The 54,647-nt window shown below is 64.7% G+C and carries 58 protein-coding genes and 1 tRNA gene (1 of these 59 running past the window's edge); 28 read left to right on the top strand and 31 right to left on the bottom strand.

The window, feature by feature from the left end; all coding sequences use genetic code 11:
- From BMY71_RS16230 to lipB, 3 genes are all read right to left on the bottom strand, one after another.
- Positions 1-398 carry the 5' portion of a TetR/AcrR family transcriptional regulator gene (locus BMY71_RS16230; protein ID WP_092685090.1) on the bottom strand. Its footprint begins 274 nt before the window's first position, so 398 of the gene's 672 nt are visible here — the first part of the coding sequence; the start codon lies at positions 396-398; its stop codon lies off the left edge, out of view.
- A gap of 265 nt (positions 399-663) precedes the next feature.
- Positions 664-987 carry a YnfA family protein gene (locus BMY71_RS16225; RefSeq protein WP_092685088.1) on the bottom strand — a complete coding sequence of 108 codons (324 nt, stop codon included), beginning with the start codon at positions 985-987 and terminating at the stop codon, positions 664-666.
- Complete coding sequence (lipB, locus tag BMY71_RS16220; protein WP_092685086.1) at positions 984-1,751, bottom strand: lipoyl(octanoyl) transferase LipB; 768 nt, start codon at positions 1,749-1,751, stop codon at positions 984-986. The genes BMY71_RS16225 and lipB overlap by 4 nt, the downstream gene beginning before the upstream one ends.
- 64 nt (positions 1,752-1,815) lie before the next feature.
- Here lipB and BMY71_RS16215 point away from each other — a divergent pair, with 64 nt between their 5' ends.
- From BMY71_RS16215 to BMY71_RS16205, 4 genes are all read left to right on the top strand, one after another.
- Positions 1,816-2,058, top strand: coding sequence for a FliM/FliN family flagellar motor switch protein (locus BMY71_RS16215; RefSeq protein WP_011503482.1), 243 nt, complete (start codon positions 1,816-1,818; stop codon positions 2,056-2,058).
- A gap of 78 nt (positions 2,059-2,136) precedes the next feature.
- Positions 2,137-2,221, top strand: a tRNA-Leu gene (locus BMY71_RS16210).
- A gap of 202 nt (positions 2,222-2,423) precedes the next feature.
- Positions 2,424-2,849, top strand: coding sequence for a hypothetical protein (locus BMY71_RS24450; protein ID WP_139202656.1), 426 nt, complete (start codon positions 2,424-2,426; stop codon positions 2,847-2,849).
- The gene (locus BMY71_RS16205; protein ID WP_139202655.1) at positions 2,849-4,036 is read left to right on the top strand and encodes a hypothetical protein; all 1,188 of its coding nucleotides are present in this window, start codon (positions 2,849-2,851) and stop codon (positions 4,034-4,036) included. The genes BMY71_RS24450 and BMY71_RS16205 overlap by 1 nt, the downstream gene beginning before the upstream one ends.
- A gap of 326 nt (positions 4,037-4,362) precedes the next feature.
- Here BMY71_RS16205 and BMY71_RS16200 read toward each other — a convergent pair whose 3' ends face one another.
- The 6 genes from BMY71_RS16200 to BMY71_RS16175 all read right to left on the bottom strand — a co-directional run bounded on the left by BMY71_RS16200 (position 4,363) and on the right by BMY71_RS16175 (position 8,510).
- Positions 4,363-4,929, bottom strand: coding sequence for a type II toxin-antitoxin system VapC family toxin (locus BMY71_RS16200; protein ID WP_092685082.1), 567 nt, complete (start codon positions 4,927-4,929; stop codon positions 4,363-4,365).
- Position 4,930: 1 nt separating this feature from the next.
- Positions 4,931-5,305 (bottom strand): hypothetical protein, encoded by a 375-nt coding sequence (locus BMY71_RS25300; RefSeq protein WP_244526079.1) that lies wholly within the window; start codon positions 5,303-5,305, stop codon positions 4,931-4,933.
- 128 nt (positions 5,306-5,433) lie between these two features.
- Positions 5,434-5,874 carry a type II toxin-antitoxin system VapC family toxin gene (locus BMY71_RS16190; RefSeq protein WP_011503479.1) on the bottom strand — a complete coding sequence of 147 codons (441 nt, stop codon included), beginning with the start codon at positions 5,872-5,874 and terminating at the stop codon, positions 5,434-5,436.
- Between the two features lie 4 nt (positions 5,875-5,878).
- Positions 5,879-6,121, bottom strand: a complete 243-nt coding sequence (locus tag BMY71_RS16185) for a type II toxin-antitoxin system Phd/YefM family antitoxin (protein WP_092685080.1) — start codon at positions 6,119-6,121, stop codon at positions 5,879-5,881.
- A 151-nt stretch (positions 6,122-6,272) separates the two neighbouring features.
- Positions 6,273-7,595: a polysaccharide deacetylase family protein gene (locus BMY71_RS16180; RefSeq protein WP_092685078.1), complete on the bottom strand. Its 1,323-nt coding sequence runs from the start codon at positions 7,593-7,595 to the stop codon at positions 6,273-6,275.
- A gap of 117 nt (positions 7,596-7,712) precedes the next feature.
- Positions 7,713-8,510, bottom strand: a complete 798-nt coding sequence (locus BMY71_RS16175; protein WP_092685331.1) for a polysaccharide deacetylase family protein — start codon at positions 8,508-8,510, stop codon at positions 7,713-7,715.
- A 162-nt stretch (positions 8,511-8,672) separates the two neighbouring features.
- Between BMY71_RS16175 and mgtE the strand changes: the two genes are divergently transcribed.
- The 4 genes from mgtE (at position 8,673) to BMY71_RS16155 (ending at position 12,241) form a co-directional block, all read left to right on the top strand.
- Positions 8,673-10,094 (top strand): magnesium transporter, encoded by a 1,422-nt coding sequence (gene mgtE, locus BMY71_RS16170; protein ID WP_092685076.1) that lies wholly within the window; start codon positions 8,673-8,675, stop codon positions 10,092-10,094.
- A gap of 56 nt (positions 10,095-10,150) precedes the next feature.
- Positions 10,151-10,471, top strand: coding sequence for a helix-turn-helix domain-containing protein (locus tag BMY71_RS16165; protein WP_092685329.1), 321 nt, complete (start codon positions 10,151-10,153; stop codon positions 10,469-10,471).
- A gap of 80 nt (positions 10,472-10,551) precedes the next feature.
- Positions 10,552-11,370 (top strand): aldo/keto reductase, encoded by an 819-nt coding sequence (locus BMY71_RS16160; RefSeq protein ID WP_011503473.1) that lies wholly within the window; start codon positions 10,552-10,554, stop codon positions 11,368-11,370.
- A gap of 76 nt (positions 11,371-11,446) precedes the next feature.
- Complete coding sequence (locus tag BMY71_RS16155; RefSeq protein WP_092685074.1) at positions 11,447-12,241, top strand: YdcF family protein; 795 nt, start codon at positions 11,447-11,449, stop codon at positions 12,239-12,241.
- Positions 12,242-12,309: 68 nt separating this feature from the next.
- On the opposite strand, the gene BMY71_RS16150 is transcribed toward BMY71_RS16155, so the two are convergent.
- Both BMY71_RS16150 and BMY71_RS24445 read right to left on the bottom strand, forming a co-directional pair.
- Positions 12,310-12,585 carry a DUF3253 domain-containing protein gene (locus tag BMY71_RS16150; protein ID WP_011503471.1) on the bottom strand — a complete coding sequence of 92 codons (276 nt, stop codon included), beginning with the start codon at positions 12,583-12,585 and terminating at the stop codon, positions 12,310-12,312.
- Positions 12,586-12,588: 3 nt separating this feature from the next.
- Positions 12,589-12,828: a hypothetical protein gene (locus tag BMY71_RS24445; protein WP_139202654.1), complete on the bottom strand. Its 240-nt coding sequence runs from the start codon at positions 12,826-12,828 to the stop codon at positions 12,589-12,591.
- On the opposite strand from BMY71_RS24445, the gene BMY71_RS16145 reads away from it, so the two are divergent.
- The 4 genes from BMY71_RS16145 (at position 12,800) to BMY71_RS16130 (ending at position 15,548) form a co-directional block, all read left to right on the top strand.
- Positions 12,800-13,456 (top strand): glutathione S-transferase family protein, encoded by a 657-nt coding sequence (locus BMY71_RS16145; RefSeq protein WP_092685072.1) that lies wholly within the window; start codon positions 12,800-12,802, stop codon positions 13,454-13,456. The genes BMY71_RS24445 and BMY71_RS16145 overlap by 29 nt on opposite strands.
- Before the next feature lie 208 nt (positions 13,457-13,664).
- The gene (locus BMY71_RS16140; protein ID WP_041805362.1) at positions 13,665-13,856 is read left to right on the top strand and encodes a hypothetical protein; all 192 of its coding nucleotides are present in this window, start codon (positions 13,665-13,667) and stop codon (positions 13,854-13,856) included.
- 165 nt (positions 13,857-14,021) lie between these two features.
- Complete coding sequence (locus BMY71_RS16135) at positions 14,022-15,074, top strand: hypothetical protein (RefSeq protein ID WP_092685070.1); 1,053 nt, start codon at positions 14,022-14,024, stop codon at positions 15,072-15,074.
- Between the two features lie 36 nt (positions 15,075-15,110).
- Positions 15,111-15,548: a DUF1489 family protein gene (locus BMY71_RS16130; RefSeq protein WP_092685068.1), complete on the top strand. Its 438-nt coding sequence runs from the start codon at positions 15,111-15,113 to the stop codon at positions 15,546-15,548.
- 133 nt (positions 15,549-15,681) lie between these two features.
- On the opposite strand, the gene BMY71_RS16125 is transcribed toward BMY71_RS16130, so the two are convergent.
- Both BMY71_RS16125 and BMY71_RS25465 read right to left on the bottom strand, forming a co-directional pair.
- On the bottom strand, positions 15,682-16,383 hold the full coding sequence (locus BMY71_RS16125) for a Crp/Fnr family transcriptional regulator (protein ID WP_244526078.1): 702 nt from the start codon (positions 16,381-16,383) through the stop codon (positions 15,682-15,684).
- Between the two features lie 121 nt (positions 16,384-16,504).
- Positions 16,505-16,639, bottom strand: coding sequence for a hypothetical protein (locus tag BMY71_RS25465; RefSeq protein WP_283804819.1), 135 nt, complete (start codon positions 16,637-16,639; stop codon positions 16,505-16,507).
- Between the two features lie 123 nt (positions 16,640-16,762).
- Here BMY71_RS25465 and BMY71_RS16120 point away from each other — a divergent pair, with 123 nt between their 5' ends.
- Both BMY71_RS16120 and BMY71_RS16115 read left to right on the top strand, forming a co-directional pair.
- Entirely contained in the window at positions 16,763-19,123 is a 2,361-nt protein-coding gene (locus tag BMY71_RS16120; RefSeq protein WP_092685064.1) for a TonB-dependent receptor family protein, read from the top strand.
- Positions 19,124-19,146: 23 nt separating this feature from the next.
- Positions 19,147-19,581 carry an EF-hand domain-containing protein gene (locus BMY71_RS16115; protein ID WP_092685062.1) on the top strand — a complete coding sequence of 145 codons (435 nt, stop codon included), beginning with the start codon at positions 19,147-19,149 and terminating at the stop codon, positions 19,579-19,581.
- Positions 19,582-19,630: 49 nt separating this feature from the next.
- On the opposite strand, the gene panC is transcribed toward BMY71_RS16115, so the two are convergent.
- Entirely contained in the window at positions 19,631-20,482 is an 852-nt protein-coding gene (gene panC / locus BMY71_RS16110; RefSeq protein ID WP_011503463.1) for a pantoate--beta-alanine ligase, read from the bottom strand.
- A gap of 228 nt (positions 20,483-20,710) precedes the next feature.
- Here panC and BMY71_RS16105 point away from each other — a divergent pair, with 228 nt between their 5' ends.
- The 4 genes from BMY71_RS16105 (at position 20,711) to BMY71_RS16090 (ending at position 24,436) form a co-directional block, all read left to right on the top strand.
- The gene (locus BMY71_RS16105; RefSeq protein WP_011503462.1) at positions 20,711-21,634 is read left to right on the top strand and encodes a division plane positioning ATPase MipZ; all 924 of its coding nucleotides are present in this window, start codon (positions 20,711-20,713) and stop codon (positions 21,632-21,634) included.
- A 269-nt stretch (positions 21,635-21,903) separates the two neighbouring features.
- The gene (locus BMY71_RS16100) at positions 21,904-22,731 is read left to right on the top strand and encodes an alpha/beta fold hydrolase (RefSeq protein WP_011503461.1); all 828 of its coding nucleotides are present in this window, start codon (positions 21,904-21,906) and stop codon (positions 22,729-22,731) included.
- 92 nt (positions 22,732-22,823) lie between these two features.
- Positions 22,824-23,564 carry a vWA domain-containing protein gene (locus BMY71_RS16095; RefSeq protein WP_092685060.1) on the top strand — a complete coding sequence of 247 codons (741 nt, stop codon included), beginning with the start codon at positions 22,824-22,826 and terminating at the stop codon, positions 23,562-23,564.
- Between the two features lie 143 nt (positions 23,565-23,707).
- Entirely contained in the window at positions 23,708-24,436 is a 729-nt protein-coding gene (locus tag BMY71_RS16090) for a DnaJ domain-containing protein (RefSeq protein ID WP_011503459.1), read from the top strand.
- 244 nt (positions 24,437-24,680) lie between these two features.
- Here BMY71_RS16090 and BMY71_RS16085 read toward each other — a convergent pair whose 3' ends face one another.
- Positions 24,681-26,417, bottom strand: coding sequence for a D-alanyl-D-alanine carboxypeptidase (locus BMY71_RS16085; protein ID WP_092685058.1), 1,737 nt, complete (start codon positions 26,415-26,417; stop codon positions 24,681-24,683).
- 449 nt (positions 26,418-26,866) lie between these two features.
- Positions 26,867-28,261, bottom strand: coding sequence for a TadE/TadG family type IV pilus assembly protein (locus BMY71_RS16080; RefSeq protein ID WP_092685056.1), 1,395 nt, complete (start codon positions 28,259-28,261; stop codon positions 26,867-26,869).
- 460 nt (positions 28,262-28,721) lie between these two features.
- On the opposite strand from BMY71_RS16080, the gene clpS reads away from it, so the two are divergent.
- A complete protein-coding gene (clpS, locus tag BMY71_RS16075; RefSeq protein WP_011503456.1) occupies positions 28,722-29,051 on the top strand; it encodes an ATP-dependent Clp protease adapter ClpS in 330 nt (109 codons plus the stop codon).
- 197 nt (positions 29,052-29,248) lie between these two features.
- The gene (gene clpA, locus BMY71_RS16070) at positions 29,249-31,654 is read left to right on the top strand and encodes an ATP-dependent Clp protease ATP-binding subunit ClpA (RefSeq protein ID WP_011503455.1); all 2,406 of its coding nucleotides are present in this window, start codon (positions 29,249-29,251) and stop codon (positions 31,652-31,654) included.
- A gap of 169 nt (positions 31,655-31,823) precedes the next feature.
- Here clpA and BMY71_RS16065 read toward each other — a convergent pair whose 3' ends face one another.
- The 3 genes from BMY71_RS16065 to BMY71_RS16055 all read right to left on the bottom strand — a co-directional run bounded on the left by BMY71_RS16065 (position 31,824) and on the right by BMY71_RS16055 (position 35,257).
- Entirely contained in the window at positions 31,824-33,629 is a 1,806-nt protein-coding gene (locus BMY71_RS16065) for an ArnT family glycosyltransferase (protein WP_244526077.1), read from the bottom strand.
- 242 nt (positions 33,630-33,871) lie between these two features.
- Positions 33,872-34,216: a PilZ domain-containing protein gene (locus BMY71_RS16060; RefSeq protein ID WP_011503453.1), complete on the bottom strand. Its 345-nt coding sequence runs from the start codon at positions 34,214-34,216 to the stop codon at positions 33,872-33,874.
- 108 nt (positions 34,217-34,324) lie between these two features.
- Entirely contained in the window at positions 34,325-35,257 is a 933-nt protein-coding gene (locus BMY71_RS16055) for a glycine/sarcosine/betaine reductase selenoprotein B family protein (protein ID WP_092685052.1), read from the bottom strand.
- Between the two features lie 90 nt (positions 35,258-35,347).
- On the opposite strand from BMY71_RS16055, the gene BMY71_RS16050 reads away from it, so the two are divergent.
- Entirely contained in the window at positions 35,348-36,391 is a 1,044-nt protein-coding gene (locus tag BMY71_RS16050) for a transglycosylase SLT domain-containing protein (RefSeq protein ID WP_430715338.1), read from the top strand.
- Positions 36,392-36,408: 17 nt separating this feature from the next.
- Here BMY71_RS16050 and BMY71_RS16045 read toward each other — a convergent pair whose 3' ends face one another.
- Positions 36,409-36,768 carry a PilZ domain-containing protein gene (locus BMY71_RS16045; RefSeq protein WP_011503450.1) on the bottom strand — a complete coding sequence of 120 codons (360 nt, stop codon included), beginning with the start codon at positions 36,766-36,768 and terminating at the stop codon, positions 36,409-36,411.
- A gap of 150 nt (positions 36,769-36,918) precedes the next feature.
- On the opposite strand from BMY71_RS16045, the gene BMY71_RS16040 reads away from it, so the two are divergent.
- The 3 genes from BMY71_RS16040 to tsaA all read left to right on the top strand — a co-directional run bounded on the left by BMY71_RS16040 (position 36,919) and on the right by tsaA (position 38,542).
- Complete coding sequence (locus BMY71_RS16040; RefSeq protein ID WP_092685050.1) at positions 36,919-37,659, top strand: AzlC family ABC transporter permease; 741 nt, start codon at positions 36,919-36,921, stop codon at positions 37,657-37,659.
- Positions 37,656-38,000: an AzlD domain-containing protein gene (locus BMY71_RS16035; protein WP_011503448.1), complete on the top strand. Its 345-nt coding sequence runs from the start codon at positions 37,656-37,658 to the stop codon at positions 37,998-38,000. Before BMY71_RS16040 ends, BMY71_RS16035 begins: the two co-directional genes overlap by 4 nt.
- Positions 38,001-38,080: 80 nt before the next feature.
- Positions 38,081-38,542, top strand: a complete 462-nt coding sequence (tsaA, locus tag BMY71_RS16030) for a tRNA (N6-threonylcarbamoyladenosine(37)-N6)-methyltransferase TrmO (protein WP_092685325.1) — start codon at positions 38,081-38,083, stop codon at positions 38,540-38,542.
- Positions 38,543-38,551: 9 nt separating this feature from the next.
- Here tsaA and BMY71_RS16025 read toward each other — a convergent pair whose 3' ends face one another.
- The 4 genes from BMY71_RS16025 to BMY71_RS16010 all read right to left on the bottom strand — a co-directional run bounded on the left by BMY71_RS16025 (position 38,552) and on the right by BMY71_RS16010 (position 41,593).
- Positions 38,552-38,980: an HIT family protein gene (locus BMY71_RS16025; RefSeq protein WP_011503446.1), complete on the bottom strand. Its 429-nt coding sequence runs from the start codon at positions 38,978-38,980 to the stop codon at positions 38,552-38,554.
- 48 nt (positions 38,981-39,028) lie between these two features.
- Positions 39,029-40,264: a GNAT family N-acetyltransferase gene (locus tag BMY71_RS16020; RefSeq protein ID WP_092685048.1), complete on the bottom strand. Its 1,236-nt coding sequence runs from the start codon at positions 40,262-40,264 to the stop codon at positions 39,029-39,031.
- A 93-nt stretch (positions 40,265-40,357) separates the two neighbouring features.
- Entirely contained in the window at positions 40,358-41,110 is a 753-nt protein-coding gene (locus BMY71_RS16015) for a glycerophosphodiester phosphodiesterase (protein WP_092685046.1), read from the bottom strand.
- A 15-nt stretch (positions 41,111-41,125) separates the two neighbouring features.
- Positions 41,126-41,593, bottom strand: a complete 468-nt coding sequence (locus BMY71_RS16010) for a RidA family protein (RefSeq protein WP_011503443.1) — start codon at positions 41,591-41,593, stop codon at positions 41,126-41,128.
- A 297-nt stretch (positions 41,594-41,890) separates the two neighbouring features.
- Here BMY71_RS16010 and BMY71_RS16005 point away from each other — a divergent pair, with 297 nt between their 5' ends.
- The gene (locus BMY71_RS16005) at positions 41,891-42,751 is read left to right on the top strand and encodes a cell envelope integrity EipB family protein (RefSeq protein WP_430715337.1); all 861 of its coding nucleotides are present in this window, start codon (positions 41,891-41,893) and stop codon (positions 42,749-42,751) included.
- 161 nt (positions 42,752-42,912) lie between these two features.
- Here the strand turns inward: BMY71_RS16005 and BMY71_RS16000 are convergent, their stop codons facing one another.
- Together BMY71_RS16000 and BMY71_RS15995 are read right to left on the bottom strand one after the other, a co-directional pair.
- Positions 42,913-44,202 carry a DNA polymerase IV gene (locus BMY71_RS16000; protein ID WP_092685042.1) on the bottom strand — a complete coding sequence of 430 codons (1,290 nt, stop codon included), beginning with the start codon at positions 44,200-44,202 and terminating at the stop codon, positions 42,913-42,915.
- Positions 44,199-44,498: a DUF3572 domain-containing protein gene (locus tag BMY71_RS15995; RefSeq protein WP_011503440.1), complete on the bottom strand. Its 300-nt coding sequence runs from the start codon at positions 44,496-44,498 to the stop codon at positions 44,199-44,201. Before BMY71_RS15995 ends, BMY71_RS16000 begins: the two co-directional genes overlap by 4 nt.
- A gap of 142 nt (positions 44,499-44,640) precedes the next feature.
- On the opposite strand from BMY71_RS15995, the gene BMY71_RS15990 reads away from it, so the two are divergent.
- Together BMY71_RS15990 and BMY71_RS15985 are read left to right on the top strand one after the other, a co-directional pair.
- Positions 44,641-45,006, top strand: coding sequence for a response regulator (locus BMY71_RS15990; RefSeq protein ID WP_011503439.1), 366 nt, complete (start codon positions 44,641-44,643; stop codon positions 45,004-45,006).
- Positions 45,007-45,015: 9 nt separating this feature from the next.
- Complete coding sequence (locus BMY71_RS15985; protein WP_092685040.1) at positions 45,016-46,389, top strand: PleD family two-component system response regulator; 1,374 nt, start codon at positions 45,016-45,018, stop codon at positions 46,387-46,389.
- A gap of 229 nt (positions 46,390-46,618) precedes the next feature.
- Here BMY71_RS15985 and rpmG read toward each other — a convergent pair whose 3' ends face one another.
- The 5 genes from rpmG to topA form a co-directional block, all read right to left on the bottom strand.
- Positions 46,619-46,786: a 50S ribosomal protein L33 gene (gene rpmG, locus BMY71_RS15980; RefSeq protein WP_011503437.1), complete on the bottom strand. Its 168-nt coding sequence runs from the start codon at positions 46,784-46,786 to the stop codon at positions 46,619-46,621.
- A gap of 230 nt (positions 46,787-47,016) precedes the next feature.
- Positions 47,017-47,772 (bottom strand): NUDIX hydrolase, encoded by a 756-nt coding sequence (locus BMY71_RS15975; protein ID WP_092685038.1) that lies wholly within the window; start codon positions 47,770-47,772, stop codon positions 47,017-47,019.
- 105 nt (positions 47,773-47,877) lie between these two features.
- Positions 47,878-48,309, bottom strand: coding sequence for a DUF983 domain-containing protein (locus BMY71_RS15970; protein ID WP_011503435.1), 432 nt, complete (start codon positions 48,307-48,309; stop codon positions 47,878-47,880).
- Positions 48,306-50,651 (bottom strand): ribonuclease R, encoded by a 2,346-nt coding sequence (gene rnr / locus BMY71_RS15965; RefSeq protein ID WP_092685036.1) that lies wholly within the window; start codon positions 50,649-50,651, stop codon positions 48,306-48,308. Before rnr ends, BMY71_RS15970 begins: the two co-directional genes overlap by 4 nt.
- Before the next feature lie 2 nt (positions 50,652-50,653).
- Complete coding sequence (gene topA, locus BMY71_RS15960) at positions 50,654-53,398, bottom strand: type I DNA topoisomerase (protein ID WP_011503433.1); 2,745 nt, start codon at positions 53,396-53,398, stop codon at positions 50,654-50,656.
- A 298-nt stretch (positions 53,399-53,696) separates the two neighbouring features.
- On the opposite strand from topA, the gene BMY71_RS15955 reads away from it, so the two are divergent.
- Positions 53,697-53,855, top strand: coding sequence for a hypothetical protein (locus BMY71_RS15955; RefSeq protein WP_347336029.1), 159 nt, complete (start codon positions 53,697-53,699; stop codon positions 53,853-53,855).
- The last annotated feature ends 792 nt before the right edge of the window (positions 53,856-54,647 follow it).

Here is a 54,647-nt window from a genome sequence, read left to right as displayed (position 1 = left end):
TCGCCGAACCCGGCTTCCTCCAGCGCCTGGTAGACCGTCTCGATGTGCTGATAGTCGGCCGGGCCGGTGGTCCAGAACCGGGACATCAGGCCGAAGGTGCAGGGAAAGGCCAGCGCCACCCGTCGATACTGGAGCGCCAGCGCCCGCAGGCGTCCGCGCCAGTCCAGCGTCGGGTCGGACGCGCGAAGCTGAGCGGTGAGGTGGTCGGCCATCGCCCGCAGCAGACCGTCCTTGGATTTGAAGTGATAGAGCACCGTCATCGGATCGCAGCCGAGCTTCTGGCCGAGCTTGCGCAGGCTGAAATCGGCTTCACCCACATGCTCGATCAGCTCGATCGCCGCAGCCACGATGGCCTCCGGAGCGAGGGGCCGTGGCTCGGTCTTCGGCTTCAACGGCAAGATTGCCTCCTGGTCAGGATCAAGGGCCTCGCGCGGAGCGGCGAGGGGACGTCGACGACGCCCGCGTCAACGACATCATCCGGGGCGAGCCACAAGCGGCCGCCGCATCCGGCGGCTGAGTGGCCGCGGTGCCTTCCGGAATTCGTTTCTACGCTGTAGAGATGTTTTTACAGGGCGGAATTTAAGCTTGTCAATCTGGCGCTGTGGCGCGGCCGGCAGCGCCCGCCCACTCCGAAAACCGAGATCCTCTTGCCGGGATCATGCTCTATCCGCGCGGTCCCCAGAGGATGATGGCTGCGCCGATCAGGCAGACGCACCCGCCGGTGACGTCCCACCGGTCCGGACGCACGTTCTCGACGCTCCAGAGCCAAACCAGCGATGCGACGATGTAGATGCCGCCATAGCTCGCATAAGCGCGACCGGCGGCCTGGCTCTCGACCAGCGTCAGCAGATAGGCGAACGCCGCGAGGGAGAGCATTCCCGGCAGCAGCCACCACGCCGGCTTGCCGAGCCGCAGCCACCCCCAGAACGCAAAGCAGCCGGCGATCTCGGCGAGGGCCGCGCAGACGTAGATGATAGGGCTCTTCATACGGACGACGAATTCACAGAGCCTGCCGCCGGTTCGGCGCCCGACGTGTTGACGGTCGCACCGAAGATCGCGGTGAACGACGCGCGCAACGCGAGGTCGACGTCGGTCATCGTCACCGGCAGTCCGAGGTCGACCAGGCTGGTCACGCCGTAACGCGGGTCGCTGATCCCGCAGGGCACGATCGCGGCGAAATGACCGAGGTCCGGCTCGACGTTGATGGCGATGCCGTGCAGAGACACCCAGCGCTTCAGCCGGACGCCGATCGCAGCGATCTTGTCTTCGTGGCCCACGCCCTTGTCGGGGCGCGCCACCCAGACGCCGACGCGATCCTCGCGCCGCTCACCGCGGACATTGAACGCCTCCAGCGTGGCGATGATCCATTGCTCGAGTGCTGCGACATAAGCGCGGACGTCTGGGCGGCGGCGCTTCAGGTCCAGCATCACATAGGCCACCCGCTGGCCGGGGCCGTGATAGGTGAGCTGCCCGCCGCGCCCGGTGGCGTGCAGCGGGAAGCGCGGGTCGAGCAGGTCGGCAGCCTGGCCGCTGGTTCCGGAGGTGTAGAGCGGCGGATGCTCGAGCAGCCAGACCAGCTCGTCGGCGTCTCCGGCGGCAATCGCCGCCGCCCGCGAGTCCATCGCCGCGACCGCTTCGGAATAGGGGACCTGCGAATCAGAAATCAGCCATTCGACCGCGCGCCCGCTGGCATCGGGCAGGAAGCCCGCGAGTTCGAGCGTCTGGCGGGGATGCTGCGAGATATTAATCATTGGATAACCATAACGTGGTCAAGTTCGCACAGGTTCGTTTCACAGGCTGCCAGTCCGGGTTCCAGTGCCAACACTCGATAAAGTCTCGGTCGATCTCATGGTGGTGCTCGGCACCACGTCGATGCCCATTCACCAGGTTCTGCGGTTGAGCCGCGGCGCTATCATTGAACTGGACGCCACCGAGGCGGACGAGGTCAAGATCCTCGCCAACAACATGCCGATCGCCAGCGGCGTTGTGCTGGTCGATCGCAATCGCATTGCGGTCGAGGTCAAGCAAATGTTGACGAGATCGCCTGATCGACGATGATGGCCTTGTACCCCCTTCATTGATTTGTTAAATGGGCGCCGTCGATCCGGTCGGGCGCCAGCCTGAAACTGATCCCAAGCGCTCGTGGCGGAATTGGTAGACGCGCTGCCTTGAGGTGGCAGTGAGTAAAATCGTGGGGGTTCGAGTCCCTCCGAGCGCACCAAAAATTTAGCTCATAAGTCATTGAAATACTTGAGGTTTATCGGCGATATTTGCCCATTATGGTATCATTATAGGGTTTTTTGGTCCACAAGTTGGGCCACCTTGTGGGCCACAAATTCCCATGCATCAACGCTTCTACTTCTAACGAGAAGTTGCATTTTCCGCCGACTCTCGGATATGGCTCCAGAAAAGCTTGGTGAGTTATGTCTGAAACGTACGTCTATCACCCGGATATTCCGGAGAGCTGCCCTTTAGACGGCGCCGAGCCGGTGGGAACGATCTACCGATCGGTGCAGGGTTTTCCTCCCCTCGCGGCGGATTTTGATTCCGATGTTGAGGCCAACAAGCCGAACGCAAAGCGCGGCAATTGCAAGCACTGGGGGTGCTCTGTCTGGCAGGATCTGCAATCAGCAGAGCACGCACGCAAGGTTTACGACACGTTTCGTACGAGCTACATCGTCGTGGGGGATCTACAGCCTAGTGCCGGCCAGGTGCTAGCAACCCCGTCGAAGGCTCAGCCTGGCCATGCGACTTTCTGGAAAGTTCACGGACTGGATGTATCTAGTCACTTTCGAAAGTTGCTCGATCCAATTCTTCCTCAGCAGGACGATCCGTTGGGACCCATGTAATGTGGTCGATTAACGAACCTTCACTGCGCCCCTGGACGACAGATCCGATCGTCCCGGATGAAATTCTCTATGAATTCAACGGTCCGCTCACCTTCACTGCCTCTTTTGGGCCTTTCGATGCATTGTTCCATCACATAGGGCGGCGGGAAAATTCGAATTTCTATGCTGTCGTCCAGTCGAATGAGCAGACTGTTGAGGCATTGCAATCAGGCGCACTGTCGATCCGCGGAGCGTTAAGCTGCCGCACTATTTGGATAGTCGACCTGGATCTAACATTCGCGGTTCAACGCTATTGGATCTGCGATCAGGACGATTTTCCTGAAAAATTGATGCCCGCTAGAAATGTTCCATTATACGCTTCCATGGAGCAAGCTCCTGATAGTCTGGAGGAGGCGAACGCATACTTCTCGATCGCCTTCAGAGGAGAAAGACTCGCAAACAAAAGTATTCCTTTCAATCTTCTAAAGTCCCTCATTGACGATTCCTACGAAGCAGCTCGGCGCCTTCTAAGTCCCGCGTTTATGGCCGGCGCCAAAAGCGCCACTTTCGATTTTCCGGCTCGGGCAATTCCGGGTAGCCTCATTCTTGCGTTGGATGAACCACGGATCAACGATGCGCTACTTAGAAGAAGAACGGCCGAGTCTCCTTTGAGCGTCGAAGACGCACAAGCATCGTTTATCGAGCAACGCGACTTGTTTTTCCAAGAGACTGCTGAGCTCGTAGCGAAGGCGAACTCGGGACAACTTTCGGACAGTCTTGCCGAAGAGCGGTTTGCTTTGCTCGACAACCTCCAGCAGATTATCCCATCCGATCAAAATCGAATTGAGAGCGTCGTTTTCTCTGCAAGAGAGGGTAATTCTGTATTGTCGGTCGCAGTGAATGAACGTGCGGGCACGACGATGCATCGAGCTTTCAAGCGGATCGAAAAAAAGGCGGTGACGGACGTCGGCCGAGTTGAAATTGTTAACTCGCCCAGCAAGACGTTTGTCTATCGGTCGTCTCGCGGTAAGCAAGTTACGTGCTACGTTTCTCCCGAAGAATTCCAAACCCTAGAAGAGAGCGGGAAGCTTCAGATCGGCGCTTTGGTTCGGGTCAAGGGACATCTAGCAAAAAGACCTCAGAGAGATCAGATGACATCTGAAGGGCAGCCCGACATAACCGTACCGCCAAGAACGAGTCGGGGTTAAATAGGCTCCTAAGGCTTGCCCACCTTGCGCGGCATGTGTCGTCCTGAGATTTCGCCCGCTCGCATTCTTGAACTCCGTTGAAACATCGTTGAGCGGGAAAGGGTGGGACCAGTTCGCAGCACGGACTGGACCGACGTGGGCCACAAGCTGGGCCACCTCCTGGGTCACAAACATCGCTAATCAAAGAAATAAGCGAGTAAAATCAAGGCTTAGTGGATGCGTTCGGTTCGCTCCGAGCGCACCAAAGCTTCAACCCATTGAAATATAAGGCTTGAGAGATCGCCAAGCGAGGTCTCGTCAAGAGCCTGTTCAAATATCAATCGGATTCATTTCGAACGATAGAGCAGCACGCGTCCGGCTGGGATGAGCTGGAGCAGAACATCGTAGTCGCCGATGTTCGCAGTCAGGACAACCAAGCCGAGCTTCTGCGCTTGAAGGAACAGCACGCAGTCTTGGAGCGCGCGCATCTTGCCGTCCTTTCCGTAGCCTTGGAGGCGGCAGAGGATGCCCGACAGCAGCGCCGCACGTCCGAGAATCTCGTTGTCCGGCGGAAAGATGCGATGTGGTGGCATCGCCCTGATCTGCTTGCCGATGACCTCAATGACGGTGGCGGTTCGCGCATCGGATGGATTCAATACCCCGACCGTGTGCATCAGTTCCTGGATCGCGACGGTCGAATGGTTGACCTGTCGTTGGGCGATCAGATCGTCCAGGATCCGAGGGGAACGATCCTGCATCTGATCGATGTAAACGCAGGTATCAAGCAGAAGTCCTTGTCCGCCGATTGAGCCCGTATTGACGAACGGAAGTTCATTGTCGCTTCGTCGCGTCAGCGTTCTTTGCGGATCGAAGCGCGCCCACCGCCGGGCAGCGTCGAAATCGAACTCCGTCACCTCAGAAGCCGAGCTTCAGCTTCGGGTCGACCTTGCCACGAGACTCCTTGAACGTGTCGGCGAAGTTATCCTCGAGCGCGACCGTTGCCAGGGCAAATTCAATCAGGTCCGTATCCGTCTCGATGCCGGTCTGGCGTTTGGCCTGGCTGACCAATGCCAGGCTCACCCTGCCACCAATACGACCGCCTTTTTCGTTCAGGAGACCGGACTTTTCCGCTGCCCGCATAACCGCTTCGAACCGTGTCTTGCTGACCACATGCCGACCGGTCGTCTGCTCGCGATGAACGGTCTTGATCTTACTCAAGCCGCCTTTAGCCGTGCCTGCCGCCTGCTTGCCCCGGCGCGTTGGGGACTTGCCTGCTGGTGCCTTGGTCATGGCGTATGCCGATGTTGAACAGAATTCAGTTCTGTCCAACATAGCGCTGCAGCGACCGAGCTTCAAGCGAGCGCTCGGGCGTTGATGGGGCGCAATTCCGCAACCGAAGCGGCGTTCGATCGGATTTTCTATCGCGCCGTGGGCAGCGTCGCGAAGGGATCGAGCGCGGGCACGCCAAGCGGCTCGAAATGCTTCAGATTGCGCGATAGAATCGTCAATCCGTGCTGCAGCGCTGTTGCGGCGATGATGATGTCGGCGAAGCCCGGCGATTGCCCTTCTCCGCGCGCGCGATCGGACAACATTCCCGCCACGCGAGCCGTTGCGACGTCGAAGCCGAGAACGCGCTCGCCATAAAGATGCAGCAGAGTATCGAGCCAGGCGTCGAGGTCGGCCGCCTTACGTGTCGCGCCCTGACGTCGCGCCTTGGCGATGCCGTCCCCGATTTCCGCGACCGTGACAGCCGAAACATAAAGCTGCGGCGAATGATGGTCCATCCAAGCGATCAGAGCGGGGGACGCTGATCTCGAAGGCGCACCGGCCGAGATCACGTTGGTGTCCACCAGATACACCGCGTCAAAACTCGGTTTGACGCGGCGGCGTGGCATCGCGTGGCGGCAGGTCCTCCGGCGCGAGTGGCGCGGCCATCAGCAGGCGGCCGAACGAGGGCATCTGCGAAAGCCGCTCCCATTCCCGATAGCTCAGAAGCACGGCCTCGCGTTTGCCATGCCGGGTGATGATGGCCGGCTCGCCGCTGACGGCATCGTCGACCAGTGCCGATAGGCCGGATTTCGCATCCCGAAGCTGAATCTCACGCATAGCGAGGCCTCAACGAGATATATGACTACAGTAGTCATATGGCCGTTCTGTCGCGCAGATCAAGCCGCGTTCGCTATCGTTGGCGTACGCGGAGAGTTTCCGATTCCGCGCGTCTTCGCGTGAGCCGGCGCTGTTGGTTGGAAAGCGCTGTTTAATGATTGAGCGGTCGCGGCCGTGCGGTGAGGCCGATCGGGCCGCGCTGCAGGGCGGCGGGCGCGATCGCGGCGCTGCCGGAGATCTGGCGGACCGGGGCGCCGGCGGCGGTCGCTGGCGCAGCTTCGTCCAGCTTGGTCGCGCCCAGCCCGGCGCCGGCCGTCGCATGATGCGACGCGACGGGAATCATCGCCCGGATCGCCGGCTGGCTCTTTTCCGGGATGCTGAACAGGACTCCCGCAGGAATCGGGAAGGCGATCAGATTCGCGGACGCCGCCATCGGGGTCTGTCGCGGCCACGGCGCGCGCTTGGGCAGCGGCGTCTGGCCGCGCGCCAGATGCCTGGGGCCACCGACCGACTCCGTCATGTGGCCGGCATTGAGACCAAGATCGGAGACCGCGGGCCCTGGCAGCATCTCGGCGTTGGCGAAGCTGAAGCTCGGCACCTTCGGCCAACGCGAGATCGCAACCTGTTCGGTGATCGGACGCAGCCGCCATTGCGACGGCTCGGTCGGCGTCTTCGGCCGATCCGGCGTCGCCGGCACAACATGCACGATGCGGAAGCCGCGGGCCTTCAGCTCGTGCAGGATCTGCGGCAGCGCCGCCACCGTGCGCGGCTGGATGTCGTGGAGCAGCAGCACGCCGCGCCCCTTGGCCTGCAGCCGGCTCATGGCTAGGCCATAGACGGCGGCCGGCGAAATGTGCCGCCAGTCGTCGGCGGGGAAGTCGGCGCTCCAGGTCTGGATGCCCTGGGAGCCGAGATAGCCTTCGACCGCCTCGGCCCGCAGCAGGCCGGGAATCCGGAAGAACGGCGCCACCGCCGCGCGGTCGCCAAGCGCGGTCGCGACCGCGTCGATGCCCTCATCGACTTCCTGCTTGGCCTGCTCGACCGTCATCCGGTGGAAGCTGAGCGGATGGTTGTGGCTGTGGGTGCCGATGCTGTGGCCGGCGTCGTGCATTCTGCGCACGCCGTCCGGATAGGCCTTCGCCATCCGACCGACCACGAAGAACGTCGCCTTGACGCATTCTTTGGCGAGAATATCGAGCACGGCGTTGCTGTGACGCGGCAGCGGGCCGTCGTCGAAGGTCAGCACCACCTCATGGTCCTGGAGCGGCAGCGTCTCGGCGTATTGCATCGTGCCGATCCGCGGATGCTCGCGCGGATCCACCACCAGCGTCCGGGAGGTCCCGAGTGCGCCGGGGTTGCCCGGGCAATCGGCCGCCATCGACCGGGTGGCGGGGAGGGCCAGCGCTACGGTCACACAGGCGATGCCAAGCAGGGACCACGTCCGGGCCCTTCGTCGAAACAGTTCACTTGCCATCGCGAGACCACGCACCCCGGATCATCAGACCAGCCATACATCACAGTAGAACAGCGGCCTGAACGGCAGCTTAACTGTCGCATTGATCACGATTTGTCGCTTCGCACCAGCGCGCGATCATCGCGTCGCGTGCGACCCTCCCGCGACCGCGGGGTGTTCGGCGGGTGGCGGCACGACATGCACGACGCGATAATTGTTCTCGCGCAGATAGCTCAGGAAAGCCGGCATCATCGCGACGGTCTGCGGACGCGGATCGTGAAACAGGATAATGCCCTTGCCGGCGGCTTCGAGCCGATCAGTGATCAGCTTCAGCTGCACCTCCGGAGTCATCAGGTTCCAGTCGCTGGCCCAAAGATCCGCACCCCACACGACGATACCGCGTGATTCCAGATCATCGAGCAGCGCCGGGGTCGATTCGAAATACGGAAACCGAAAGAACTTCGTCGTCGATATCGCGTAGCCCTTGCCGCGGAGAACGTCCTCGTCGGCGGCGATGCCGCGGTTGATCTCGTCCAGCGCGTCGGCGTGGCTCAGCTTCGTCATGTGCTGATGCGACCAGGTGTGGTGCGCGACGGTATGTCCCTCGGCCGCGATCCGGCCGACCAGAGCGGGCATCTCGGACGCCGGCCTGCCGACCAGGAAGAACGTCGCCTTGACGCATTCGTCGGCGAGCGCATTCAGGATCTTCGGCGTCGTCGCCGCAGGGCCGTCGTCGAATGTCAGCACCACCTCATGATCGTCGAGCGGCAGCGTCTGCGGAAAGCTCTTGGTGCCGACACGCGGATATTTCGCGGCGTCGATCACCATGGTGCGCGCGGTGCCGAGCACGCCGGGGTGGGGACACGAGGCGCCCTGCGCCGCGGAGCCGAAGACGCCGAGAGCAACTACCGCGGCCGCTGCTTTCGATACGGTCATGACACCCCTTCTGGCCGATGGATTGATCGCGGGCGTCACGAATCTCATTGCGCCGTGCGTCACCGATTGAGTATTGCCAAATGCACGCGATCCGCCGATCGACAGCGCATCTTGCCCGATGGCGCGCGAAATCTGCAACCGATAAAACCCGCGGGGTCCGCCATGGCCGACGATATCGACGCGGTCGGGCGAGCCGGCCAGCCCATTCTCGACCCGCCGTTGATGCGGGACGAGCAGGGCGAAATCAGGGCCGACTTCGTCGGGGCGGTGTCCCGCGCGATCGCCACGGAAAATGCGCCCTTCCTGCGCGAGATCGTCTCCGATCTCCATGAGGCCGATGTCGGCGATCTGATCGAAGCGCTCGATTCCGACGAGCGCGTGCGCCTGGTGGAACTCACCGGGACGGATTTCGACTTCTCGGCGCTGAACGAGGTGGACGAGACCGTCCGCGAGGAGATCCTCGAGGAACTCGAGCCCGAGACGGTCGCCGAGGGCGTTCGCGAACTGGATTCCGACGACGCCGTCGAGCTGCTGCAGGTGCTCGACGAAGAGGATCAGGAGGAGATCCTCGACAAGCTGCCGCCGTCCGAGCGCGACGCGATCGAGCGCAGTCTCGACTATCCGGAAAACTCCGCCGGCCGGCGGATGCAGACCGAATTCATCGCCGTGCCGCGCGACTGGGACGTCGGCCAGGCGATCGACTTCATGCGGGATACGCCCGATCTGCCGGAGCGTTTCTACGAGATCTACGTCGTCGACGGCGCCAATTACTGGCAGGGCGCGATCGCGCTCGATGCGCTGTTGCGGTCGCACCGCAACGTGCCGCTGGCCGATCTGATCGACGAGGACCGCCGTAAGGTCTCGGCGTTGGACGATCAGGAAGAGGTGGCGCGGCTGTTCGGCAAGTACAATCTGGTCGCGGCACCGGTGGTCGACCCCGATAACCGGCTGGTCGGCGTGATCACCATCGACGACGTGGTCGACGTCATCGAGGAGGAGGCCGACGAGGACCTCAAGGCGCTGGGCGGCGTCACCAGCGACGAAGAGCTGTCCGACCGGGTCTGGACCATCGCCCGCGGCCGGTTCAACTGGCTGCTGGTCAACCTTGCGACCGCGTTCCTGGCGTCCTCGGTGCTCGGCCTGTTCGAAGGCGAGTTGCAACAGATGGTGGCGCTGGCGGTGCTGGCGCCGATCGTCGCCAGCCAGGGCGGCAACGCCGCCACCCAGACCATGACCGTGGCGGTGCGGGCGCTGGCGACCCGCGAGCTCGGCCCCAGCAACGCCTATCGCGTGGTGATGCGCGAATTGCTGGTCGGCCTCGTCAACGGCATCGGCTTTGCGATTATCACCGGCCTGGCCGCCTATGCCTGGTTCCGGGTGCCGGGCCTCGGCGTGGTGATCGGGCTCGCGATGGTCTGCAATCTGGTGGCCGGTGCGCTCGGCGGAATCCTGATCCCGATCGCGCTCGACCGGGTCCGCGCCGATCCCGCCGTCGCCTCGGGGACGTTCGTCACCACGGTGACCGACGTGGTCGGCTTCTTCTCGTTTCTCGGCATCGCCACGCTGTGGTTCGGATTGAAGTAGCACGCCTTCATCGGCTGTTAACGCCGCTGGCGGACGATCTGATCATGACACATCAGTTGCAGAGGCTGCGCCTGAAGGCGGATGGACGGATCGTCGAACTACGCGACGGGCGTGAGTGTCCGCTGGTCCCGGATGAGCCGGCGATGTCCGGGCCGGCCGTGCCGGTCGTGCGCGACCTGCGTCGGCGCGCCCGGCTGACCCAGATCGAATTTGCCGCGCGGCTCGGCGTTCCGGTCGAGACCATCCGGAACTGGGAGCAGGGCAAGCGGATTCCGCGCGGTCCGGCGCGGGCGCTGCTGTCCGTGATCTCGCACGCCCCGGAGACGGTATTCGCCGCGCTCGCCGCGCCGGTTGCGAGGAATTCGTCGGCCCCGTAGTCCGCTGCGATTGGCAGCGCGGAGATCCGGGGACATACTGCGGCAACGGGTCTTGCGTTGCCGACTACGAGGCGACCGACATGCAGTTTGTTGAAGCCCACGGCGCGAAAATTCCAGCGATCGGGCTCGGCACCTGGGAGCTGAGCGGTCACGGTTGCTCGCGGGTCGTCGAGCAGGCGCTCCGGCTCGGCTACCGCCACATCGACACCGCACAGATCTACAACAATGAACGCGACGTCGGCGAGGGCATCCGCAACTCCCATGTCCGGCGCAGCGATGTGTTCGTCACGACCAAGGTCTGGACGACGCATTTCGCGCCCAGCGACCTGCTCCGCTCGGCGAAAGACAGCCTCGTCAAGCTGCGGCTGTCGGAGGTTGATCTGCTGCTGCTGCACTGGCCCAATCCGCACGTGCCGCTGGAAGAGACGATGGGCGCGCTTGCGCACGTCCGGGACCTCGGCATCGCGCGCCACATCGGCGTCTCGAACTTCACGGTGGCGCTGTTGGAGAGGGCGGTCGCGGCCTGTCCGGAGCCGCTGGTGTGCAATCAGGTCGAGTATCATCCGTTTCTCGACCAGACCCGGGTCCTGGCGGCCTGCGCCGACCACGGCGTGGCGCTGATCGCCTACAGTCCGATCGCGCAGGGACACGCCAAACAGAACGAAGTCCTGACGCGGATCGGCGCCGCGCACGGCAAGTCGGCCGCCCAGGTCTGTCTGCGCTGGCTGGTGCAGCAGAACGTCGCCGCGATCCCGCGAACCTCGCGGATCGAACGGCTGTCGCAGAACATCGACGTGTTCGACTTCGAACTCACCGACGACGAGATGGTTGAAATCTTCAGCCTGGGTAGTCCCCAGGGCCGTCTGGTCCACACGCCGACCGAGCCGGAATGGGACTGAGGAACACTCCTCCGGATTGACCCGGCCTGCGAAATCACGCACCTCGCGCGGACGTTCAAGATCACGCGGGTGACCGATGTTCTTCGTGCTCTCCAAGATTCTCGGCTTCTTCCTCCATCCTTCCAACACGATCGCGATGATCTGTTTGGCGGGCGCGCTGCTGCTGCTGACGCGATGGCGGCGCGCCGGTGCGCGGGTGCTGGGCGTCGGCGTCGTGCTGCTGCTCGTGGCCGGTTACTCGCCGCTCGGCAGCGTGCTGTTGCTCACGCTGTCGGAGCGCTTCCCGCCGTGGCAGTTCAACGGCCGCGCGCCGGACGGGATCATCGTGCTCGGCGGCGCGATCGACTCCGAGGTCAGCGCCGCGCGGAGTTCGCTGGAGATCGATTCGTCCGCCGAGCGCGTCGTCGCCGCGCTCGAACTGGCGCGGCAATATCCGCAGGCGCGGATCATCTACAGCGGCGGCAGCGGCAATCTGATCGCGAATTCGGTGGCCGAAGCGCCGATCGCAGGCGAGCTGCTTGCCCGTTTCGGCGTTGCGCCGGATCGCGTCGTGCTCGAAAGCAAGTCACGCACGACCGCGGAAAATGCGAGCTTCACGCGCGAACTGGTGTCGCCGAAGCCCGGCGAGGTTTGGTTGCTGGTGACCTCGGCGTTTCATATGCCGCGGTCGATCGAAGCCTTCCGCGCTGTGGAGTTCGATGTTCAGGCCTATCCGGTGGATTGGCGGACGCGCGGCTGGCGTGATGCGGCGCTGCCGTTCGACCGGCTGAGCAGCGGCCTCGCGCGCATGGACGTCGCGGTCCACGAATGGGCCGGCCTGCTGGCCTATCGGCTCGGCGGGAAGGGCGCGGCGCGGCGACCGTCGCCGTAGCGGCGCCGCGCGTTCGGCGCGGATCCCGATCGCAAGACACCGGTCTCCGCGTTTGCGGGCGCGCCGCGTCAGTCGTGCCGCGGCAGACCGAGCCGATAGACCCCGCGGAAGTCGGTCGGGTCAGCCGGTTTGCCCTTGCGGTAGATCACCAGTCGGCCGGCCATCGCCAGCGCGACGGCGCTACGGCGGATCGGCATCAGCAGGCCGTGCCAGTCGCCTTCAGGTGCGATCGCATGGGCGATTTCTGGCGCGCTGAGCGTGCCGGGGCTGGCCTTGGTCAGGACGGAGAGGAGGGCGTCTTCGAGAGACGCGGGCGTGGCGCTGGGCGAATCCTGGATGTTCATCCGTCACACCTGCAGCATCGCGCCGCTGTCCGCAACAGCCGCTTCCGTTCGGATGGAATCAAAACCGATGCTCGAGATTCCGATTCCGAAGCGTTGTCTCGATGCGAACCGGCGCCGAATTCGCGCGAAAACGCTCTGATTGACAGCCGGCCCGGCGACGCGATTGAGTGTGTCGCGCAGGCCGCTTGGAATCGGCTGCTTCTGGAGTTCATCGATGGCGCGGACGCTGGTAATCGGCAACAAGAACTACTCGTCCTGGTCGATGCGGCCTTGGCTGGCGCTGAAGGCCACCAATATCGCCTTCGACGAGGTGGTGATCCCGCTCTACACCGGCGACGCGGACAAGCGGCGCATTCTTGCCTTCACCGACTCCGGCAAGGTGCCGGTGCTGATCGATGGCGACGTGACCATCTGGGATTCGCTGGCGATCATCGAATATGCCGCGGAACGCTTCCCCAAGGCGCGGCTCTGGCCCGACGACGTCGCGGCGCGCGCGCACGCGCGATCGGTCTCGGCGGAAATGCATTCGGGGTTCGCGGCGCTGCGCAACGAATGCGGCATGAACATCCACCGCCCGGTCGGACCGAAAACGCTCTCGGACGCCGCGCAGGCGGATATTGCCAGGGTCAAGCAGATCTGGACCGACTGCCGCGAGCGCTATGGCCGGTTCGGGCCGTATCTGTTCGGCGCCTTCAGCGGGGCGGACGCCATGTTCGCCCCGGTCGTCCATCGGTTCCGCACCTATGCGATCGAGCTGGATCCGGTTTGTCAGGGCTATATGGCGGTGATGATGGCGTTGCCGGCATTCCAGGAATGGACCGAGGCGGCGATGGCGGAGACCCTCGTCATTGCCAAATTCGAGATCGATTGAAGCCCAGTTCCCGCCGCCGCGGCGTCAGCCTCCGGAATCGACCGGTTTTTCCTCCTACCTCTCTGAAAAATCTGCAAAATCGACGCGTGAGCTATGCCCTCTGATCACTGGTCAGCAGACCGGTGCACATGCTATGTAAAATGCCGGGGTTTCAGTCGGTTGCAGGTGGGGATCCTTGGCAGCCGGCGTGGCGCATGGAGTTAGAGCGTTGAAGCACAAGTTCGTGGTTGGTGAAAATGTGTATTTTACCGCCAGCAACGTTGCCCGCCCGGCAGCGAGCGGTATCTACGAAGTCATCCGGTTGCTCCCGACTGATGGCTCCGACTGCCAATACCGCATCAAAAGCTCGTCTGAAACCTTCGAGCGGGTCGCCAAGGAAAGCCAGCTCACGGTTTGCTGACCGCGGGCGTTGGCTGACCGTCGTCTTTTCGCGTACCCCCTTCACTGAGAGCAACTCCGATCTCTCCGGTACCGCGGCATGAACGCGGTTGGTCAAAGCTTGCGCGTATTTTGGTCGCAAAGCCGGTGTTGATTTGAACCGGACTGGCGCAAGGGGACAACGCGCATGGAGTGGGCTTCATGGTCGGCTGCAGCCGACCGAATTTTACATTCGCCGAATTTGCCGATCTGGGCCGCGATCGCCGCGTCGGCCGTTTTTGCGCTGATTCTCGTCATCGCCTTGCTGCGGGCCGACAAGTCGGTCGCGAATGGCGTGCTCGGCATCGTCACGCTGCTGGCGGTCGGGGTGGCCGGCTTCGCATCGTGGCGCGTGTTCGTCGACGGCGCGGGCAGTGGCCTGCGCAGCGTTGACGCCGCCCGGGCGATCAGCCCGATGCCGGCGCTGGCCTGTGTCGACGATCTCGCCGGCGACGCCGTGCAGGCGGCCTGCGAACGCGCGCTGTTCGGCTCGCCCGAGACGGTCGCCGCGGCGGTGTCCTACGCCTCCGCACGGCTGGCGCAGTTGACCTCGCTCGGCGACGTCGCTTCGGCGAACAAGCGGATGACCCCGGACATTGAACGGCTGCGCCGCTCGATCGAGCGCGACCGCTATGGTCTGATCGCCTATGTGCTGACCGCCCAGGATCGCTGTGTGCCTGATCGATGCGCCGCGTTTCAATCGCTGACCGATCCCAGCCGGATCGCTGCCAACATGAACGAGCACGTCTACGAGACGGCGGTGACGCGTGCTGCGCCGTCCTGGGGAGCCGGGAGCGGCCCGCTCGCCGCTGCCGCGCCGGGCGGCGTCCTGGGCATCGTCGAGGCGCCGAGCGGCAGGCCGACCAACGCCGATTTTCCGACCTCGTCCTCGATTCCTCCGATTTCGATCATGGCGGAGCCCCCGCCGGCGCCGAAGTCGAGCGCCACAGCCGGATCGCCGTCGCCGAGGCCGGCCGCAACGGCCGCCGGAGCGGCGGGCGGCAACGCGGCCGCTCACAACTCGCCGTCGGCCGCCGCGAAACGCGCTCCGGCGCCAGCGCCGGCTTCGGCGGACGCGCAGGCTCCCGCCAACGCGCAAGCCGCCGTCAGGCGTCCCCCGCCGCCGCCGCCGAAGCCAAAACCGCCTGTGGCCGCCGCGCCGGTCCAGCTTGCGCCGGAGGAGGCAAGTTCGGATAACTGAGCGCGAACCTCTCCCGCATCAGGACGCATCCGAACCATGGCGCTTCATCTGATCAAGCTGGCGGTCGGCTGCGAGTCGGTCAACGACCTGACCAGCCGCATAGCCGATCGCGCCAGGCTGGCGCGCCAGCAGGGGCTGCCGCCTCAGCACGTCCACATCACCCGCATGGTGCCGAAGCGCGACGCCGAGCTGCTCGATGGCGGCTCGATCTATTGGGTGATCCGCGGCGAGATCGCCGCGCGCGAAAAGCTGATCGGCATCGAGCCGTTTCGCGATGGCGACGGCATCGGCCGTTGCCGGCTGATCATGGAGCCGAAGGTCCATCCGGTGAACCCGCGGCCGATGCGGCCGTTCCAGGGGTGGCGTTATCTCAAGACGTCCGACGCGCCGCCGGACCTCGGCAAGGCCGCGGAGAGCATCGCGGCGATGCCGGAGCCGATGCGCCGCGAATTGCGCGAGCTGGGATTACTCTAGGCAACCACCGGCTGCACAGCGTCGATCGCCGTCGCCTTGCTGCTCGCCCGGACGTACGAGCGGGAACGGCCGGCGCGCTGGGGCAGTCCCGGTCGGCGTGCGCGGGTGCTCCGGATCTGACGCCGCGGTGCACTCAGCGACCGATCCGCGGCTCGGCGATTCCGACGATGTGGGCGACCTTCAGGATCGTGAGGCGGTGACGACCGGTCTTCACCAGCCCCTGCTTTTGCCACGCGCTCAGCGTGCGGCTCACGGTGAAGTAGGTGAGACCTGCCATCGAGGCGAGGTCGAAGCGGGTGATCGGGAATTCGATGTGAATGCCTTCTGCCGATTCCGTGCCGGCCTGCGCAGACAGGCGCAGCAGGCAAGCTGCGATCCGCTGCTCGATGCTCTTGCCGGTCAGCTCGGTCGCCCGATTCAGCATCTCGTGCGCGCGATCTCCGACGATCGACAACACGTTGTCGGCTATCCCGGGATGTCGCCTCGCCAGATCCAGGAACGCGCACGCGCGCCAGACCAGCACGGTCGCATCCTTGATCGCACTGGCGGTCGCGGGATAGGCGGGACGCCGAAGCGCCGCCACGCAGCACAGATCGCCCGGCCGCGCGATCCGCAAGGTGATCTGCTCGCCGTCGGAATTGATCTGGGTGATCCGAAGTAATCCGCCGACGATCTGAAACAGGTAGTTCGGCGGATCGCCTTGATGAAACAGAACCTGTCCCTGTTGAATGCGCCGAAGCATCGCGGCGTTGAACAGCAATGCAATCTCGGTTTCCGACAATTGCGAAAACAACGCGCTGCGTGCGACGGACGCGCGTAGGGCACCCTGGTCCATGGTCGAGCCTGTAACGTTCATTGTTGGGCGGGCGCTTCCCGAGGCTCTCCCTATCAGCACGAAACGCCGTTGTGGTTTTGAAGCCCTCTAATCGGCGCGCACATTATTGTCACAGTGGATGTCAAACGCCGCGCCAGCGACGATGCCGTCGCGTTGTTTGCGTCAAAGCAAAAAACTCGACCGCCCGCTCGGTATGTTCGCGCACGATCGAGAAAGCCCTCTCGCCATCGAGATCATTCCAGAAGGTCACCGTCATGGTCGACGCCGCAGGGGCGAGCTCCCCGGGCGGTCGCTCGGCATGGCGTTGTCCGATCCTTCAGCGTGACGCGTCGAACGACGACCGCCGCGGCGTTCAAGTAACGATTTGACGAGGGCATCGATGAACGGGGATACACCAACCAAGGTCGCGATCGCGACCGGGACTATCAGGCAGGCAGGCGGCGGAGCGTTTCGGACCGTCACGGCAGCCGTGCTGTTGTCCTCGGTCAGCCAGGCCTGTCTCGCGCAATCGGCGACGCCTGGATCGACCATCGCGCTCGATCCGATCCTCGTCGAACAATCGCGGCAGCCGGAGCGGTCCGCGGTGCGCTCGCGGACGGTGGTCTCGCGACCATCGGCCTCCGCGCCTACCGCCGCGCAGCAGCAGGCGCAGCCAGCCCAGTCCGCGGACGTCGTACGCCGTCGCTTCGACGTGCTGCCCGGCGGCGTCGCGCTGGTGGCCCAGCAGGACATGGCCAGTCGCGGCAATCCGACGTTGGCCAACAGCCTGAGCGGTATCCCCGGACTGATCGTGCAGAATTTCCTGGGCTCCAATGACCAGCCGCGGATCCAGATGCGCGGGGCCGCCCAGCAGAATCCGGCCGAGCGCGGCGTGCTGATCCTCAACAACGGTTTGCCGATCAATCGCGCGGACGGCTCCTTCATCGTCGGCTTCGCCAATCCGCAACAGGCCGAGTCGATCGAAGTGTATCGCGGCTACATGGCCAATCGCCTCGGCGCCACGGTGCTGAGCGGTGCGATCAATTTCGTGTCGCCGACCGGTTCGAGTCAGCCGGGCGCCCAGATCGGGGTGAGTGGCGGCAGTTTCGGCCAGTTCAACACCAGCGGTCAGGTCGGCGGCAAGAAGGATAATGTCGATGCGTTCTTCCAGTTCGACACCACCAGGCGCGACGGCTTCCGCGACTACAATTCGTCGGAGCGCGTCAGCGTCAACGGCAATGTCGGCGTGGCGCTGTCGGAGAACGTCAAGACCCGGTTCTTCATGGGCTACACCGACCTCGGCTTCGACGTCGCGGGTCCGCTGAACAAGGCCGCGCTGTACGCCGATCCAAAGCAGACCGCGACCGGGCCGAGGGTGGTCGGAGGCGTCGCGACCAACCCCGGTCCCAATGCCGTGCGCGACAAGCCGCGGCGCGAGGCCAGCCAATTTATGGTCGGCAACCGCACCACGGCGACGTTCGACGCGCATCTGTTCGACGTCGCGATGGGCTACACCTACACCGACGACCAGTTCCGCTTCCCGATCTCCTCAGGCGTCCGCACCACGCAGGGCGGCGACTTCACCGGCGTGGCCCGCTACGCCTACAATCCGGCTGCCGCGCTGCTGCCGCTGTTCGAGACCACCGCGCAATACAGCGTCGGCTCTGCCGATCGCGGCTACTACCTCAACCAGAGCGGCCAGACCGGCGCGCAATTCGGCGCCAACCGGCTGAACGCCCAGACGCTGTCGCTCTACGCGGGAGCCAACGTCCCGGTCTGGCAGCAATGGGTTCTGTCGCCTTCGATCTCCTACGCCTATGCGACGCGGGACAACGACGATGTCTACACCGCAGCGCGGCGTCCCACGATCGCGTACAACCCGTCGAACCCGACGGCTCTGCTGCCGAACGGATCTGTGGCGACCCAAAGCAGCAGCTATTCGCGCAATTATTCAGGCTGGAGTCCGAGCCTCGCCTTGACCTACCGGCCGGACGCGATGCAGACCTTCTTCATCGCCGGCAGCCACAGCTTCGAGCCGCCGACCCATGACGACCTGATCGCGACGGTCAACGGCACGCCGAATTCCAGCCCCGGCCGTCCGACTCCGAACGGTGCCTTGCTGGCGGCCGCCGCGTTCGCGACGCCGAACCTGGGCGCGCAGACGGCGAACACGGTGGAAGGCGGCTGGCGCGGTCGCACCGATCGCTTCTCCTGGGACGTCGTGACCTATTACTCATGGGTCGACAACGAACTGCTTACGCTGCGGGACGTCACCGGCGCGGCGCTGGCGGCGGTCAACGCCGACCGGACGACGCATTTCGGCGTCGAACTCGGCGCCGGCGTCAGGTTCAGCGATCGGTTGTCCGGACGTCTAGCCTACACCTATCAGGATTTCCGCTTCGCCGGCGATCCGGTCCGCGGCAACAATCATCTCGGTGGCGTGGTGCCGCACCTCATCCATGCGCAATTGCAGTTGCAGGCGACCGACGCCTGGATGGTGCAGGGCGCGGTGCGCTGGAGTCCGACCGAGGTGGCGGTGGACAACATGAACACGCTGTTCGCCGACCCCTACGCGGTGGCCGATCTGCGCACCGAGTACCAGATCGACAAAACCTTCCGCGTGTTCGGCGAGATCACCAATCTGTTCGACAAGACCTATGCGGCCACCACCCTGGTGGTCGATCAGGCGACGTCCGGCCAAGCGGCGTTCCTGCCGGCCGACGGGAGGGGATTCTACGCGGGTATCAAGGCGAAGTTCTGAGCAGCAAAGAAATCGAATTCGACATGAGTCAGCGCATAAAAGCAGTGGCGGCGATCGTCGCTACCGTGGTCTCGACGGCTGCCGCGGCGCAGTCGGCGAGCCTGGAGCACTTCCTGGAACAGTGGGACGGCAATGGCGACGCCATCGTCACCGGTGCGGAGATCCGACAGGGGCGAGAGCAGCGGTTTTACGCCTTCGACGTCGACGGGAACGGCTACATCGATCAGCAGGAATACGCCCGCTTCGACAAGGTGCGGGAGGCCGGCATCGCGCGTTTTTCTCCTGAAGACCAGGTGAACATCCGGCGGGTCGCCAAGGGACTGACGCGGGAGTGGAATGACGCCGACGGCGACGGCCGCGTCTCTCGCGCCGAATTCCTCGACGGCGGCGACACCTGGTTGAAGGCGCTCGACAAGGACGGCGACGGCGCGGTCACCCTGAAGGATCTGGGGCCGTGACGTCGTCGGTCCGGGGGCAAGGGCCGTGCGATCGCGGCTGCGGGCGGCGTCAGACCGCGACGTTGTCGATCAGCCGGGTCTTGCCGAGCTTGGCGGCGACCAGCAGCCGGATCGGGCCGGCCTTGAGCGAGTGGATCGGCGCCAGCGTGTCGGCATGCCGCGCTTCGAAATAATCCAGCGAGAAACCGGCGGCGGTGATCATCTTCGCGCCGACGGATAGCGACGCGTCGGCGGACTTGCCGGCGCGGAGCTGCTTCGCCGTCTCCTTCATGGCGCGATACAGCGTCGGCGCCACCTGGCGCTCCTCCGGCGTCAGATAGACGTTGCGCGACGACATCGCGAGGCCGTCGCGCTCACGGATCGTCGGCGCGCCGATCACCTTGACGCCGGTGTCGAGGTCGCCCGCCATCCGCGTCACGACGCGAAGCTGCTGGAAGTCCTTCGAGCCGAAGATCGCGACGTCCGGCCGGACCTGCAGGAACAGCTTGCCGACGACGGTGGCGACGCCGCCGAAGAAATGCGGACGGAAACGATCTTCGAGCCCGGCGACGGCAGGTCCGTCGACCTCAATCCGGGTCGCGAAGCCCTCCGGGTACATCGTCTTGACGTCGGGATTCCAGATCAGGTCGACGCCTTCAGCGGCGAGCTTCGACGCGTCGGCTTTCCATGTGCGGGGATAAGAGCCGAAATCCTCGTGCGGGGCGAATTGCGTCGGATTGACGAACACCGACACCACGACCTTGGTGGCGCGCCGCTTGGCCAGCCGCACCAGCGACAAATGGCCGTCGTGCAGCGCTCCCATGGTCGGGACCAGCGCCACGCTGGCGTTCCGGCGGCGCAGATCGCCGAGCGCGCGGCGGAGGGCAGGCAGGGTTCGGGCGACGACGGGAGGACGGGCCATGACAACTCGCAAAATGAAAACTCGCAAGGAGAAGGCCGCCGGACGGCAGCCGTGGGGACTCGCAACCTATCAAAGGCTGCGGCCTGCCGCCAACGCCCGCACGCGTTCAGCGGCCGGCCGCGTTGCGATTCATGATTAAGCGCGAAGTTCATTGATCCGGGAGCGTCGCCACGCAATGAGCTTGACCGCGGATGTCGCCGCTTTGAAGATATCCACAAGGGGAGATCGATGCTGGTTCAGGCCACGCAAGGACAGTCCGGATCGGCGCGCGTCGTTGTCCTCGGCAACGAGAAGGGCGGCTCGGGCAAGTCGACACTGGCGCTGCATATTGCCGTGGCGTTGCTGAAGGCCGGCCAGCGCGTCGCGACCATCGATCTCGATTGCCGCCAGCAGAGCTTCACCCGCAACCTCAACAACCGCCGGATCTGGGCGCGTCATACCGGGCTCGACCTCGAACTGCCGGAGCACCGCTGCATCAAGCTCGGCGAGACAATGCAGATCGCCGACAATGAGTCGGCCGAGTTCCAGCAATTCGCGCAAGCGGTCGCGGCGGTCGAGCACGCGTTCGATTTCATCGTGATCGATACGCCGGGCTCCGACAGCTATCTGATGCGGCTGGCGCATTCGATGGCGGACACGCTGGTGACGCCGATCAACGACAGCTTCCTCGATTTCGATGTGCTCGGCGCCGTCGACCCCACGACATATTCGGTGACCGGTCCCAGTCACTATTCGTCGATGGTGCTCGATGCCCGCCGCAAGCGCCGCCAGCTCGACGGCGTCGACACCGACTGGATCGTGGTGCGCAACCGGCTGTCGACATTGGGCGCGCGCAACAACCACCGGCTCGCCGTCAATCTGAAGGATCTGGCGATGCGGCTCGGCTTTCGGCCGCTCGACGGCTTCGCCGAGCGCTCGGTGTATCGCGAGTTCTTTCCGCGCGGGCTCACTGCGCTCGACGACCTCAACGAGGCGACGCTCGGCACGCGGCCCAGCATGGGCCACGTCACAGCGCGCGAGGAAGTCACCGGGCTGCTGCGGCAACTCAAGCTGCCGCTCGACGAACGCGGCCGCCGCCGCGCCGCCAACCGCGCCGAATGGTTCGCCCAGGTCGACAAGCCGCTCGAACTACACGATATCGTCGGCGTGTAGCAGGCAAGCTTCATCTCATCCTTTTGTCGAAGTAATTGCATCTCGACCGAAAATGGTCTGCTACCGGGGCGCCGAGAGCGCCATGGCATTGCTACGACATGCTGTCGCGACAGTAGAAAACTCCTGTGGTGTCGCGGCTTTGTGCAGTTGCACAGCTCGCGAGCCGATTTCTGCTAATGTTTGATCTTCCTGTCATATAACGGTGATTTATAGTCGTTCCATCGGTCTCCCAGGCCCGGGCATGGGCTTGTGTCGACACAGGATGGACCATGACGCGCGGAATCTCCGTTCTGCTGGCGCTCGGCCTCGTCTCGGCGGTTGCTTACTTCACCGCCTCGAAGTGGGCGATCCGTCACGAGACGCTCACGTTCTTCGACACTGTGCGCAATCGGCCAGTGGCTGTCGATATCGCGGTCCGACGCGACCGGGAAATGCAGGCCGACGCCGGGTTGATCGAACTGCCGGTGGCCATTCTCAATCACGGCAACACCGTTCGTTTCACCGAGTACTCGTTCCTCGCCAATCTGTTCGCGGCGCGTGGCTACATGGCCGTCAGCATTCAGCACGATCTGGAGACCGACGCTCCGCTGGCGACCAAGGTCGGCGAACCCTATGTCGGTCGCCTCCCGGTGTATCAGCGCGGCATCGCCAATATCGAATTCGCGATGGAGAAACTCCGGGATCATCAGCCGAATGCGGATTACGACCATCTGACGATGGTCGGACACTCCAATGGCGGCGACATTTCGATGTACTACGCGAAACTACATCCCGAGCGGATCAGGAAGGTGGTGACGCTGGACAACCTCCGGGTGCCGTTCATGATCGACGGCAGGTTCAGGATTCTGTCGTTCCGCTCCCAGGATCCGGCTTTCAAGCCCGACCCCGGCGTCGTGCCCGATCAGGAGGTTTGCGACAAGGCGGGCATCCTGGTGGTCAACACCGGCTTTCATCACGTCGAGATGAGCGATCGCGGCCCGGATGACGTCAAGGCGTCGATCAGCAGCACGGTCGATCAGTTCCTCGCCAGCGAAGCCGTCGGTTCGGTGACGCCGCGGCCGCGGCCGGTGTCGGGTGCGATCGCGCAGGTGAAATAGGCCGCCGGCCGCAGCCGTGTGGCGCGGGCCGTCGGCATTGAACCTTTCAGGGGCACGCGCCACATAGAGCGCGTAACGATGCGCGAGCTTCGATGCCCCACGAGCCGACCAAATCCCCCGTTCGACCGCCGACCGATGCGGCCGATGGCGCGTTGCGGCGGAGCAATTCGTCGGACGAAATCGCGGCCTTCGTCGCCAAGGCGCGGGCGATGGCGCCGGCGGCGACCGGCGCGCGTGGCCGGCTGGTGTTCGCCCTCGACGCAACGATGAGCCGGCAACCGACCTGGGACATGGCCTGCGCGCTGCAGGCCGACATGTTCCGCGAGGCCGAGGCGATCGGCAGCCTGGACATCCGGCTAGTGTATTACCGCGGCCTGAACGAATGCCGAGCCAGCGGCTGGATCTCGTCCAGCGAGCAACTGGCGCGGCTGATGGGCAGGATCGACTGCCGCGGAGGCCACACCCAGATCGGGCGGGTTCTGTCCGACACGCGTCGCGAGGCGGTGGCTTCCGGCGTTCGCGCGGTGGTGTTCGTCGGCGACGCCATGGAGGAGTCGGTCGATGAGCTGTGCGCCAGAGCCGGTGAACTCGGGATGCTGAAGGTGCCGGTGTTCATTTTCCAGGAGGGCGGGGACGCGGTGGCCGAACAGGCGTTCCGCGAGATCGCCCGGCTGACCGGGGGCGCCTGGTGCCGGTTCGATCCGGGGGCGGCGGCGCAGCTTCGCGAGCTGCTGCGCGCGGCTGCGGCCTATGCGGCCGGCGGCCGTGACGCTTTGCTTCGGCTCGCCAGAAGCGGCGGAGGCGCGGCGCTGCTGCTCGGCCAGATGCGATAGCGCAGGATGACGCATCTCGACGCGTCATGCCGCGCTACATTCTTGTTTGAGCACGGTCTTTTCCGAAGACCGGCGCCCACTTTTCGGGATCATGCTCCAGCCGCGGCGATGCTTTTTGCCGGCCGCCGTCCTATATTCGCCTCATGCCTACATTGATCGCCGGCGTTATCGCCGTTTTCGTTCTCTATACTGTGCTGCAGATGGTTCGGTCGGCCAACCCGGCCGTGCTGGCGCGGGCGATCAAGATCGCCGGCGGCATCGTCACGCTCGCGGCGGCGCTGTTCACCGGTGTGAAGGGCGAATTGGCGGTGGCGATCCCGCTCGGCTTGTTCGGCGCCGGGCTGCTCGGCTGGGCGCCGATGGGCAATGCCGGATTTGGCAGGCTTGGCGGGCTGTTCGGATCGGCCGGCCGGCGTTCGAGCGGGCAATCGTCCCGGGTGCGCTCGTCCTATCTCGAGATGACGCTCGATCATGAGAGCGGTGCGATCAGCGGCCGTCTGCTGGCCGGCCCGCAAGCGGGCCGCTCGCTGGACGAGTTCGATCTTCCCGAACTCGCTGCGATGATGACCGGCTTCGACGCCGAGAGCTGTGCGCTACTTGAAAGCTATCTGGACCGCCGGTTTCCCGCTTGGCGTCAGCACGCGCAGGGAGACCCGGCAGGGGGGCAGGGACGCCAGACGTCGAGCGGCAAAATGACGACCGAGGAGGCCTATCAGATCCTTGGCCTGCAGCCGGGCGCGGGGCCTGACGAGATCGGGCGCGCTCACCGCACCCTGATGAAGAAATTGCATCCCGACCAAGGGGGGTCGACGTACCTTGCCGCCCGTGTAAACGCGGCTAAGGATACTTTGCTTCGCACGCATCGCAGCTGACTCCGGCAACGCAACTCAACGCTACAGTCTGCGAGGGTTCTGATCTCTGTTGACGCCCGTCATGCCCGCCGATTCCGGCGTGGCTGTTGTTCAGACTTTTATCGCGCAATGATTGACGAGTGGTTTCCCCGCGCCGCCGTGGCGCGCGATCGTGCAGCGCCGTGGCCGCCTGTGGCCGTGCAAACACAAACGCGGCCGGGCCTGGGCCCGACCGCGTTGTGAAAAGGTCCAGATCGCTCCGGAGTTAGTTCTTGATGGTGAAGCAGGAGATGTCGGAGCGCTTCAGCTTGCGGCAGACCGCTTCGGCTTCGTCGCGCTCGAGGCCGGCGAAACGGGCGCGATACAGCTTGCGGTCGCCCTTGGACACGACGGCCTCTGTGAACGGATCGGCCTTGCCCAACATGCCGCGGGCCTGATCGCGGGCGGCTTCGAGCCGGGCTTTGGCTTCGCTCTCGCTCTCGAGCGCGCCGACCTGGATGATCCAGCCGCTGTGCGTGACTGGCTTGATCGCACCGTTCTGCTGAAGGGTGACCGGCGGCGCTGAGGCGGCGGGCGCAGCTTCAGCCGAGGCCATCGCCTGGGCGTTCGAGGGCGTCACGCGCGAGACAGGCATTACGCCGAGGATGCCGTTGCCGGTGCCATGGTTCGCCGGCTGCTGGATCCATTCGGCCCTTGCGACCGCAGCGCTGGATGTTTCTGCGACGTCGCGGCGCGGCGGCGGGATGGTATTGGTCACCGGCGGCGCGGCGACGGCGGAAGCAAGTTTGATCGGCGCGGACTTGACCTGAACCGTCTTGACCCGCACCGGCTTCATCGGCTCCGACGAGCCGGGGACCAGCGCCAGCGGCTTAGTGTCGATGGTCCCGCTGTTGAACGGGCCGGGTTCGGGTTTCTCCGGCCGGGCGGTGATCGCGCGGGTGACCGGGGCGGGCGGAGCGGGGCGGGCTGCCAGCTCGACCGGGTCCGGCTCGGCCGAGGCGATCTGCACGGCGCCCTGTACCTGGACGGTTGGCGCCTGCCGGGTATCATCGCTGGCGACGTCGGTATCGATCTGCGACGGGCTGCGCTCCACGATCGCCGCAACGGTGCGGCGGTTCGAGGCCTTCTCGAGATTTTCCGCGAGCAGATTGCGCATGATCGCGTCGCGCGAACCGCCGCTGCGGCCGCCCAGCACCACGCCGACCAGGAAGCGGTTGCCGCGATGCATCGACGTGACCAGATTGAAGCCCGAGGCGCGGGTATAGCCGGTCTTGATGCCGTCGACGCCCTCGACGTTGCCGAGCAGCCGATTGTGGTTTCGGATCGAGTTGCCGCGGTAGTTGAACGAGGCGGTCGCGAAGTAACGGTAATAGCGCGGGAACCGGTCCTGGATCGCGCGGCCGAGGATCGACTGATCGCGGGCCGTCGTCACCTGGTCGTCGTTCGGCAGGCCCGAGGCATTGCGATACACGGTGCGGGACATGCCGAGCGCGCGCGCCTTGCGGGTCATCATCTTGGCGAAGTCGGTCTCACTGCCGCCGACCGTCTCGGCGATCACCACGGCGGCGTCATTGGCCGAGCGGGTGACCAGGCCCTTGATCGCGTCCTCGACGCGCAAGGTCTGGCCGGGACGCAAGCCGAGCTTGGTCGGGGCCTGAGACGACGCGTGTTCGGAGACTTCCATCTCACTGTCGAGCTGGAGCTTGCCCTGTTCCAGGCGCTCGAACAGCATATAGAGCGTCATGATCTTGGTGAGCGACGCGGGGTGGCGCAGGGCGTCCGGATTGGTCGCCGTCAGCGTGGCGCCGGTGTTGGCGTCGACGATGATCGAGGCGAAGGCGGGGTTGTAGCTGTTGCGCTCGACGTGATGACGGGAGTGGTGGCGATGTTTTCGCCGCGCGTCGGCCGTATCGGTGGTGGCGATAACCGCGGCCGTAATGGTGGCCAGGCCGAGTACGCACACTCGCAAGGTCCGCGAGCTAACAGAGGTGTTGCGGTACATGAACGTCCCCGTCCGATCTTTCATCAATCACCGGACCGTGAGGCAAAATTATGCTCATCACGGCGGTAACGCTTTCCGGTTCGGCCTCGAGTTCAGCCGCGGCGGCCCGACGATGCTGGTAGAGGACCGATCGGGAGAGACTAAGCGGCTGTGCTGACGCGGCTTTTTCTCGAGTGCGCGAACAATCAGAGTCTGAGAGTAGGGGGCTCGCGTTTCCAAAAGGTTAAGCATCTGTTGCGCCAAACCCTAGGATTTGGTGTGATCTCGACCAGCCGCTGCAACCAGGGGTTAGTACGACAGTGCGGTGCAGCAAGCCGTCCGCGAATCGCAGCAGAGAATCGGCCTTCGCGGGGGGGGGGGGGAATAATACCGCTCCGACAATGCGGAGCGGCTGACGCTCAGCGCGTTGGGGCAAGTTCGCCCTAGCCGTTGCGGCCGGGCCTGGAGGTCTATTTGGCGATCCGCAGCTTCGACAGCGAGCTGCCGATCTGGGCGAACGCCGTGCCGATGCCGGACGCAGTGGTGGTGGCGAAGAAATTGCCGCCGTCGGCGCAGTACCTCAGGATCGTCGATTCCGGGTCGCCGGTGGTGTTGACCTGGATGGTATAGACCACCGGCCTCTTCCCGTTGCTGTCGGGCAGTTTGATGTTGTCGCAAAGGAGCTTCTGCCGCGCGTCGATCTTGCCGTCAAATTGTCTCTGTCCGTCACCGTAGTCCGGCCAACGATCCATCGTGTTCAATCCGTCCGACAACAAGATGATGGCGTCCGTGTACTTGTAGTTCGGGTCTTTCGCCGGCGTATTCAGCGGATTGCCTTGCTGCAGGGACATCCACGCCCAGGCCATGCCGATCGGCTGGTTGGTGCCGCCATCGGCGACCAAGTCGTTGATCACGTCCTTGATCTTCTGCGCATCCGTCGCCGCATAAGCCGAGGTCATCGGAAAAATCTGCGCCGGGCAGCTGGTCGTACCCAGCAGTGTCCGCAGGGCGGGAAAGCGAGTGTCGTCGGATGTCGGGGCGTCCTTGGTAGTGTCGGCCGGCTGATCGCGGTCGGTGACGCAACCCTTCCATTTGCTGCGATCGGTGGCCGTCCAGGTCCTGCCGTTGTCTTCACAATCCGTTTTGGTCTTAAACTTGCTCTTGCTGCAGCTGCCCTCGGTTTCGTCCCACACATCCCATTTAATCCAGCTCGCATCGATGTTGCTGCTGCCGACATTGACCATCTGGGCGAATGGCACCACCGAAATGTACAGGTCGTCCTTGCTCTGCGCCGACGCCCGCAAAGTATCGACCAGCGCACTGGCTGCCTTCTTCATCTCCGCGAGCTTGGTCGAGCCGTTTAGAACCATCGACCCGGTGACGTCGAGCGCCATCGCCACGCGCAATCGGGTGCCGCCCCAGGTCGCTGTCGCCGCACTGCCGATTGCGAGCGATGGAAATCCGAACATCTTCATGAAATGAGTCGAAACCGCCCCGTCGCCGTTGACGACGACGGTCGATGAGCCGGAATCGTCCTTCGCCGTGTAATTGGTGGTGAGGGTGACGCCGCGGGCTTCGGTGCCGGTATAGAGGCTGTTGAAATAGGTCTGCGCTTTCTCCGAAACCTCGCTGGCCTTGATCTTGTCCGACCCGAGGTCTTTGGAAACCATCAGAGCCGTCGAATCGAGCGCCGCCTGCATCGCGGTGCGCGCCCTGCTGGCGCGGGAGTAGTCGATCGCTGCGCCGATGAAGCCGAGAATCGGCAACAGTGTGAGCGCGAAGATGACCGCGATGTTGCCGCCATCGTCACCAACGAAGCGGCTTGCAACTTTCCTTGACCGGGTGATGATCGACGTCGGCAACATAGGTCGTTCCAATCCTGCGAGGCGGCCAGAATGTTCCATTCGGACCGCTAATGGCGGGTAAAACCGATTGCTGAAACTCGCTAAATTGCATGATAAATGCTCAGATTGATTGGGTTGGTGAATCAACCCGAACCGTCGCCCTGAAGATCGTGGGCAGGCCGTTAACGGGGTGTTCATCCTGTTCCGGCTGCTCTCGTGGGAGTGTCTGGAGAACCTTCAGAATTTCCGTGCTTGCAGGCAAACGACTGTCGACCCATATTTGCGATACCGGTCCTGCGTCGGATCGGCCCGCCGGGGTGGCGGACAAGCCGGAGCTGAATCGTCGATCACATTTTGTGCGCGTTGCGGTTCCGGTGCTGATGAGTTCCTTTGGGATTCGAACATCTGGGCCATGCTGCATTCAATGTCATTCACCAAACTCGCTGACGGTCCCGTTGGATCGTCGACCGCTGCGACCTCGATGGCGGGCGAGGGCGGCCGTGCGGGGACCGGCAATCCGGCGACCTCGGTTATCACCAAGGTCAAGCCGAAGACGAAACGGCCGAATCTGTATCGCGTTCTGATTCTGAACGACGACTACACGCCGATGGAGTTCGTCGTTCACGTCCTGGAGAAGTTTTTCCAGATGGATGTTGAGGCGGCGACCCAGGTGATGTTGCATGTTCATCATCACGGCATCGGGGAGTGCGGCGTTTTCACCTATGAGATCGCCGAGACCAAGGTGACGCAGGTGATGGACTTCGCGCGCAAGCACCAGCATCCTCTGCAGTGCGTGATGGAAAAGAAGTAAGCGAGGTGGATTGCTGAACTCGGAACGGCTTTTGCATCGGAATTTGTCGGCGGGTTTTCCCGGACTTGCTGGGTGTGCTGCCCTGCGCGGAAGGAACGGGTCTTTCGCAGCCGGGTTTGGGCACTATATGTCGAAAAGGTTGTTGTTGCGCGACGTAGCGGCGGCGATCATGATGAGCCGGGGGCACAGAGGACGAGATGCCGACATTTTCCCAGAGTCTTGAGCAATCCCTCCACCGCGCGCTCGCGATCGCCAACGAGCGACACCATCAATACGCGACGCTCGAGCATCTGTTGCTCTCGCTGGTCGACGATTCCGACGCCGCCGCGGTGATGCGGGCTTGCAGCGTCGACCTCGATAAGCTCCGCGCCAGCCTCGTCAACTATCTCGAGACCGAATTCGAGAACCTCATCACCGATGGGTCGGAAGACGCCAAGCCGACCGCCGGGTTCCAGCGTGTGATCCAGCGCGCGGTAATTCATGTGCAGTCGTCCGGCCGCGAAGAGGTGACCGGCGCCAACGTGCTGATCGCGATCTTCGCCGAACGCGAGAGCCATGCCGCGTATTTCCTGCAGGAGCAGGACATGACGCGCTACGACGCGGTCAACTACATCAGCCATGGCATCGCCAAGCGGCCCGGTGTGTCCGAGGCGCGGCCGGTGCGCGGCGTCGACGAAGAGACCGAGACCAAGAGCGGCGAGGACTCCAAGAAGAAGGGAGACGCGCTCGAGACCTATTGCGTCAACCTGAACAAGAAGGCGCGCGACGGCAAGATCGATCCGGTGATCGGCCGCAATGCCGAGATCAACCGCGCGATTCAGGTGCTGTGCCGCCGGCAGAAGAACAACCCGCTGTTCGTCGGCGAAGCTGGCGTCGGCAAGACCGCGATCGCCGAGGGCCTCGCCAAGCGTATCGTCGACAGCGAAGTGCCGGAAGTGCTCGCGGCGGCGACGGTGTTCTCGCTCGACATGGGCACGCTGCTCGCCGGCACGCGCTATCGCGGCGACTTCGAGGAGCGCCTGAAGCAGGTGCTCAAGGAGCTCGAAGCGCATCCCAACGCGATTCTGTTCATCGACGAGATCCACACCGTGATCGGCGCTGGCGCGACCTCCGGCGGCGCGATGGATGCCTCGAATTTGCTCAAGCCTGCCTTGGCTTCGGGCACGATCCGCTGCATGGGCTCGACGACCTATAAGGAATACCGTCAGCACTTCGAGAAGGATCGCGCGCTTGTGCGCCGGTTCCAGAAGATCGACGTCAACGAGCCGACGGTGGCGGATGCGATCGCGATCCTGAAGGGGCTGAAGCCCTATTTCGAGGACTATCACAAGCTCAAATACACCAACGAGGCGATCGAATCCGCGGTCGAGCTTTCGTCGCGCTACATCCATGACCGGAAATTGCCGGACAAGGCGATCGACGTGATCGATGAATCCGGCGCGGCGCAGATGCTGGTGGCGGAGAACAAGCGCAAGAAGACGATCGGCATCAAGGAAATCGAGGCCACCGTCGCGACCATGGCTCGGATCCCGCCGAAGAGCGTGTCGAAGGACGACGCCGAGGTGCTGATGCATCTCGAGCAGACCCTGAAGCGCGTCGTGTTCGGCCAGGACAAGGCGATCGAATCGCTCGCCGCGTCGATCAAGCTCGCCCGCGCCGGACTGCGGGAACCGGAGAAGCCGATCGGCTGCTATCTGTTCTCGGGTCCGACCGGCGTCGGCAAGACCGAAGTCGCCAAGCAATTGGCGCTGACGCTCGGCGTCGAGCTGCTGCGCTTCGACATGTCGGAATACATGGAACGCCACACCGTCTCGCGGCTGATCGGCGCGCCGCCCGGCTATGTCGGCTTCGATCAGGGCGGCCTTTTGACCGACGGCGTCGACCAGCATCCGCATTGCGTCGTGCTGCTCGACGAAATCGAGAAGGCCCATCCCGATCTGTATAACGTGCTGCTGCAGATCATGGATCACGGCCGGCTGACCGATCACAACGGCAAGCAGGTCAACTTCCGCAACGTCATCCTGATCATGACGACGAACGCGGGCGCGGCCGATCTGGCCCGGCAGGCGTTCGGCTTCACCCGCAACAAGCGGGAAGGCGACGACCATGAGGCGATCAACCGGCAGTTCGCTCCGGAATTCCGCAACCGGCTCGACGCGATCGTGTCGTTCGCGCATCTTAATGCCGACGTCATCGGCATGGTTGTCGAGAAGTTCGTGCTGCAGCTCGAGGCTCAGCTCGCCGATCGCGACGTGACGATTGAGCTGTCCGATGCCGCCAAGGCGTGGCTGGTTCAGCACGGCTATGACGAGCAGATGGGGGCGCGGCCGATGGCGCGCGTGATCCAGGAACACATCAAGAAGCCGCTCGCCGACGAGGTGCTGTTCGGTCAGCTCAAGGGCGGCGGCCATGTCCGGGTCGTGCTGGTCAAGGACGAGGCGGTCGCCGGCGTCGAGCTGGAGAAGATCGCCTTCGAGTTCCTCGATGGCCCGGTGACGCCCAAGCCGGAGAAGCTGCCCAACGCCAAAAAGCGCGGCGGCGCAGCGCGGAAACCGAAGTCAGGCCCGAAGGGTTCGGCAAAGGATCCGCTGGTCAAGGCCTGAACGGACGCGTGACAATTGAATGAGGCCGGCGAGCGATCGCCGGCCTTTTCAATTGGCGGGAGTCGTCCTCTTGAGCTGCGAGCGCAGCGAGCCTCGAAGGATGCGGCTCAACGGGCCTCATCCGGATAAGGTTGAGACCCGTGGAGCGGGTTGCCGACGACGGCTTCGATTATTTGGGAGCAGGCGGTGCTGCCGCCGGCAGCTGGACGCCGTCGGGCGCGATCATCGCCCAGCCATAGGCCTTCAGTTTGCCGCGGCCGAGCGGTAGCACCATGGTGCCAAACAGCGGCGCGGCCGCTCCGAGCGCGCTGCGATACGGTGCCGGTATTTCATCGGTCCGTGCGAATTCGTCGGTCGACCACACCACCAGTGTGCCGGATTGTTTCAGCCGGTCAGGCGTGATCCACGGGCTCTTGGCGAAATCCGCGTCGATGAACACCGACGGCCGCGGCGACGCGGTGAGCGCGACGAATCCGGCCTGCCGGGTGCTTCCGGTGACGATGTCGAGCGGCCTGGTGGTGCGGCTCTTCCAGACGGCCTGCATCGCATTCGACAGCGCTCGCGCGGGGTAGAGCTCGGTCGGCAGCGGGCCGCTGCCATAGGCTTTCGAATAGATCGATGCGGTGGCGCCGAACGGCACGCCGATCAGGACCAGCAGCCACACCACCACCGCGAGGCGCGGCGCGCGCAGCACGATTTGCGGTGGCAGCAGCAGGACGAGCGCAAGACCCGACAACGCCACCAGCGCGCTGCCGGTGTAGGCGCCGATCGTGAACCATCCGACCACGCTGCCGGCCGCAACCAGCAGCGATGGCACAAAGGCGGCGGCGAGGATCAGCGAGCGATCGAACCCGGTCGGCGCCTCGAGCTGGAGGACGGCGGGTTCGCCTTGCAGCGGGACCCGCGGTAGCATCGCCAGCACCGCCACCAGGATCAAACCGAGGTGCAAGCCCGCTTGGCCGAATACGAAGGCAAAGGCCGTCGCGATCCGCGACAAGAGATCGGACGCATGAACCACGGGCGTGAGAGTTCCTGCCGCGTTCATCTGCGCCAGCCACATCAGATGCGGCAACAGCACGACGAAGCAGGCCAACGCCGCGATCGCGGGGCCGGCGGTGAGCAGATGGCGGCGGCCCTCGCGCGTCAGCAACAAATGTCCGATGAGGACCAGCATCAAAGCGAAACCGGCGTGGTTCGCGTTCGCCAGGAGCGCGCAGACGATTCCGAGCCCGACCCAGCTCCAGCGCGCCTGGCCCAGCACCGCTTTGCGATACAGTGCCACTGCCGCGACCACGAGTGGCAGGCTGGCGATCGCCGGATCAAAGGCGGTGACCTGCGGGCCGAAACAGCCGATCAGGATAGTCAGCGCCACCGCCAGCGTCGCGCCGCTATGACCGACGATGCCGGCGCCGAGCCGCCACACCAGAACCAGCGCCGCCAGCGCCGAGCCGATCGACAGGACGAGTTGCGAGCCGTCCCAGCGGCCGGTCAGCAGTGCGGCGATCTCGGTCAGCCACGGCGCGAGCGGCGGATACTTCCAGTATCCGGCCTCCAGTTCCTTGCCGAACAGCGCCATCTCGTAGCTGACGGCAGGCAGGCTCGGGAAGCTGATTGCGGCTGCGAACCACAGCCCGCCATAGATGCCGAGAATCCACAGCAACAGCCGCCGCGGCTCGTTGCGTAGGATCTGCAGCACGGTGTCGCAGGCGCTGAGCAACAGACCGGGAGGCGCTGCGGCGACCGGTTTGGCGGCTGGACTGTTCGGCGTCGGCAGCGCGGCCGGTTGGCGGGGGGCTGATTTGTATTGCGCGGGCTTCGGCGGCGGAGCGGAGCGCTTGTGACCGACGGGAGCAGGGCGGACCGGCGCGCGCTCGGCCTTGTTCGCAGCAGCCGGCGGCGGTGCAGCAGCAGGCGCAGGCGCAACGGCGGTATCGCCGGGCGCGGCTGGGGCTGCGGCGTCGGAAGAAGCTGGCATTGCCGCCGGACTGGCGGCCGAGACCGCTTGGCTCCTGCCGCCCTGATGCTTCTTCTTCGGTCGACGGTTCTTGGGCTGCTTGCGCTTGATGGTGCGTCGTCCTCTGCAGATCGGCGGCGCAGCCATAACCGCGCGCCGGATCGTGGGATCAGGACCGACGTTTTAATCCATCCGGCCGGTGAGGCAATTGCCGGAAAGGTGAGTTGCGCATAACGGAGTACTGCGGCGGATCGGCGCGCCGCTCAGGACTCGCCGAGCAGCACCTTGATCTTGCGCTGCAGCTCGCGCTTGGTCTTCTCGCTCTTGCGCAGGCGCTCGCTGAGCTGGCTGGCATCGGTCGTTTCGCTGAAAGCCAATCCAACCGTGTTGCCGCGGCGCCAGACGATCTTCGACGGATAGGTGCGCGCCTTCTTGGCGACGGTCAGCGCGATCTGGTCCGAGAGTCCCGCGGCGGTGCCGAATTCGATCGTGGCGCCGTTGTCCGAGATGTTCCGAACGACGCAGTCGCGGGTCGAGCCGCGCTCGTTGATCGCGGCGACGCCGCCATAAACCACCTTGTCCCGCCGGGATTTCCGCCGATCGTCCATCGAGCACTCCACGCGTGAGTGGCGTGATTGTAGGCGGCTTCGGCCTCGGCGGTAGCGCGTTGCTCGACTGATCGTCGATTAACCTGAATCGATCATGTGCGCGATCCGCTATGCGACGCTGTCGCGGATGGCGCGGGCGCGCTCCTTCTGGGCCTCGAAATCGCGGCGTCGCCGCTGCAGTTCGTCGGCGCTGATGGCGGCGACGTTGTTGTAGTCGCGCTTCCACGCGGCGTCGGTGCGCCAGCGCAGTGGCGATTGCACGGTGGTCTGCGGCCCAGGCGCGCGCTCCAGCACCCGCAGCGCCAGCTCGAGTGTGAACGCCTGGGAGGCGTCGTCGTGCGGCTTGCCGGCGGAATTGCCGAGCGGGAAATCGCTGAACAGGAACCGCGGCACGGCGGCGTGCTCGACGATGTCTTTCGCGCACCCCATCACCACGGTCGAGACGCCGTGGGCCTCGAGATGCCGCGCGACCAGCGACACGGTCTGGTGACAGACCGGACAATTGGGCACCAACACCGCAGCGTCGACGTTATCGGCACGGCAGCGCGCCAGGATCTCGGGGGCGTCGGTGTCGGTCGTGACGCGGTGGCTGCGATTGGTCGGCGCGCCGAAGAACCGCGGCGCGACGTCGCCGATTGCGCCCTCGCGCGCCAGCCGCCGCAATTGCGGCAGCGGAAACCAGCTGCCGCTGTCGGTCGCGGTGGTGTGGGTGCGGTCATAGGCAATGTGGGAAATGCGCAGATCGTGATCCTGCGAGGTATCGCCGTCATAGACCTGATAGAACTTGGCGCCGCCATTATATGCCGCGCCGGGGCCCTGGTCGCCTTTCGCCGGATCGAACGGAACGGCGGTTGTGATGAGCGCGACGCGCGCCTGCGCCAGCGGCTTCGTCAGCGGCCGGAACGGCGCTGCGACATCATGCGCCCAGCGATAGGGAACGTCGTAGCCGATCGCCTGATAATAAGCGCGGGTCCGCGCCATGTAGGGGATCGGAACGTCGTCCTCGGACGCAAAGCCGGTGGGCGCGCGGGTCTCGGCCATATTGCGGTCCCGGTTGAAGGGAGGATGCAAATTGCTAGCGCGTTGGCGGAGCGTGTCAACAACCCCGGCCATGACGATCGGGAGAACGGCGTGACGACTGGATCAGTCGACAATACGCTGCTCCGCGCAGCGCTCGTGGCCATGCTCGTGCTGATCGCGCCGGCCGCTGCGCGCGCCGAGGACGCGCCGCCCGCGAAGCAGGACGACGCCACCCAGAGCAAACCCGAACCGCAAGCGAAGCCGGACCAAGCGCCTGCGAGGCCGGATAGCTCCGCTCCTGCAGAGAAGCCCGCCGACAAGCCCACCGATCAGGCGGCCGAGAAGCCTGCGGATCGGGACACGCGCGAGTCGATTTGCCTGATGATCGAGTCGGCGGCGAAGGCGCACGATTTGCCGCTCGAATTCTTCGCCCGTGTGATCTGGCAGGAGAGCCGGTTTCAACCCGACGCGGTCGGGCCGGTGACGCGCAGCGGCAAGCGTGCGCTGGGCATCGCACAATTCATGCCGGGCACCGCGAGCGAGCGCAGCCTGCTCGATCCGTTCGACCCGGTGCAGGCGCTGCCGAAATCAGCCGAGTTTCTCCGTGAGTTGCGCGGCCAGTTCGGCAATCTCGGGCTGGCGGCGGCGGCCTATAATGCCGGTCCGCGCCGGGTGCAGGAATGGATTGCCGGCACCGGTCCGATGCCGCAGCAGACCCGCTCTTATGTGTATGCGATCACCGGAACCTCGGTGGATGATTGGGCTGCGGCGGGCCGTCAGGCGAAGCCGCCGGAGACCAGAGCGGATAGCGACTGCCGAACGCTGATGGCGCTGCTGCGGCGCGCGCCGAATCCGTTCGTGGCGCAGCTCGAGCAGCGGGTGAAGCTCGGCGCCGACAAGCCCTGGGGCGTGCAACTCGCGGCCGGCTTCAATCGCGATCGGGCTCTGGCGATGTATGCGCGGGCGATGTCGCGGTTAAGCGCGGTGATCGGCGACCAGGATCCGAGCCTGTCGAGTTCGGTGTTCCGCAGCCGTGGGACGCGGCCGTTCTATCGCGTGCGGATCGGCGCCGAGACGCGCCCCGAGGCGAACGTGTTGTGCGACAAGATCCGCCGCGCCGGCAGCGCCTGTCTGGTGTTGCGCAATCGCGGCTGAGCCGTCCGGGCGACGGATCAGAATTCGGATCGTAGTTGTGCCAGCCGGGCGCGCAATTGCGCATTCACGCGCTCGGTCGCGCGGATGCGAAGGGCTAAGTCGAGCGGCAGCTCGGATCCCTGCCGTCGCGGCGCATCAAGCCAAAGACCGGCGCTGTTTTTCCGTCGCCAGACGATGCGACCGAAATATGAAACGCCTTGGTGGGTGATGCTCAGATCGACGCGGTCCGACACGGCGGCCGGATTGCCGAGCTCGATCTGGGCGCCCTCCGCCGACAGATTGCGGACGATACAATCGATCGTCGCCGTTCGGGCATGAAACGCAAGCCGTCCCCCATAATAGACACGTCGCCGTAAACCGCTGCGCCGTTCCAGCATCGTCAGTCTCCTCGCGATGGTTGTAGATTGCTATCAGAGGTAGTGGCGCGGCCGAAATTCGACTGACGGTCAACCGATTGTTAAGGTAAACGGGCTGCGCGAACGCGACGGGATTCGCCGCGCGATGGCCAAGAAGGTGTTGCAGTCCGGATGGCGCTTCCTCCCCACGATGCCCCGCGCTGGCAGAGCCCGACACGCGCCTATCTGCAGGGCCTGCGCGCTGTCGCCAGCTCGGTGTTGTCGATGGTGCTGTTCGCAACCTTCATCGGCATCGGTGCGCTCGCGCACGACAGCGGCTTCAGCCTCGGCTGGCTGCTGCTCAGCACGTTGCTGGTGTGGGCGGGCCCGGCGCAGATCATCCTGATCTCGACGCTCGGCTCCGGCGCCACCGTGTTGCAGGCGGCGATCGCGGTGACCGTCAGCGCGATCCGGCTGTTTCCGATGGTGGTGTCGGTGTTGCCGATGCTGCGCACGTCGGACACCAAACTGCGTCATCTGGTGCTGCCGGCGCATTTCGTCGCGGTAACGATGTGGGTCGAGTGCTTCCGGCTGCTGCCGCAAGTGCCGCGCGAGCGGCGGATCGCGTTCGCCAACGGGCTCGGCACCGGACTCATCTCGGTGTGCATGATCGCCAATGTGATCGGCTACGCGCTCGCCGCCAATCTGCCGAAGCTGTTCGGCGCGGCGGTGCTGCTGCTGACGCCGCTGGCGTTTCTCTTGTCCACCGCGCGCAACTGTCGCGAGATCGCGGACGTCGTCGCGCTCGGACTTGGCCTCGCTTTGTTTCCGCTGGTGGCGCTGTTCAACACCGGCGTCGATGTTCTGATCAGCGGCGTCTCGGCCGGCACCATCGCCTATGGCGTCCATCGCTTCCGGCAGAGGCGCGCATGAGCGGCTTCATCGGTGAATGGCAGGCGCTGGTCGTGCTGGTGCTGGCGGGATTTCTGCCCAACGAGATCTGGCGGATGCTCGGGCTGTGGCTCGGCGGGGGCATCGACGAAGGCTCCGAGCTGCTGATCTGGGTGCGCGCGGTCGCCACCGCGATCCTCGCCGGCGTCATCGCGCAGATTCTGGTACTGCCGCCGGGCGCGCTGGCGAGCGTGCCGGCGCTGCTGCGCTACGGCGCAGTGGCGGCCGGACTGCTTGCCTTCATCGCGGTCAGGCGTTCGATCCTGATCGGCGTGATCGCTGGCGAGGCGGTGCTGATCGCCGGGCAATGGTGGCTGGGCTGAGTTCACCTTTTGCTGTGGTTGCCAGACGGCTCCATCCGGTTAGGTTGGGTCGATTTCGACGCCAAATCCGGGGAATGGGCATGACCGCCACCGATGACATCCGCGAAGGTGAAGTCACCGTCACGCCGCCGCCGCCGACCGATGCGGGACTGGTCTTCATCGGCCGGATCCGGACGCCCTGGACCTCGCGTGGCGAGACGCCGCGGCAGGGTAGTCTCGACGGTCCGGTGTGCCGGCTTGAGATTTTCGAGCCGTGGACGCAGGCGCTGCTCGGGCTCGAAAAATTCACCCAGCTTCAAGTGGTGTACTGGCTGCATCAGGCGCGGCGCGATCTGGTGATCCAGCGCGGCCACGGCCACGACGGACCGCGCGGCACCTTTGCGTTGCGCTCGCCGCTGCGGCCGAATCCGATCGGCATCTCGGCAGCCGCTCTGGTCGGGATCGAGGGATCGACGGTGCTTGTCCGGGGGCTGGATTGCCTCGACCAAACCCCGCTGATCGATCTCAAACCGGACCGTTGTGTACATTCGATGGTGAAGTAGCCAGCGGCCTCACGCCGTCTGCAACGCCGCAATGAGTTTCTCGGCGTGGCGCTCCAGGACATCGGTTTCTTCCCGGCGGCTCGCCGGCGGCAGCAGCGGCACGCCGTCGTGGCGCGGCATCACGTGCATGTGCAGGTGATAGACCACCTGACCGGCGGCGGGCTCGCTGAACTGCTGCACCACGATGCCGTCTGCCTTGAAGGCCTGCATCGCCGCGTGGGCGATCTTGTGCGCGCCGCGCGCCACATGGGCGAAGTCTTCCGCAGAGATGTCGAGGATGTTGCGCGCCGGGGCCTTCGGGATCACCAGCGTGTGACCCGGCGCCCGCGGCATGATGTCGAGGAAGGCCAGCACGTGGTCGTCTTCGTAGACCTTGTGGCAGGAGAACTCGCCACGCAGGATCTTGGCGAAGATGTTGTTCGGATCGTAGGCGGTCATGGCGGCTCCAGAGTTGCGCCGGGACTTTCGCTGCGGCGCGCGAACCGGTCAAGCCGGATCGGCGGCGTCGCTCTTGCGGAACGGGCCGGCTTCCGTCAGTTCGCGGCCCATCTCGTCGACATACATGCGTTCGCGCTTGAGATAATCCGCGATGGCGCGGCGCAGCGCGGGATCGGCGATGTAATGCGCGGAGTAGGTGGTCTGCGGCAGGTAGCCGCGCGCAATCTTGTGCTCGCCCTGCGCGCCGGCCTCGACGGTCGCAAGGCAGCGGGCGATCGCGAACTCGATCGCCTGATAATAGCACACCTCGAAATGCAGAAACGGGTGATGCTCGATCGCGCCCCAGTGCCGTCCGAACAGCGTGTCGCCGCCGATGAAGTTGATCGCGCCGGCGATCCAGCGGCCGTTGCGCTTCGCCATCACGAGCAGCACGTCGTCGGCCATGCTTTCGCCGATCAGCGAATAGAACGCCCGGGTGAGATAGGGGCGGCCCCATTTGCGTGAGCCGGTCTCGATGTAGAATTCGAAGAACGCGTCCCAGGCGTCTTCGGTGATGTCGCGGCCGGTCAGGCAGTGGATGCTGATGCCATTGAGGGTCGCGTCGCGGCGCTCGCGCTTGATCGCCTTGCGATGCCGCGAGGCGAGGGTGGCGAGGAAATCGTCGAAGCTGTGGTAGCCGGCATTGTGCCAGTGGAATTGCTGGTCGGTCCGCTGCAGGAAACCTTGCGCGGCGAGGAAGCGCCACTCGCTTTCGCGAGCGAATGTGACATGCGCCGACGACGCTTTGCTCAGCCCGCACAGCGCCACCAGCCCGCCCGACAGCGCCATGGCCACCTGATCGGCGTCGCCGCCCTCGCGGATCAGGAGCCGCGGGCCGGTCGCCGGCGTAAACGGGACCGAGACCTGCAGCTTCGGATAGTAGCTGCCGCCGGCGCGCTGATAGGCGTCGGCCCAGCCGCGGTCGAACACGTACTCACCTTGGGAATGCGATTTGAGGTAGCACGGTACGATTCCGACGGTCTCTCCCTCCCGTTTTGCAACGAGATGCCTTGGCCCCCAACCGGTTCGCGCGCAAGCTGAATGCGATCTCTCAAGTGCGGAGAAAAACGCGTGCGACATGAATGGATTATAGGCCGTTCTGGAAGTCGTACAGGAGCTGGCTGAAGCTGCGGATGAGGGTGGCTCGGGCGCCAGCGCAGCGCGCGCGCAGGCATCCCAATCGGCGGCGGCGATGGCGTCGACCGAGGGGACGGCTTCGAGAACGATGTCGGATAAGCTGGTCAATCAGCCAGACCGGTCGCTGGGGCGATCAATGCAGGTGAGCGTCATTCTCAGAGATTGTGCATTTCCGGAGCAAGCCGCAAGGGCGTCGGAGCATCAAGGTTCCGGAACGAATCCTTCGAAGATCATCTGGTCGGCATGACGCGCGGCGCGGGTGCGCTGCTCTGGCGTTCGCACCGTCCAGGCCAGCAGCGCACAGCCGAAGACATTGCGCGCGATCCACGGCGGAGGGGCAGGGAGATCGTCGACACGATAGGCGACGAAATGCGGCTGCGTGCGCAGCCCGTGGCGCAGCGCGAGCATCGGGTTGCGCTGGGCCTCGTTGAGCTTGGCCCAATAGGCGTCGTCGTAGCTGCGTTCGGCGGTGATGCCGCGGACCAGGTTCGGGGCGAGCTGGCGCAACGCCAGCACCTGGTCTGGGTCGAACGACATGGCGGCGGCCGGGCCGCGATAGGACGCGAGCACCTGCGTCAGTCGCGAGGCGAGCTTTCGGTCGCCGTCAAAATGGCTCTTCAGCTCGATCACCAGCGGCACCCGGCCGCCGACCAGATCGCAGAGATCGCCCAGCGTCATCATGCGCTCGGCGGTGTCGTTGAACCGGACCTGCCTGAGCTCGGCCGCCGTCAGATCGAGCAGGGCGGCGCTGCCTTGATTGAGCCGACCGAGCGTGTCGTCATGATGCACCATCGCCTCGCCGTCGGCGGTGAGCTGGATGTCCACCTCGATGGCGAAGTTGCCGGCGACCGCGGCGCTGATCGCCGCCGGCATGTTCTCGATCACGCCGCGGGCGCGGTCATGCAATCCGCGATGCGCGATCGGACGAGCCGTCAGCCAGTCGGGAGCGCGCATCGCTGTCGGTCCGGATCAGGCGACTTCGAACAGGCCCTCGACCTCGACGGCGGCGTCGGCCGGCAGCGAGGCGACGCCGATCGTGGTCCGGGCGTGGCGGCCCTTGTCGCCGAACGCGGCGACCATCAGGTCGGACGCGCCGTTCATCACCTTCGGACCGTCGATGAAATCCGGCGTCGAGTTGATGAAGCCACCGAGGCGGACCACGCGCACCACCTTGTCGAGATCGCCGAGCGCGGCCTTGAGCTGCGCCAGCAGATTGATCGCGCAGCCGCGCGCCGCAGCGTTACCCTGTTCGATGCTGACGCCCGCGCCGAGCTTGCCCTTGGCGATCAGCTTGCCTTCGCCGTCGAAGCAAATCTGACCGGACACCACCAGCAAATTTCCGGTGCGCACGAAGCCGACGTAATTCGCGACCGGGCTGGTGGGTTCGGGCAGGACGATTCCCTGCGCGGTGAGTTTCTGCTCGATCACTCCGGTCATAGCGGTCCCCGATTTCTGTTCGTCAGATGTTCTGTTCGTCGCATCCCCAGGCGGCAACGCCTCCGGGCTGGACCTGTTTGGCCGATTGCGCCGGGTCTTGCAAGCAAGGCGCGCCCCAAGCAAATCGCGCGGCACCGGTCTTGATCCGGGCGGCCAGCTCGATCGCCGGATCAGGCAAGTTTGAACCAAATGCTCCGCGATTTCACCGCAATCGGGTGTTCCATCGATCAGCGCCGTTGCGGCGCGACAGCACGCTTACTATCCTCAACTGTCCGGTTTCAAGGAGACGACATGCGCATGACACGACACACGAGCCTCCGCCTGGGTGCGTTGGCGATGACGATGGTCGGCGCCGGCGCGTTGGGCGGAACGCCCGCGATCGCCAGTCCCAACGTCGCCTTCCTGCCGCATCAGGCGCTGTACGACCTCAGCCTGCTGAAGACGCGCAACAACGCCTCGGTCAACACCGTCCGCGGCCGCATCCTGTACAATTTCTCCGGCAATGCCTGCGAGGGCTATACCTCGGACTTCCGCCAGGTCTCCGAGATCGAGAGCGGCGAGGGCAAGAACACGCTGAGCGACCTGCGCTCGTCGAGCTGGGAGGACGCCGCCGGCAAGAGCTATCGCTTCAAGATCGATACCAAGATGAACGACTCCGATCCGACCGACGTCGACGGCGTCGCGGAGCGGACCGGAGACACCATCACCGTCAAGCTGAAGCAGCCGGTGCAAAAGACCTTCACGCTCGACGGCAAGACGGTGTTTCCGACCGAGCAGATCGAACGCATCATCGCCGCGGCGCGCGACGGCAAGACGTTGCTCGAGCTGCAGGTCTATGACGGCTCGGACAATGGCGAGAAGGTCTACAACACGCTGACCGTGATCGGGCAGGCGATCCCCGGCGACCGCGCCGGATCTCCGCCGGACCCGTCGACTTCCGACGCCGCTATGAAGCCGCTGACGCGATGGCCGGTGACGGTGAGCTACTACGATCATGAAGCCAAGGCAAATTCCGGTGAGCAGACGCCTGTCTATGCGATGTCGTTCGAGCTCTACGAGAACGGCGTGTCCCGCTCGCTGGTGCTCGACTACAATGATTTCGTCCTGGCCGGCGCGCTGGGCAAGTTCGATGTCAAATCGAACAAGCCGTGTAAGTAGGGTGGGCGCAGCCGTGCGATGAGCGCGGAGGAAGCCGTCACCGCTGAGGCGCGGCGAAGCCGCGTCTCCAAGGGCGAAGGCGGTTTCCCGGCCCGTCCTTCGAGCCTCGCTGCGCGAGCGCCTCAGGACGACGCAGACCTTGTGGCCATGATGAGTTCGAACTAACTCCGCGGCTTGTCCGGTCCGTTATAGGCGAGGCCGCGGATCACCGCGGCGTCACCGAACTTCTTGCGCAGATCGTCGATCGCGCGCTCGGCGGTCGCGGCGCGGGCATCCAGCATGTCGGCCTCGTCGGCCTGTGCCTGTTCGGTCAGCGCGCTGACGCCGGTACCGATCAGGCGGAAGGCGGTGCCGTCGATTTCCTTGACCAGCATCTCGCGCGACACCGCGAAAATGCGATTAGCGAGCTGGGTCGGCGCGTGAATCGTCTGCGAGCGGGTGCGCTGGCGAAAGTCGCTCGACTTCAGTTTCAACGTGATGGTCGAACCGGCGAGGCCGGCGCTTTTCAGCCGCGACGATACCTTGTCCGACAGTCGCCACAGGATCCGTTCCAGCGTCTCCAGATCGCGGATGTCGGTCTCGAAGGTGGTTTCATTGGAGATCGACTTGGCGCCGCGATCCGGCACGACCTTGCGATTGTCGATGCCGCGGGCGAGCCGCCACAGTCGCCGTCCTTCGTCGCCGAACTGCCGCATCAGGTCGATCTCGTCGGCTTTCTGCAGATCGGCGATGGTGCGGAAGCCGTACTGAGCGACCCGAGCCGCCGTCGCGGGGCCGACGCCGAAGATGAAGCTCACGGGGCGGGGCCCCAGCATCGCTTTCGCATCGTCCTGATCGAGCGTGGCGAAACCGCGCGGCTTGTCGAGGTCGGAGGCGATCTTGGCGAGGAATTTGTTGCACGACAGGCCCACCGACACGGTGATGCCGATGTCGCGTTCGATGTCGCGGGCGAACCGCGCCAATACCTTGGCGGCGATCGCGCCGTGCATCCGCTCGGTGCCGGACAGATCGAGAAACGCCTCATCGATCGACAGCGGCTCGACCAGCGGCGTGAGTTGCAGCATCGCCTGGCGGACCTCGCGGCCGACGCGGACGTATTTCGCCATGTCGGGGCGCACGACAGCCGCCGAAGGGCACAGCGCCAGCGCCTTGAACATCGGCATCGCCGAGCGCACGCCGAAGGTGCGCGCGATGTAGCAGGCGGCCGAAACAACGCCGCGCCTGCCGCCGCCGATGATCACCGGCCGGTCGGCGAGGTCGGGATTATCGCGCTTCTCGACTGTCGCGTAGAACGCATCGCAGTCGATATGCGCGAGCGTCAGCGTCGACAGCGCGCGATGGCGGAGCAGTCGCGGAGAGCCGCACGCGCTGCAGCGCCGCGCGTCCGCCCCGAGATCGGTGAGGCAGTCGCGACAGAAGCACAGCGGCCCGGGCGGCCCCGCTTCACTCACGGCGTATCGCTCTCCCACGGCGTATCCTCGAGCACCTGCAAAGCGGCCGCGACATTGGTCGGGTCGAGGCCGGCCGAGGTCGCGAACGCCTTCACGGTTGCGTCATCGCGCATGATGAAGTTCAGCACACTGATCAGAAACTGCGGGTCGGCGGCCGACTGCCGCAGCGTCTCCGGGCCGATCCCGGTCTCGGCGAGGAACAGGCCCAGCCGCTCGGGGTCCGACGCGATGAAGGAAAGCGCCTGAATCGCCACGATTTCAGAAACTTGTCGGGCATTGTGAACACGTTTGGGCATCGGTGGTGTTTGCCTTTCCGTAACTTCTAGTCTCTATTTTAATCAATCATGCCCGAGTCTTGCATGGTCAAGTCTTGCGGATTGTCGAACAGCAGCGCTGGTCGTAGACGCGGGCACTCTCGTATCAGGATTGGAGGGCGGGATGGCCAAAACCGTCCTGATCGTCGAGGATAACGAGCTCAACATGAAGCTCTTCCGCGATTTGCTGGAAGCCCATGGCTACCAGACGGCGGGAACGAGCAATGGTTATGAAGCGCTCGACCTCGTTCGCAAACTGCATCCTGATCTGATCCTGATGGACATCCAGCTGCCACAGGTATCTGGTCTGGATGTCACCCGCTGGATCAAGGACGACCCGGAACTGCGTCACATCCCGGTGGTGGCGGTGACGGCGTTCGCGATGAAGGGCGATGAGGAACGCATCCGCGAAGGTGGCTGCGAGGCCTATTTGTCGAAGCCGATTTCGGTGGGCAAGTTCATCGAAACCGTGCGCCGTTTCATCGGGTAGGAGCAGGCGATGTCCGCACGGATCCTGGTGGTCGACGACATTCCCGCCAACGTCAGGCTGCTCGAAGCGCGGCTGTCGGCGGAGTACTTCGATGTCGTGACCGCGTCCAATGGCGCGCAGGCGCTCGAGATCTGCGCGCGCGCGGAATGCGACATCGTGCTGCTGGACGTGATGATGCCGGACATGGACGGCTTCGAGGTCTGCCGGCGGCTGAAGGCCAATCCGAAGACGCATTTCATCCCTGTGGTGATGGTGACGGCGCTCGACAGCCCCGCCGATCGGGTGCGCGGGCTCGAGGCCGGCGCCGACGACTTCCTCACCAAGCCGGTGTCGGACGTGGTGCTGATCGCCCGCGTGCGCTCGCTGACTCGCCTGAAGATGATGACCGACGAACTGCGGATGCGCGCGATCACCTCGCTCGAGATCGGCATGCAGGCGCCGGAGCGCGAGGCGGTGTCCGATCAGGGTAAAGGCGGGCGCATCCTGCTGGTCGACGACCGGCCGTCGTCCTACGAGCGGCTGGCGCCGCTGCTCGCCGCCGAACACGACATCGACGTTGAAGCCAATCCGTCCGAGGCACTGTTTCACGCGGCCGAGGGCAATTACGATCTGTTGATCGTTTCGCTCGGTCTGGAAGATTTCGATGGGCTGCGACTGTGCAGCCAGGCGCGATCGCTCGAGCGCACCCGACACGTGCCGATTCTCGCGATCGCCGATGCCGAGAACAACGCGCGGCTGCTGCGCGGACTGGAAATCGGCGTCAACGACTATCTGCTGCGGCCGGTCGACAAGAACGAACTGCTGGCGCGCGCGCGCACGCAGATTCGCCGTCGGCGCTATACCGATCATCTGCGCGACAACGTGCAGCATTCGATCGAGATGGCGATCACTGATGGCCTGACCGGGCTACATAATCGCCGCTATATGGAAAGCCATCTCGCGACGCTCGCCGAGCAGGCGGGCGCTCGCGGCAAGCCATTGGCGCTGATGATCCTCGACATCGACTTCTTCAAGTCGATCAATGACAGCTACGGCCACGACGCCGGCGACGACGTGCTGCGCGAATTCGCGACGCGCATCCGCAAGTCGATCCGCGGCATCGACCTCGCCTGCCGCTACGGCGGCGAGGAGTTCGTCATCGTGATGCCGGAGACCGATCTGCACGTTGCGCAGATGGTGGCGGAGCGGCTGCGGCGGGCGATCGCCGGCGAGCCGTTCGCCATCGAGAAGGGCGCCAAGCGGATCGAGGTCACGATCTCGATCGGGCTGTCGACGCTGGAGCGCAAAGGCGAACCGGTCCGCGATCTGCTGAAGCGCGCCGACACCGCTTTGTATCGCGCCAAGCACGACGGTCGCAATCGCGTGGTTGCGGCGGCGGCGTGAGCCGCGGCACCTGCACGACTTCACACAAACGCACAGCCGTCATCCCCGCGAAGGCGGGGATCCAGGACGCCGCAGCTTTGCGATCGACCGTGGCGCTCTTGGAATACTGGGTCGCCCGCTTTCGCGGGCGATGACGGCTTCTATCTGCTGAGGCTTCCACGATCACGCGACGCAAAAGCAAACGGGGCCCGAAGGCCCCGCAAAACTCTATCCGTAAGCCGCTTCGGGCTTACTTGATCTTGGCTTCCTTGAACTCGACGTGCTTGCGCGCGACCGGGTCGTACTTCTTCTTGGTCATCTTGTCGGTCATGGTGCGCGAGTTCTTCTTCGTCACGTAATAGAAGCCGGTGTCGGCAGTCGAGACGAGCTTGATCTTGATGGTGACCGCTTTGGCCATGGTCGGAACCTCGAATGTCGGGAATCGGAGCGAGGTCGAACGTCAGGACCCGCGTTTGGCGCGCAAACTAGCCGCCAATGACCGAAAGTCAAGGTTTTCAGCAGCAGATCGAGGCCGAAAACCGGGCATTTCGGGGGATTGGGGCTGGAAATGGCCCCGCCAGACGCTTCAATCGCGCCGTTTGAGCGAAAGTCGCGTCGGCGCGCGGGCAGCATCGCCGGATTCGGGCCTCAGGTTCCGGGCAGAATGTCCTTCTGCATCCGGCCGCCATAGAAATGGAAGAACGGCACCGGCGAATCGTGGCGCAGCGGGCCGGTGGCGAGGCGGCGTTGCAACTCGCCCAGTACGTTCTTGGTCATCGCATGCAGGTCGGCGAGGGGGCTGGACCCGAGTTCGACCCAGACCAGTTCGACCAGTTCGGCGTCCGGATGGATCACACCCTCGACCCGGTGGGCGATGGCGGAGGCGTCGGCGGTGAAGAACCGCGTGTCGAAGCGCCGGACCCGGCCCGGCGGTGTGATCGCGCGGGCGATCAGGAACAGCCCGGAGGGGTCGGGCAGCAACCCTGCGTCGGTGAAGGGCTGCCACGGGCCGTTCAGCCTTGACGCGGCGTCCGCCTTGCGGCCAAGGCACAGGCCGGTTTCCTCGCAGGCTTCGCGGATCGCCGCGACAGCGAGCGCACGGGCGCGAGAGGGCGTGATCCTGGGGCTGCCTTTGAGAAGATTGGCTTCGAGTTCCAGCGGAATCGGCGCCGCCACCGGAACGCGGTTGTCGACCTTATCGACGCGGCCGCCGGGAAACACGAATTTGCCGGGCATGAACACCACGTTGTCGTGGCGCTTTCCGACAAGCACTTTCGGAATGCTGCCGCTGCGATCGACGAGGATCAGCGTCGCGGCGTCCTTCGGACGGAAATACGGATGGTGATCGGCTTCTTTTTCGCCCTGTTCGACCGTGTTCGCGACATGCGTGACCGTCTCGCTCATTTCGCTCCCGTTCCCCGTTTCTTGTTATGCGGCTTGATCGCCGTCTAGATTTTGCTCGCGCATGATCTTTCCGGAAAACTGGCATCCACTTTTCGGAATCACGTTCTACTTTTCCGGATTGTTTTCGTCGAAGCCGTGCATCCGAAAAGCCCATTGCAGACCGACCACCGCGCCCTTGACGGGTTGCAGCAGCGCCAGCGATGCGAGCAGCGTGATAGGCAAATAGATCGCGAGCTGCAATGCCACCGGCGGCGCGAAGTTGGTTTCGATCGACAATGCGATCGGCACGACGATGTGTCCGACGATGACGATCACCAGATAGGCCGGCAGATCGTCGGCGCGGTGACCGCTGAAATCCTGACCGCAATGGCCGCAGGCATCGGCGGTCTTGAGGAACGCGCGGAACAGTTTTCCTTCGCCGCAATGCGGGCAGCGGCCGCGAAAGCCGCGCCACATCGCCTGCCAGACGTTGCGTTCCTCCGTGGGAGCGTTGTCCGACGGCCACACGATGGGCGCACGATTCACAACGGTTTTCATCGCTTTCCCTTTCCGGGCTTGTTCGGCTTGCGCTTCGGCGGCTTGGCGACCTTCGCCTTGCGGGCCTTGCCGCGCGAGCTGCGCCCGATGGCGGCTTTGCTCGTCGCCTGTTCCTTCCCTTTGGTCTTGTGTGGGCCTTTGCGCTGCCCGCGCACGACGCTGCGTGATTCACTGAGCAGTTCGAACCGCAGCGCGCCGGCCACCGGTGCAGCTTCGACCAGACGGACGTCGACGACATCCCCCAGCCGATGCATGGCACCACTGCGCGAGCCGATCAGCGCGTGGCGGGTCTCGTCATAGTTGTAGTATTCGTCGCCGAGCGTCCGGATCGGGATCAGCCCGTCGGCGCCGGTGTCGCTCAGCTTGACGAACAAACCGGCCTTGGTGACCCCGGAAATCCGGCCCTGGAAGGTCGCGCCGATCCGGTCGGCGAGGTGATGCGCGATCAGCCGGTCGACGGTCTCGCGTTCCGCCTTCATGGCGCGGCGTTCCGTCACCGAAATCTGCGCCGCGACTTCGGCGAGCGTTTCCACCGTTTCGGTTTGTGGCAACGCGCCGTCGCCGAGATCGAGCGCGCGGATCAGCGCGCGGTGGACCACGAGATCGGCGTAGCGGCGGATCGGCGAGGTGAAATGCGCGTAGCGGCGCAGGTTCAGGCCGAAATGGCCGTAATTCTCCGAGGCGTATTCCGCCTGCGCCTGCGAGCGCAGCACGACTTCGTTGACGAGGAGTTCGGCGTCGTGACCCTTCACCATCGCCAGGATGCGATTGAACTGCGCCGGTCGCATTGCGCCGCCTTTGGCGAAGGACAGATCGAGCGTCTTCAGGAAGTCGACGAGGTTATGGACCTTCTCAACGGTCGGTTCGTCGTGCACCCGATAGATCAGCGGCAGCGCCTTCTTCTCCAGCATTTCCGCCGCGGCGACATTGGCGAGGATCATGAATTCCTCGATCAATCTGTGCGCGTCGAGCCGCTCGGGCACGATGACGCGATCGACCGTGCCGTCGGGCTTCAGCAGGATCTTGCGCTCAGGCAGATCGAGATCGAGAGGGTCGCGTTCGTCGCGGCCGCGCTTGACGATCGCATAGGCGTCGTACAGCGGCTTGAGGATCGTCTCCAGCAGCGGGCCGGTGACGTCGTCGGGGTGGCCGTCGATCGCGGCCTGCGCCTGCGCGTAGTTCAGCTTCGCCGCCGAGCGCATCAGCACGCGGTGGAACGAGTGCGAGCGCTTGCGGCCATCGGCGTCCATCACCATCCGCACCGCGAGCGCGCCGCGCGGCTCGCCGGGCTTCAACGAGCACAGATCGTTGGAGATCCGTTCCGGCAGCATCGGTACGACGCGGTCGGGGAAGTACACCGAATTGCCGCGCCGCAACGCGTCGCGATCGAGCGCTGACTCCGGCCGCACGTAATAGGCGACGTCGGCGATCGCGACGTGCAGGATCACGCCGCCTTTGTTGGCGGGATCGGGGTCGGGCTCGGCGTGGACCGCGTCGTCGTGGTCCTTGGCGTCGGGCGGATCGATCGTCACCAGCGGCAGGCTGCGCCAGTCTTCGCGGCCTTTCAGCGTCGCGGGCTCTGCGGCTTCGGATTCGCGCAGCGCCGCGGGGGCGAATTCCTGTGGAATGTCGTGGGAGTGGATCGCGATCAGGCTGACCGCCTTCTCGGTCGCGAGCGAGCCGAGCCGTTCCTTCACCCGGCCGGACGACAATCCGTAGCCGCGGGCGCGGATCAGTTCGACGCTGACGAGATCGCCATCCTGCGCGCCGCCGGCATCGTGCGCGGCGATGTTGAGTTCGCGCCCGGCCTGTTTCTTGTCGACCGGCACCAGCCGGCCACCGCCCTGCGGCTGGACGCGGAAGATGCCGAGAATCCGCGGCTTGCCGCGGTCGAGCACACGGATGACGCGGCCGACATAGGCCGGTCCGTTGTCGGACGCTTCCGCGGGCTCGACATGCAGAAGCGCACGATCGCCGAGGCCGGCTGCGGTGCCCGGCTTGGCGCGGCGCGGAACGTGGATGCGGATCCTGGGCGGATCGCCATCCTGCTCGTCCCATTCCGCCGGCGTGGCGATCAGTTCGCCATCGCTGTCGCGCGCGGTGATGTCCGCCAGCAAGGTCGGGGGCAGGGCAGCGGGCTCCGCGATCTTGCGCCGGCCGCTTTTGCGGATCGTGCCATCGTCGGACAATTCGCGGATCATCCGCTTGAGTTCGGCGCGGTCAGCATTCTTCAGGCCGAACTCCCGCGCGATCTCGCGGGTGCCGACCTTGCCTGGATGCGCGCGGATGAAGGCGACGAGCGTGGCCTTGTCCGGGAAAGTTGCGTCGCGCGTCTTGCTCACATCTATCCGTTCTTGGCCGCGCTCTTTTTGGCGGGTGATTTGGGCTTGGCTGTTGCTTTGGCGGTGGAGGCCTTGGCCACGGACGTCTTGGCCGTCACCGGCGCGCGCGCTTTGCTGGCGGCGGCGGTTTCGGCTTTCGGCTTGGTCTTCTTGGCCGCGGCTTTCTTCGGCTTGGCCTCGCCGGAGGCTGCGGCCTTCTTCGCCGGAGCCTTCTTCTTGGCCTTGCCGCCGCCGCCCTTGGCGGCGCGCTCGTCGATCAGCGCGATGGCCTCGGCGAGCGTGATGGTGTCCTGGGTCTTGTCGTTCGGGATCGTGGCGTTGACGCCGCCGGCGGTGACATAGGCGCCGTAGCGGCCGGCTTTCACGGCGACGCCGCCGAGGGTCGGGTGATCGCCGAGCGGCTTGCCGGGGTCAGCGCCGAAGCGCCGCTTGCTCGGGCCCTTGGCGATCTTCTCGGCGATCAGGGTCACCGCACGGTTCAGCCCGATGTTGTGGACATCGTCGCCGGCCTCGAGGCTGGCATAGGTCTTCTCGTGCTGCACATAGGGCCCGAAACGGCCGATGCCGGCCTTGATCGGCTCGCCGGTCTCCGGATGCTTGCCGACTTCGCGCGGCAGCGCGAGCAGCCGCAGCGCCATCTCGAGCTCCACGTCGGACGGCGAGGTGCCCTTCGGAATGCCTGCGCGCTTCGGCTTCTCGCCTTCGGCGTAGTCCTTGGCTTCGCCAAGCTGGATGTAAGGACCGAACCGACCGGATTTGACGGCCACTTCGAAGCCGGTGTCGGGATCGATGCCGAGCACGCGGTCGGCATCGCCGCCGCCGCCGTCGGCGGCGAGCGGGCGGGTGTGGCGGCATTCCGGATAGTTCGAGCAGCCGACAAAGGCGCCGAACTTGCCGGCCTTGAGATTGAGCCGGCCGGTGCCGCAGCTCGGGCACTGCCGCGGATCGCCGCCATCCTCGCGCGGCGCATAGATATGCGGACCGAGCATCTCGTCGAGCACGTCGAGCACCTGCGCGACCCGCAGCTCCTTGATGTCGTCGACCGCGCCGATGAAATCGGTCCAGAAATCGCGCAGCACCTGCTGCCAGGAGATTTCATTGTTGGAGATGCGGTCGAGTTTCTCTTCCAGCGCCGCGGTGAAGTCGTATTCGACGTAGCGCGCGAAAAAGCTCTCCAGGAACGCGATCACGACGCGACCTTTGTCCTCGCCGTGCAGCCGCTTCTTCTCCAGCTTCACGTAGCCGCGATCCTTCAGCACCTGCAGGATCGAGGCGTAGGTCGAGGGTCGGCCGATGCCGAGCTCTTCCATCCGCTTCACCAGCGAGGCTTCCGAAAAGCGCGGCGGCGGTTCGGTGAAATGCTGGGTGACGGCGAGCGCGTCGCGCTTCAGCGCCTCGTCTTCGCTCATCGCCGGCAGCCGGCGCGAATCCTCGTCCTCGCTGTCGTCGTCGCGGCCTTCCTGATAGGCGGCGAGAAAGCCGTCGAACTTGACCACCTGACCGGTGGCGCGCAGCTCCAGCACGCGCGACCCGGCTTTGGCCTCGATGTCGACGGTGGTGCGCTCCATCTCGGCCGATTCCATCTGACTCGCGACGGTGCGGACCCAGATCAGTTCGTAGAGTCGGGCCTGATCGGAATCGAGCCTGCCGTTGACGTCGGCCGGGCGGCGCGACATGTCGGTCGGGCGGATCGCCTCATGCGCTTCCTGGGCGTTTTTCGCCTTGGCCTGATATTGCCGCGGCGTATCCGGAACGTAGGCGCTGCCGTAATCCTCGGCGATCACCTTGCGCGCCTCGGTGATGGCGGAGGGGTCGATCTGGACGCCGTCGGTACGCATATAAGTAATGAGACCGGTGGTCTCGCCGCCGATGTCGATGCCTTCATACAGCCGTTGCGCGATCCGCATCGTGTGCGCCGGCGCGAAGCCGAGCTTGCGGCTGGCTTCCTGCTGCAATGTCGAGGTGGTGAAGGGGGCGTAGGGGTTGCGGCGGGCCGGCTTGGCCTCGACGCTCGACACCTTGAAGTTGGCCTGCTCGATCGCCTGCTTGAAATCCTCGGCCTCGACGCCGGTACCAATGTCGAGCCGCTGGATCTTCTTGCCGTCGGCGCCGACCAGGCGGGCCTCGAAGCTGTCGCCGCGCGGCGTCGTCAGGGTCGCGATCAGCGACCAGTATTCGCGCGGAACGAACTTCTCGATCTCCATCTCGCGGTCGCACACAAGCCGCAGCGCCACCGATTGCACCCGCCCGGCGGAACGCGCGCCGGGCAGCTTGCGCCACAGCACCGGGGAGAGCGTGAAGCCGACCAGATAATCCAGCGCGCGGCGCGCCATATAGGCGTCGACCAGCGCGCCGTCGATCTCGCGCGGGTGCTTCATGGCGTCGGTGACCGACTGCTTGGTGATGGCGTTGAACACCACGCGCTCGACCTTCTGGTCTTTCAGCGCGCGCTTCTGCTTCAACACTTCCAGCACGTGCCAGGAGATCGCCTCACCCTCGCGATCAGGGTCGGTGGCGAGGATCAGCTTGTCGGCGCCTTTGAGGGCCTTGGCGATGTCGTTGAGCCGGCCGGCAGCTTTGGGATCGATCTCCCAAATCATCTGGAAATTCGCGTCTGGATCGACCGACCCGTTCTTGGCCGGCAGATCGCGGACATGCCCGAACGAGGCCAGAACCTCGTAGGAGGAGCCGAGATATTTGTTGATCGTCTTGGCCTTCGCAGGCGACTCGACAATGACGAGATTCATCGGATTCCAATGATTTAGCTAAGAGAAACGGGCCCGTTTCGCGAGACTCGCGCCAGCCGCATGGTGCGGAACATGGGTGGTGAGGCCGCCGCTGTCAAATCAGCAGGCAGAGGCGGGACGGCTCCTCGCATCGACATTTAGGCTGGCGGGGATAAAAATTAAACCTAGAGTTGCACAACCTAGAGTAGTATCTGAGATGGGATATCAGCTTTCTGGAGGCGTGCCTCCGCCGATAAAGGACTAACCGATGCCGCTACGACAGGGGAGCAGCGGCTCCGCAGATCGCGACGGAGGCCCAGTGGAGGCCGCCGGATACCTCGCGGAGGCGCTCTCCGAATTGATCCAGATTGCCCAGGTCCATCGCTTGGACGTGCTCTGCTACCTGCTCGACATGGCCCGGATGGAAGCAGGCGAGATCGTTCGTATTCAGAAACGCGGCGGTTCGCAACGCCGCTGACGACATTCGGATATGACGTTAAATCAGCTGTGCAATCTATTGGAATTTTGACGATTCTCCTCAGATCGTGCGCCACGCTGAAGGCCGTTCGATCAGATCATGCGACAGTACGGAGTTCGCCCCCGTGGGGCAGAATCGACTCTACCTGGCCTCGATCCGGTCGAATGGCGCCGCCTGAAGCCGGTCTCGCCGACCGACCATGAACTCGCAACCCGAACAACGAGCCCCCGCAGCGCGCGCTGCCGCGATGGCGGGCAGACCGCGCCTGGGGCACTATCGCTTGGACGCGCCGTTGGTCGGTTCGTCGACGCAGCCCTGATGCGCGACCGGAGGGCGGTTAATCGGTTGTTAACCGAACTGGTGCACGCTTCGAATCAGCGGGAAGCGGGCCGGATGTACGTCCGCCTCCAAGATGGCTCGAAGTGTCACAACTTCGGGCCGTTGCTTTTTTGGGGTCTGCGCGCGCGGCCTAGAGCGTTTCCGGTTCTGATAGAATCAGAACCGGAGCTCTAACTTTCTGTTCTGACGCGTTTTCTTCACGCGAACCGGTTTCCACTTCGCTCGAAAACGCTCTAGCAGACTGTTGAAGAAGTCCTGCATTCATTGGGATTGAAGGTTGCAGTCGTTCGACATGCGACGGCTTCAGCTTTGAGTGCGGATGGCCTCGCTGTCTTGGGGAGCTTCACGCCGCTGCTCTCAGGAGCTTTGGTAGGCGGATCAGATTGTAGGCCGCCAGCGCCAGGTTGAAGGCGGCGTCGACCCGGTCGCGGCCTCGCAACTTGACCTTGGCGA

The organism is Rhodopseudomonas pseudopalustris (assembly GCF_900110435.1).
GTDB lineage: Bacteria > Pseudomonadota > Alphaproteobacteria > Rhizobiales > Xanthobacteraceae > Rhodopseudomonas > Rhodopseudomonas pseudopalustris.
This window is presented reverse-complemented; position numbering and strand designations above follow the sequence as displayed.

What these genes read in the sequence shown, in the direction of transcription:
- BMY71_RS16180 (WP_092685078.1), bottom strand. Translation starts at nt 7,595, where the DNA reads ATGGCAAGTGAACTGTTTCGACGAAGGGCCCGGACGTGGTCCCTGCTT.
- BMY71_RS16035 (WP_011503448.1), top strand. Translation starts at nt 37,656, where the DNA reads ATGAGCGGCTTCATCGGTGAATGGCAGGCGCTGGTCGTGCTGGTGCTG.
- BMY71_RS16150 (WP_011503471.1), bottom strand. Translation starts at nt 12,585, where the DNA reads ATGAACATCCAGGATTCGCCCAGCGCCACGCCCGCGTCTCTCGAAGAC.
- panC (WP_011503463.1), bottom strand. Translation starts at nt 20,482, where the DNA reads ATGGCCCGTCCTCCCGTCGTCGCCCGAACCCTGCCTGCCCTCCGCCGC.
- mgtE (WP_092685076.1), top strand. Translation starts at nt 8,673, where the DNA reads ATGGCCGACGATATCGACGCGGTCGGGCGAGCCGGCCAGCCCATTCTC.
- BMY71_RS16005 (WP_430715337.1), top strand. Translation starts at nt 41,891, where the DNA reads ATGACACGACACACGAGCCTCCGCCTGGGTGCGTTGGCGATGACGATG.
- BMY71_RS16115 (WP_092685062.1), top strand. Translation starts at nt 19,147, where the DNA reads ATGAGTCAGCGCATAAAAGCAGTGGCGGCGATCGTCGCTACCGTGGTC.
- BMY71_RS15995 (WP_011503440.1), bottom strand. Translation starts at nt 44,498, where the DNA reads ATGCCCAAACGTGTTCACAATGCCCGACAAGTTTCTGAAATCGTGGCG.
- BMY71_RS16055 (WP_092685052.1), bottom strand. Translation starts at nt 35,257, where the DNA reads ATGGCCGAGACCCGCGCGCCCACCGGCTTTGCGTCCGAGGACGACGTT.
- BMY71_RS16040 (WP_092685050.1), top strand. Translation starts at nt 36,919, where the DNA reads ATGGCGCTTCCTCCCCACGATGCCCCGCGCTGGCAGAGCCCGACACGC.
- BMY71_RS16100 (WP_011503461.1), top strand. Translation starts at nt 21,904, where the DNA reads ATGACGCGCGGAATCTCCGTTCTGCTGGCGCTCGGCCTCGTCTCGGCG.
- BMY71_RS25300 (WP_244526079.1), bottom strand. Translation starts at nt 5,305, where the DNA reads ATGACCAAGGCACCAGCAGGCAAGTCCCCAACGCGCCGGGGCAAGCAG.
- BMY71_RS16105 (WP_011503462.1), top strand. Translation starts at nt 20,711, where the DNA reads ATGCTGGTTCAGGCCACGCAAGGACAGTCCGGATCGGCGCGCGTCGTT.
- clpA (WP_011503455.1), top strand. Translation starts at nt 29,249, where the DNA reads ATGCCGACATTTTCCCAGAGTCTTGAGCAATCCCTCCACCGCGCGCTC.
- BMY71_RS16175 (WP_092685331.1), bottom strand. Translation starts at nt 8,510, where the DNA reads ATGACCGTATCGAAAGCAGCGGCCGCGGTAGTTGCTCTCGGCGTCTTC.
- BMY71_RS16160 (WP_011503473.1), top strand. Translation starts at nt 10,552, where the DNA reads ATGCAGTTTGTTGAAGCCCACGGCGCGAAAATTCCAGCGATCGGGCTC.
- BMY71_RS16080 (WP_092685056.1), bottom strand. Translation starts at nt 28,261, where the DNA reads ATGTTGCCGACGTCGATCATCACCCGGTCAAGGAAAGTTGCAAGCCGC.
- BMY71_RS16125 (WP_244526078.1), bottom strand. Translation starts at nt 16,383, where the DNA reads ATGGACCAGGGTGCCCTACGCGCGTCCGTCGCACGCAGCGCGTTGTTT.
- BMY71_RS15975 (WP_092685038.1), bottom strand. Translation starts at nt 47,772, where the DNA reads ATGAGCGAGACGGTCACGCATGTCGCGAACACGGTCGAACAGGGCGAA.
- BMY71_RS24450 (WP_139202656.1), top strand. Translation starts at nt 2,424, where the DNA reads ATGTCTGAAACGTACGTCTATCACCCGGATATTCCGGAGAGCTGCCCT.
- BMY71_RS16085 (WP_092685058.1), bottom strand. Translation starts at nt 26,417, where the DNA reads ATGTACCGCAACACCTCTGTTAGCTCGCGGACCTTGCGAGTGTGCGTA.
- BMY71_RS16065 (WP_244526077.1), bottom strand. Translation starts at nt 33,629, where the DNA reads ATGCCAGCTTCTTCCGACGCCGCAGCCCCAGCCGCGCCCGGCGATACC.
- BMY71_RS16130 (WP_092685068.1), top strand. Translation starts at nt 15,111, where the DNA reads ATGGCGCTTCATCTGATCAAGCTGGCGGTCGGCTGCGAGTCGGTCAAC.
- BMY71_RS16155 (WP_092685074.1), top strand. Translation starts at nt 11,447, where the DNA reads ATGTTCTTCGTGCTCTCCAAGATTCTCGGCTTCTTCCTCCATCCTTCC.
- rpmG (WP_011503437.1), bottom strand. Translation starts at nt 46,786, where the DNA reads ATGGCCAAAGCGGTCACCATCAAGATCAAGCTCGTCTCGACTGCCGAC.
- BMY71_RS16135 (WP_092685070.1), top strand. Translation starts at nt 14,022, where the DNA reads ATGGAGTGGGCTTCATGGTCGGCTGCAGCCGACCGAATTTTACATTCG.
- BMY71_RS15970 (WP_011503435.1), bottom strand. Translation starts at nt 48,309, where the DNA reads ATGAAAACCGTTGTGAATCGTGCGCCCATCGTGTGGCCGTCGGACAAC.
- tsaA (WP_092685325.1), top strand. Translation starts at nt 38,081, where the DNA reads ATGACCGCCACCGATGACATCCGCGAAGGTGAAGTCACCGTCACGCCG.
- BMY71_RS15990 (WP_011503439.1), top strand. Translation starts at nt 44,641, where the DNA reads ATGGCCAAAACCGTCCTGATCGTCGAGGATAACGAGCTCAACATGAAG.
- BMY71_RS25465 (WP_283804819.1), bottom strand. Translation starts at nt 16,639, where the DNA reads ATGACGGTGACCTTCTGGAATGATCTCGATGGCGAGAGGGCTTTCTCG.
- BMY71_RS16010 (WP_011503443.1), bottom strand. Translation starts at nt 41,593, where the DNA reads ATGACCGGAGTGATCGAGCAGAAACTCACCGCGCAGGGAATCGTCCTG.
- BMY71_RS16120 (WP_092685064.1), top strand. Translation starts at nt 16,763, where the DNA reads ATGAACGGGGATACACCAACCAAGGTCGCGATCGCGACCGGGACTATC.
- topA (WP_011503433.1), bottom strand. Translation starts at nt 53,398, where the DNA reads ATGAATCTCGTCATTGTCGAGTCGCCTGCGAAGGCCAAGACGATCAAC.
- BMY71_RS16145 (WP_092685072.1), top strand. Translation starts at nt 12,800, where the DNA reads ATGGCGCGGACGCTGGTAATCGGCAACAAGAACTACTCGTCCTGGTCG.
- BMY71_RS16205 (WP_139202655.1), top strand. Translation starts at nt 2,849, where the DNA reads ATGTGGTCGATTAACGAACCTTCACTGCGCCCCTGGACGACAGATCCG.
- BMY71_RS16015 (WP_092685046.1), bottom strand. Translation starts at nt 41,110, where the DNA reads ATGCGCGCTCCCGACTGGCTGACGGCTCGTCCGATCGCGCATCGCGGA.
- lipB (WP_092685086.1), bottom strand. Translation starts at nt 1,751, where the DNA reads ATGATTAATATCTCGCAGCATCCCCGCCAGACGCTCGAACTCGCGGGC.
- BMY71_RS16060 (WP_011503453.1), bottom strand. Translation starts at nt 34,216, where the DNA reads ATGGACGATCGGCGGAAATCCCGGCGGGACAAGGTGGTTTATGGCGGC.
- BMY71_RS16025 (WP_011503446.1), bottom strand. Translation starts at nt 38,980, where the DNA reads ATGACCGCCTACGATCCGAACAACATCTTCGCCAAGATCCTGCGTGGC.
- BMY71_RS15985 (WP_092685040.1), top strand. Translation starts at nt 45,016, where the DNA reads ATGTCCGCACGGATCCTGGTGGTCGACGACATTCCCGCCAACGTCAGG.
- BMY71_RS16045 (WP_011503450.1), bottom strand. Translation starts at nt 36,768, where the DNA reads ATGCTGGAACGGCGCAGCGGTTTACGGCGACGTGTCTATTATGGGGGA.
- BMY71_RS16225 (WP_092685088.1), bottom strand. Translation starts at nt 987, where the DNA reads ATGAAGAGCCCTATCATCTACGTCTGCGCGGCCCTCGCCGAGATCGCC.
- BMY71_RS16095 (WP_092685060.1), top strand. Translation starts at nt 22,824, where the DNA reads ATGCCCCACGAGCCGACCAAATCCCCCGTTCGACCGCCGACCGATGCG.
- clpS (WP_011503456.1), top strand. Translation starts at nt 28,722, where the DNA reads ATGGCGGGCGAGGGCGGCCGTGCGGGGACCGGCAATCCGGCGACCTCG.
- BMY71_RS16090 (WP_011503459.1), top strand. Translation starts at nt 23,708, where the DNA reads ATGCCTACATTGATCGCCGGCGTTATCGCCGTTTTCGTTCTCTATACT.
- BMY71_RS16185 (WP_092685080.1), bottom strand. Translation starts at nt 6,121, where the DNA reads ATGCGTGAGATTCAGCTTCGGGATGCGAAATCCGGCCTATCGGCACTG.